This is a genomic window from Streptomyces sp. NPDC005648, assembly GCF_040605395.1.
In the GTDB taxonomy this organism is placed as follows: domain Bacteria; phylum Actinomycetota; class Actinomycetes; order Streptomycetales; family Streptomycetaceae; genus Streptomyces.
On sequence record NZ_JBEXCS010000021.1, the window covers coordinates 56,402 to 111,413 of the forward strand.

The 55,012-nt window shown below is 71.1% G+C and carries 48 protein-coding genes and 2 pseudogenes (1 of these 50 only partly in view); 23 read left to right on the top strand and 27 right to left on the bottom strand.

What is annotated here, in order from left to right:
* Positions 1 to 615, top strand: partial view of a GAF domain-containing protein gene (locus tag ABZT17_RS15145; protein ID WP_356348486.1) — the end only. The gene continues 1,329 nt to the left of window position 1, outside the view; 615 of the gene's 1,944 nt are visible here — the last part of the coding sequence; its start codon lies off the left edge, out of view; it ends in the stop codon at positions 613 to 615.
* A 49-nt stretch (positions 616 to 664) separates the two neighbouring features.
* Here ABZT17_RS15145 and ABZT17_RS15150 read toward each other — a convergent pair whose 3' ends face one another.
* Positions 665 to 2,053, bottom strand: coding sequence for an MFS transporter (locus tag ABZT17_RS15150; protein WP_356348489.1), 1,389 nt, complete (start codon positions 2,051 to 2,053; stop codon positions 665 to 667).
* A 230-nt stretch (positions 2,054 to 2,283) separates the two neighbouring features.
* Between ABZT17_RS15150 and ABZT17_RS15155 the strand changes: the two genes are divergently transcribed.
* Positions 2,284 to 4,002 (top strand): hypothetical protein, encoded by a 1,719-nt coding sequence (locus tag ABZT17_RS15155; RefSeq protein ID WP_356348492.1) that lies wholly within the window; start codon positions 2,284 to 2,286, stop codon positions 4,000 to 4,002.
* An 86-nt stretch (positions 4,003 to 4,088) separates the two neighbouring features.
* Here the strand turns inward: ABZT17_RS15155 and ABZT17_RS15160 are convergent, their stop codons facing one another.
* The 8 genes from ABZT17_RS15160 to ABZT17_RS15195 all read right to left on the bottom strand — a co-directional run bounded on the left by ABZT17_RS15160 (position 4,089) and on the right by ABZT17_RS15195 (position 17,854).
* Positions 4,089 to 4,730 (bottom strand): cutinase family protein, encoded by a 642-nt coding sequence (locus ABZT17_RS15160; RefSeq protein WP_356348494.1) that lies wholly within the window; start codon positions 4,728 to 4,730, stop codon positions 4,089 to 4,091.
* An 81-nt stretch (positions 4,731 to 4,811) separates the two neighbouring features.
* Positions 4,812 to 6,062: a helix-turn-helix domain-containing protein gene (locus ABZT17_RS15165; protein ID WP_356348497.1), complete on the bottom strand. Its 1,251-nt coding sequence runs from the start codon at positions 6,060 to 6,062 to the stop codon at positions 4,812 to 4,814.
* A gap of 122 nt (positions 6,063 to 6,184) precedes the next feature.
* Positions 6,185 to 7,171, bottom strand: coding sequence for an alpha/beta hydrolase family protein (locus ABZT17_RS15170; protein WP_356348499.1), 987 nt, complete (start codon positions 7,169 to 7,171; stop codon positions 6,185 to 6,187).
* A 21-nt stretch (positions 7,172 to 7,192) separates the two neighbouring features.
* Complete coding sequence (locus ABZT17_RS15175; protein WP_356348501.1) at positions 7,193 to 11,368, bottom strand: acyltransferase domain-containing protein; 4,176 nt, start codon at positions 11,366 to 11,368, stop codon at positions 7,193 to 7,195.
* Positions 11,365 to 13,080, bottom strand: a complete 1,716-nt coding sequence (locus tag ABZT17_RS15180) for a fatty acyl-AMP ligase (protein WP_356348610.1) — start codon at positions 13,078 to 13,080, stop codon at positions 11,365 to 11,367. Before ABZT17_RS15180 ends, ABZT17_RS15175 begins: the two co-directional genes overlap by 4 nt.
* Before the next feature lie 59 nt (positions 13,081 to 13,139).
* Entirely contained in the window at positions 13,140 to 14,666 is a 1,527-nt protein-coding gene (locus ABZT17_RS15185; RefSeq protein ID WP_356348504.1) for an acyl-CoA carboxylase subunit beta, read from the bottom strand.
* A 174-nt stretch (positions 14,667 to 14,840) separates the two neighbouring features.
* Positions 14,841 to 16,292, bottom strand: a complete 1,452-nt coding sequence (locus tag ABZT17_RS15190) for a cytosine permease (protein WP_356348506.1) — start codon at positions 16,290 to 16,292, stop codon at positions 14,841 to 14,843.
* Between the two features lie 104 nt (positions 16,293 to 16,396).
* Positions 16,397 to 17,854 carry a glyceraldehyde-3-phosphate dehydrogenase gene (locus ABZT17_RS15195; protein ID WP_356348509.1) on the bottom strand — a complete coding sequence of 486 codons (1,458 nt, stop codon included), beginning with the start codon at positions 17,852 to 17,854 and terminating at the stop codon, positions 16,397 to 16,399.
* 177 nt (positions 17,855 to 18,031) lie between these two features.
* On the opposite strand from ABZT17_RS15195, the gene gndA reads away from it, so the two are divergent.
* The 6 genes from gndA to ABZT17_RS15225 all read left to right on the top strand — a co-directional run bounded on the left by gndA (position 18,032) and on the right by ABZT17_RS15225 (position 23,621).
* Positions 18,032 to 19,471 carry an NADP-dependent phosphogluconate dehydrogenase gene (gndA, locus tag ABZT17_RS15200; protein WP_356348511.1) on the top strand — a complete coding sequence of 480 codons (1,440 nt, stop codon included), beginning with the start codon at positions 18,032 to 18,034 and terminating at the stop codon, positions 19,469 to 19,471.
* Between the two features lie 233 nt (positions 19,472 to 19,704).
* Positions 19,705 to 20,187 carry a hypothetical protein gene (locus ABZT17_RS15205; protein ID WP_356348514.1) on the top strand — a complete coding sequence of 161 codons (483 nt, stop codon included), beginning with the start codon at positions 19,705 to 19,707 and terminating at the stop codon, positions 20,185 to 20,187.
* 128 nt (positions 20,188 to 20,315) lie between these two features.
* Positions 20,316 to 21,806 carry a cytosine permease gene (locus ABZT17_RS15210; protein ID WP_356348517.1) on the top strand — a complete coding sequence of 497 codons (1,491 nt, stop codon included), beginning with the start codon at positions 20,316 to 20,318 and terminating at the stop codon, positions 21,804 to 21,806.
* Entirely contained in the window at positions 21,803 to 22,351 is a 549-nt protein-coding gene (locus ABZT17_RS15215; RefSeq protein ID WP_356348519.1) for an isochorismatase family protein, read from the top strand. The genes ABZT17_RS15210 and ABZT17_RS15215 overlap by 4 nt, the downstream gene beginning before the upstream one ends.
* A complete protein-coding gene (locus ABZT17_RS15220) occupies positions 22,348 to 23,049 on the top strand; it encodes a peptidase E (RefSeq protein WP_356348522.1) in 702 nt (233 codons plus the stop codon). The genes ABZT17_RS15215 and ABZT17_RS15220 overlap by 4 nt, the downstream gene beginning before the upstream one ends.
* A 170-nt stretch (positions 23,050 to 23,219) precedes the next feature.
* On the top strand, positions 23,220 to 23,621 hold the full coding sequence (locus tag ABZT17_RS15225) for an SseB family protein (RefSeq protein ID WP_356348525.1): 402 nt from the start codon (positions 23,220 to 23,222) through the stop codon (positions 23,619 to 23,621).
* A gap of 45 nt (positions 23,622 to 23,666) precedes the next feature.
* On the opposite strand, the gene ABZT17_RS15230 is transcribed toward ABZT17_RS15225, so the two are convergent.
* The 9 genes from ABZT17_RS15230 to ABZT17_RS15270 are packed head-to-tail and all read right to left on the bottom strand — an operon-like array spanning position 23,667 to position 32,449.
* On the bottom strand, positions 23,667 to 25,034 hold the full coding sequence (locus ABZT17_RS15230; RefSeq protein ID WP_356348527.1) for an FAD-linked oxidase C-terminal domain-containing protein: 1,368 nt from the start codon (positions 25,032 to 25,034) through the stop codon (positions 23,667 to 23,669).
* Entirely contained in the window at positions 25,031 to 26,152 is a 1,122-nt protein-coding gene (locus ABZT17_RS15235; RefSeq protein WP_356348530.1) for an acyl-CoA dehydrogenase family protein, read from the bottom strand. Before ABZT17_RS15235 ends, ABZT17_RS15230 begins: the two co-directional genes overlap by 4 nt.
* Positions 26,149 to 27,150, bottom strand: coding sequence for an ABC transporter substrate-binding protein (locus ABZT17_RS15240; RefSeq protein WP_356348532.1), 1,002 nt, complete (start codon positions 27,148 to 27,150; stop codon positions 26,149 to 26,151). The genes ABZT17_RS15235 and ABZT17_RS15240 overlap by 4 nt, the downstream gene beginning before the upstream one ends.
* Positions 27,151 to 27,195: 45 nt before the next feature.
* Complete coding sequence (locus tag ABZT17_RS15245; protein ID WP_356348535.1) at positions 27,196 to 28,296, bottom strand: LLM class flavin-dependent oxidoreductase; 1,101 nt, start codon at positions 28,294 to 28,296, stop codon at positions 27,196 to 27,198.
* A 17-nt stretch (positions 28,297 to 28,313) separates the two neighbouring features.
* Positions 28,314 to 29,282, bottom strand: coding sequence for an ABC transporter substrate-binding protein (locus ABZT17_RS15250; protein ID WP_356348538.1), 969 nt, complete (start codon positions 29,280 to 29,282; stop codon positions 28,314 to 28,316).
* Complete coding sequence (locus ABZT17_RS15255) at positions 29,279 to 29,995, bottom strand: ABC transporter ATP-binding protein (RefSeq protein ID WP_356348540.1); 717 nt, start codon at positions 29,993 to 29,995, stop codon at positions 29,279 to 29,281. Before ABZT17_RS15255 ends, ABZT17_RS15250 begins: the two co-directional genes overlap by 4 nt.
* A 2-nt stretch (positions 29,996 to 29,997) precedes the next feature.
* Positions 29,998 to 30,876, bottom strand: a complete 879-nt coding sequence (locus tag ABZT17_RS15260; protein ID WP_356348543.1) for an ABC transporter permease — start codon at positions 30,874 to 30,876, stop codon at positions 29,998 to 30,000.
* A gap of 26 nt (positions 30,877 to 30,902) precedes the next feature.
* Positions 30,903 to 31,745: a sulfurtransferase gene (locus ABZT17_RS15265; RefSeq protein ID WP_356348546.1), complete on the bottom strand. Its 843-nt coding sequence runs from the start codon at positions 31,743 to 31,745 to the stop codon at positions 30,903 to 30,905.
* Positions 31,742 to 32,449 carry a lysophospholipase gene (locus ABZT17_RS15270; RefSeq protein WP_356348548.1) on the bottom strand — a complete coding sequence of 236 codons (708 nt, stop codon included), beginning with the start codon at positions 32,447 to 32,449 and terminating at the stop codon, positions 31,742 to 31,744. Before ABZT17_RS15270 ends, ABZT17_RS15265 begins: the two co-directional genes overlap by 4 nt.
* A gap of 344 nt (positions 32,450 to 32,793) precedes the next feature.
* Here ABZT17_RS15270 and ABZT17_RS15275 point away from each other — a divergent pair, with 344 nt between their 5' ends.
* Complete coding sequence (locus ABZT17_RS15275) at positions 32,794 to 33,648, top strand: LysR family transcriptional regulator (protein ID WP_356348550.1); 855 nt, start codon at positions 32,794 to 32,796, stop codon at positions 33,646 to 33,648.
* A 56-nt stretch (positions 33,649 to 33,704) separates the two neighbouring features.
* Complete coding sequence (locus tag ABZT17_RS15280; RefSeq protein WP_356348553.1) at positions 33,705 to 34,826, top strand: hypothetical protein; 1,122 nt, start codon at positions 33,705 to 33,707, stop codon at positions 34,824 to 34,826.
* Positions 34,827 to 34,988: 162 nt separating this feature from the next.
* Here ABZT17_RS15280 and ABZT17_RS15285 read toward each other — a convergent pair whose 3' ends face one another.
* Positions 34,989 to 35,921: an oxidoreductase gene (locus tag ABZT17_RS15285; RefSeq protein WP_356348555.1), complete on the bottom strand. Its 933-nt coding sequence runs from the start codon at positions 35,919 to 35,921 to the stop codon at positions 34,989 to 34,991.
* Positions 35,922 to 36,020: 99 nt separating this feature from the next.
* Here ABZT17_RS15285 and ABZT17_RS15290 point away from each other — a divergent pair, with 99 nt between their 5' ends.
* Entirely contained in the window at positions 36,021 to 36,629 is a 609-nt protein-coding gene (locus ABZT17_RS15290; protein WP_356348557.1) for a TetR/AcrR family transcriptional regulator, read from the top strand.
* A gap of 40 nt (positions 36,630 to 36,669) precedes the next feature.
* On the opposite strand, the gene ABZT17_RS15295 is transcribed toward ABZT17_RS15290, so the two are convergent.
* The 6 genes from ABZT17_RS15295 to ABZT17_RS15320 all read right to left on the bottom strand — a co-directional run bounded on the left by ABZT17_RS15295 (position 36,670) and on the right by ABZT17_RS15320 (position 41,867).
* On the bottom strand, positions 36,670 to 37,083 hold the full coding sequence (locus ABZT17_RS15295; protein ID WP_356348560.1) for a MarR family transcriptional regulator: 414 nt from the start codon (positions 37,081 to 37,083) through the stop codon (positions 36,670 to 36,672).
* A gap of 73 nt (positions 37,084 to 37,156) precedes the next feature.
* On the bottom strand, positions 37,157 to 37,507 hold the full coding sequence (locus ABZT17_RS15300; protein WP_356348562.1) for a VOC family protein: 351 nt from the start codon (positions 37,505 to 37,507) through the stop codon (positions 37,157 to 37,159).
* Between the two features lie 178 nt (positions 37,508 to 37,685).
* Positions 37,686 to 38,717 (bottom strand): LacI family DNA-binding transcriptional regulator, encoded by a 1,032-nt coding sequence (locus ABZT17_RS15305; RefSeq protein ID WP_356348565.1) that lies wholly within the window; start codon positions 38,715 to 38,717, stop codon positions 37,686 to 37,688.
* Positions 38,714 to 39,619, bottom strand: a complete 906-nt coding sequence (locus tag ABZT17_RS15310) for a carbohydrate ABC transporter permease (RefSeq protein WP_356348567.1) — start codon at positions 39,617 to 39,619, stop codon at positions 38,714 to 38,716. The genes ABZT17_RS15305 and ABZT17_RS15310 overlap by 4 nt, the downstream gene beginning before the upstream one ends.
* Positions 39,616 to 40,542 carry a sugar ABC transporter permease gene (locus ABZT17_RS15315; protein ID WP_356348570.1) on the bottom strand — a complete coding sequence of 309 codons (927 nt, stop codon included), beginning with the start codon at positions 40,540 to 40,542 and terminating at the stop codon, positions 39,616 to 39,618. The genes ABZT17_RS15310 and ABZT17_RS15315 overlap by 4 nt, the downstream gene beginning before the upstream one ends.
* A complete protein-coding gene (locus ABZT17_RS15320; protein ID WP_356348572.1) occupies positions 40,539 to 41,867 on the bottom strand; it encodes an extracellular solute-binding protein in 1,329 nt (442 codons plus the stop codon). Before ABZT17_RS15320 ends, ABZT17_RS15315 begins: the two co-directional genes overlap by 4 nt.
* 230 nt (positions 41,868 to 42,097) lie before the next feature.
* Between ABZT17_RS15320 and ABZT17_RS15325 the strand changes: the two genes are divergently transcribed.
* From ABZT17_RS15325 to ABZT17_RS15335, 3 genes are all read left to right on the top strand, one after another.
* Positions 42,098 to 44,119 carry a beta-galactosidase gene (locus ABZT17_RS15325; protein WP_356348575.1) on the top strand — a complete coding sequence of 674 codons (2,022 nt, stop codon included), beginning with the start codon at positions 42,098 to 42,100 and terminating at the stop codon, positions 44,117 to 44,119.
* A 148-nt stretch (positions 44,120 to 44,267) separates the two neighbouring features.
* Positions 44,268 to 45,827: an arabinogalactan endo-1,4-beta-galactosidase gene (locus tag ABZT17_RS15330; protein ID WP_356348577.1), complete on the top strand. Its 1,560-nt coding sequence runs from the start codon at positions 44,268 to 44,270 to the stop codon at positions 45,825 to 45,827.
* Positions 45,828 to 46,023: 196 nt separating this feature from the next.
* Entirely contained in the window at positions 46,024 to 46,311 is a 288-nt protein-coding gene (locus ABZT17_RS15335) for an ArsR family transcriptional regulator (protein ID WP_356348579.1), read from the top strand.
* A 24-nt stretch (positions 46,312 to 46,335) separates the two neighbouring features.
* Here ABZT17_RS15335 and ABZT17_RS15340 read toward each other — a convergent pair whose 3' ends face one another.
* Positions 46,336 to 47,169: a ribonuclease BN gene (locus tag ABZT17_RS15340; RefSeq protein WP_356348582.1), complete on the bottom strand. Its 834-nt coding sequence runs from the start codon at positions 47,167 to 47,169 to the stop codon at positions 46,336 to 46,338.
* Positions 47,170 to 47,304: 135 nt separating this feature from the next.
* On the opposite strand from ABZT17_RS15340, the gene ABZT17_RS15345 reads away from it, so the two are divergent.
* The 9 genes and pseudogenes from ABZT17_RS15345 to ABZT17_RS15385 all read left to right on the top strand — a co-directional run.
* Entirely contained in the window at positions 47,305 to 48,267 is a 963-nt protein-coding gene (locus ABZT17_RS15345; RefSeq protein ID WP_356348584.1) for an SMP-30/gluconolactonase/LRE family protein, read from the top strand.
* A gap of 169 nt (positions 48,268 to 48,436) precedes the next feature.
* A complete protein-coding gene (crcB, locus tag ABZT17_RS15350) occupies positions 48,437 to 48,898 on the top strand; it encodes a fluoride efflux transporter CrcB (RefSeq protein ID WP_356348587.1) in 462 nt (153 codons plus the stop codon).
* A complete protein-coding gene (locus tag ABZT17_RS15355) occupies positions 48,895 to 49,275 on the top strand; it encodes a DUF190 domain-containing protein (protein WP_356348590.1) in 381 nt (126 codons plus the stop codon). Before crcB (ABZT17_RS15350) ends, ABZT17_RS15355 begins: the two co-directional genes overlap by 4 nt.
* A complete protein-coding gene (gene crcB, locus ABZT17_RS15360) occupies positions 49,272 to 49,649 on the top strand; it encodes a fluoride efflux transporter CrcB (RefSeq protein WP_356348592.1) in 378 nt (125 codons plus the stop codon). Before ABZT17_RS15355 ends, crcB (ABZT17_RS15360) begins: the two co-directional genes overlap by 4 nt.
* 70 nt (positions 49,650 to 49,719) lie before the next feature.
* Positions 49,720 to 50,556, top strand: a complete 837-nt coding sequence (locus ABZT17_RS15365) for an undecaprenyl-diphosphate phosphatase (protein WP_356348595.1) — start codon at positions 49,720 to 49,722, stop codon at positions 50,554 to 50,556.
* 171 nt (positions 50,557 to 50,727) lie between these two features.
* Entirely contained in the window at positions 50,728 to 51,405 is a 678-nt protein-coding gene (locus ABZT17_RS15370; protein ID WP_356348613.1) for a FadR/GntR family transcriptional regulator, read from the top strand.
* Positions 51,402 to 52,868 (top strand): amino acid permease, encoded by a 1,467-nt coding sequence (locus ABZT17_RS15375; protein WP_356348598.1) that lies wholly within the window; start codon positions 51,402 to 51,404, stop codon positions 52,866 to 52,868. Before ABZT17_RS15370 ends, ABZT17_RS15375 begins: the two co-directional genes overlap by 4 nt.
* Positions 52,869 to 52,896: 28 nt before the next feature.
* Positions 52,897 to 53,913, top strand: a complete 1,017-nt coding sequence (locus ABZT17_RS15380) for an asparaginase (RefSeq protein WP_356348601.1) — start codon at positions 52,897 to 52,899, stop codon at positions 53,911 to 53,913.
* A gap of 145 nt (positions 53,914 to 54,058) precedes the next feature.
* Positions 54,059 to 54,922: pseudogene (locus tag ABZT17_RS15385) on the top strand (lyase family protein); the annotation flags it as partial.
* On the opposite strand, the pseudogene ABZT17_RS15390 reads toward ABZT17_RS15385, so the two are convergent.
* Positions 54,919 to 55,012, bottom strand: a pseudogene (locus ABZT17_RS15390) (TetR/AcrR family transcriptional regulator); the annotation flags it as partial. The pseudogenes ABZT17_RS15385 and ABZT17_RS15390 overlap by 4 nt on opposite strands.

Genomic DNA, 55,012 nt, shown 5'->3' on the forward strand with positions numbered 1-55,012 from the left:
CGCAGACGCCTCTGGTCCGCCGCCTCCCACCTCGCCGCGACCCGGCACGGCCTGGCCGCCGCGCGTGACGGCGGCACCGTCCTGCTGCTGCCCCTCGCCCCCGGCACCGGCGCGGCCGACGTGGCCCGCCGCACCGCCCGCCACCTGAGCACCGCCGTCCATGAGCCCGTCACCGTCGGTGCCTCCGCCCCCGTCGAGGACCTGGCCGCCCGTCCCGACGCCGTGGCCGCCGCCTATGCCGAGGGCCGACGCTGCCTGGACGCCCTGCGCCTGCTCGGCCGCGCCGGCGACGGCGCCGCCGCCGAGGACTTCGGTTTCCTCGGTCTGCTGCTCGCCGGCGAGCGGGACATCGCGGGCTTCGTCGACCGCACGATCGGCCAGGTCGTCGCCTACGACGAACGCCGCGGCACCGACCTGGTGCGCACCCTGGACGCCTACTTCACCTGCGGCATGAGCCCGGCCCGCACCAAGGACGAACTGCACGTCCACGTCAACACGGTCGCCCAGCGACTGGAACGGGTCGGCAGGCTCCTCGGGGACGACTGGCAGGACCCCGCCCGCGCCCTGGAGATCCAACTCGCCCTCCGTCTGCACAAGTTGTCGGTACAGCCCTGACCCCCGCACGCGAGGGCGTGCGAGGGCCGGTGGGGCTCGCTCAGACGGTTCAGGCGTCCGCGGCTTCCGCCCCGGCGGGCTCCACTCCCGCGGGCGATTCGACGTCGGCCAGGTCCCGGCGGCGCGTCTCCTTGGCCGCGGCCACCGCCACGACCGTCAGCACGGCCGCCGCGATGACGTACAGCGCGATCGGCGTGGAGCTGTCGTAGTCGGCCAGCAGCGCGGTCGCGATCAGCGGGGCCGGCGCACCGGCGGCCACCGAGGCGAACTGGGCGCCGATGGAGGCGCCGGAGTAGCGCATCCGGGTCGCGAACATCTCGGCGAAGAAGGCGGCCTGCGGCGCGTACATCGCGCCGTGCAGCACGAGCCCCACGGTGACGGCGAGGATCAGACTGCCGAAGCCGCCGGTGTCGACCAGGGAGAAGAACGGGAACATCCACAGACCGATGCCGACCGCGCCGAACAGGTACACCGGACGCCGTCCGACCCGGTCGGACAGCGCGCCCCACGCCGGGATCACCGCGAAGTGCACGGCCGACGCGATCAGTACGGCGTTGAGGGCGGTCTGCTTGGAGACACCCGCGGACGTGGTGGCGTAGACGAGGATGAACGCGGTGATGACGTAGTAGCTGATGTTCTCCGCCATGCGGGCGCCCATCGCGATCAGCACATCGCGCCAGTGGTGGCGCAGCACCGACACGAGCGGCAGCTTCTCGGCCCCTGCGTCCCCTGCGTCCCCGGCGGTCCTGCGGGCCTCGGCCCGCGCCAACGCCCGCTGGAAGACCGGGGATTCATCGACAGAGAGGCGAATCCACAAACCGACCGTCACCAGTACGCCGGAGAGCAGGAAGGGAATCCGCCAGCCCCACGAGCCGAAGGCGTCGTCCGACAGTACGGCCGTCAGCAGCGACAGCACTCCCGTGGCCAGGAGCTGTCCCGCCGGGGCCCCGGTCTGCGGCCAGGAGGCCCAGAAGCCCCGCCGCCGCGCGTCCCCGTGCTCGGACACCAGCAGGACGGCGCCGCCCCACTCGCCGCCGAGCGCGAAGCCCTGGACGAGCCGCAGGCTGGTCAGCAGCACCGGTGCCGCCGTGCCGACCGTGGCGTGGGTGGGCAGCAGGCCGATCGCGAAGGTCGCCCCGCCCATCAGCAGCAGGCTCAGCACCAGCAGCTTCTTGCGGCCGACCCGGTCGCCGTAGTGCCCGAAGACCAGGGCGCCCAGCGGGCGGGCGGCGAATCCGACGGCGTAGGTCAGGAACGACAGGAGTGTGCCGACCAGGGGGTCCGAGTCGGGGAAGAACAGTTTGTTGAAGACGAGTGCGGCGGCCGAGCCGTAGAGGAAGAAGTCGTACCACTCGATGGTGGTGCCGATGAGGCTCGCGGCGACGACGCGTTTGAGGCGGGCGGGTGTCGGAGGAGCGGATGCTGCTGCGGAGGCCATGTGCGCCACTTCCTCGTGTGCGGTGGGGACGGGTGGGTATCGGCACACCGTAGGAACGGGCCCGACGGGCGCACATATGGCGGGGCTACATAGTTGGCGGGCATGGTGTGCGTTCGTCGCCCACCTCTTTCCGTGCGGGTGTCCGCTGCTGGTGACAAACACGGCACCAGGAGCTGAGCCTTTGTGAGCACCGGCCGATCACACGGCCCACCCGGCCCTACCGTCCGGCTATGAACACGAGTCGCAGCAAGGGACGAACCCCGAGAACCCTGCGCACCGCCGCGCTGGCGGTGCTGCTGACCACCGGGACGCTCACCGTGGCGGCCCCGGACGCCCATGGAGACGACGCCCGGACCGAGACACCGGTGAGTGCGGTCGCCGGGATCACCGAGTCGGTGGTGCGGGTGAAGGCGCCGCTGCCGGTGTCCTTCGGCGCGCGTCCGGCGGCGTGCGACTGGCTGTCGTACCTTCGCTACCGCTCCTCCGACGGGCCGTCCGCCTCGGCCGGCGCGGACCGGATCCTGGTCGCCCAGCCGGGGATCCTGGAGGGCGCCGGAGCCTTCGACAGCGTCGCCCGCAACACCGTGGCCCGCGCCGCCGAACAGGGGCGGCACATCGAGTTCTGGGCCCTGGACCGGCGCTCCAACTGCCTGGAGGACCACACCGGCATCGACTCCGGTGACCAGCACACGGCCGTCGACTACTACCGGGGCAGACAGGTCGGCGGCCGCACCTTCGCCGGCTTCGCGGGAAACGACCAGCTCGGCTGGATGGCGCAGCTCGGCATCCGGCAGACCGTACGCGACCAGTACGACCTGCTCACCGCCGAGTTGCCCGACCAGGGCCTGCGCAAGCGGAAGGTGCTGTGCGGAGGCCACTCGCTCGGCGGTGTCATCACCGGATACTTCGCGGCGGCCGACTTCGACGGCGATCCCGCCACCACCGCCGACGCGGGATACAACCAGTGCGCCGGCTACTTCGCCCTCGACACCACCGTCTCCACCTCGCTCGCGGACCTCAGCGGCAGCGTCCCGTCCGACACCGATCTGCCCGACGTGGGCCTCGGATACGGTGTCGTCCAGGCCGGACTCGACAGCGGAGTGCTCCCGCGCTCGCTGTCCGCGCCGGTCCTGCTCAACCCCGAGACGATGACCCTGCTCGCCATCGCCGGGGTGGGCGCGGTGCAGAATCCGAACGGCGAGTCGGATCTGCCGGTTTATCTGCCCTCCACCACCGACATCGACGCCACCAACCGCTTCCTGTTCTCCAAGGACGCGGCCACGTTCCTCAGCGGCTCGCCCGCCGTGAAGGACTTCCGGCTCACCAACGAGGCGGTACTCGGCGCCCTGCTGGACGACAACTCGGTACCGCTCGCCTTTCTGCAGAGCAGCGTCGGGTTCTTCGACGGCGGCCCGGTCACCGACAAGAACTTCCCCGCCACCAACGGAAGTACGGCGCAGCCGGCCCTCTTCGGCACCCGGTACAAGGCGATCCCGGCCCAGCCCCACGGACCGCTGTACACATGGCGCGATTACGACCGTGTCGGCGCGGCCGACGACCCGCGCTACCGGTCGTCCGACGGCACGCCCTTCACCGACGCCGGCGAAGAGGTCAGCGACATCCAGGAGTTGGCACGCAGCCTGGCCCGGCAGCCCCTGGACTTCACCGAGCAGTACTTCCCCACGAAGCTCGTCACCGACATCGAGCTGGCCACCTCACCCCAGGTGAGGCAACTCGTCGTCCATCCGGACGGGTTGACCGCGAATCCGACCCTGACCGTCCTCGCGGGCGACGGACTGCTGGCCGGGCGTATCCCCGCCGACCTGCACCCCGTGGTCGCCGACGGCTATCAGCACCTGGACGTGCTCACCGCGGCGCCCGTGCAGAACGACGGGCGGCCCGAACCCGTCTCCACCAACCTCGCGCGCTTCGCCCGCACCCCGGGGTAGTCACCGCGCGACCACCGTCGGAGTGCGGCCGTCAGGCAGCGCTCAGGGGCCCGGGAGGATCACCTCCCGGGCCCCTGCGCCGGTCGTCAGACCTTGGTCGCGGCGAAGTCGGCCGCCGCGCCGGCGTCCGAGGTGTAGCTCAGATGGGCCAGGACGTCGCCACCGCCGTTCTCGCAGATCGGGTCGCCCTGGGCGCAGAAGTCGATGGTGCGGCTCTGGTAGGTGCCGGTGACGCTCCTGCCCAGCGCCCGGATCGGGTTGCCGAACAGGAGCACCGCGGCGACCCTCGGCGCGAGTGCGGCGGGAATGGTCGCCACGATCGGGCTGCCCACCACCGCGCCGTCGCTGCTGATGCCGATGGAATTGTCGACGACGTTCGCGCCCTGCGAATACCCGACGAGAATGAAGCGCTGGTTCGGGCACGCGGCGGCCTGGCCGGCGACGTGGTTCACCAGGTCCGCGTTTCCCTGCGCGGCCGAGGTGAGGGAGAGATCGGCCGGATAGTTCACCCGGTAGCTGGAGAGATTGCGGCCGGTGAGTTTCTGCTGCAGCGCGGAATACACCGGGTCGCCGACGATGGCACCGAGTGTGCCCGGTTCGAAGGTGCCGCGCGCCGCGACCACATCGATGTCCGAGCAGGTCGCCGCCGATGCGGCGGGCGCCGAGAGGGTGGTGAGTCCGGCCCCGCCGACCAGGGAGAGCGCGGCGAGGCACAAGCGGATACGCATGGGGAATCCTTTGAGGGTCGGGCGCGTCACGCGCCTGCGGAAAAGGACGTCCCGAACGTATTCGCGTTCTTCGAAAGGGTGTTATGGACGGGAATTCAGAAACTCCACGGATTTTGTTGCGTCCATACGCAATGCGTCCGCGCGCAGCGCCAGAATCAGATCCAGACGGGTAATGGGGTCGTGCAGGGAGTCCCCGAAGAGCTTCTCCAATTGGCGCAGCCGGTAGCGGACCGTCTGCGGATGGATGTGGAGACGGGCGGCGACGTCGGGCACATTGCTGCCGCTGAGCAGCCAGGCCAGCAGGGTTTCCGCGAGGCGGGCGCGCTGTCCCTCGGAGACCCGGTCGAGAGGGGCGAGGGCGCGCGCCTCCAGCTGGGTGAGAAGGGGTTCGTCGCTGTGCAGCAGCAGCGTCGACAGATGCTGGTCGCACCGGACGACCCCCTGCCCGGGCAGGATTCCGCGACCCATCAGCCCCAGTGCCAGGGAGGCCCAGCGCAGTGACTGCGCGGCCTCCAGCAGCGGCACCGTGGGCCCGATCGCCGCCGGACGGCCGCGCAGCGCGAGGGCGAAGGCCCGCCCGGAGAAGCGGCCCGAGCCGTCCGGGTCGGGCACCAGCATCCGCGGCGGCCGCGACTCCACGTCCACCAGCGCCCCCGCGGCCGCCAACGGCCGCTCCTCCTCGCGCTGTTCGGCTCCGGCGGCGAGGGCGACGACGGCGACGTGCCGGGGCACCGACCAGCGCGCGCCGTGCGCCAGATCCTGCACCGCCTCCCGCGACACCGGCCCCTCGCCGAGCAGCAGGCCGAGCAGTCGCCGGCGCCGCCGCTCCAGTTCCTCGGTGCTGTGCGGCCGCGCCTCCGCGTACCCCTCGGCGGCGGCCTCCGCGACCTCGTGCACGGTCCGGAACGCCAGCTCGCCCAGGGCCGCCACCACCGACGAGTCGAGGCCGAGCTCCTCGGCCTTGAGCCCCATCAGCCGCCAGGCCTGGAGCCCGCCGATCCGCAGCGCGGACTGCAGCACCTCGAGACTGCGGCCCTCCAGGGCCACCCCGCGCCCGAGCGCGTGGTACGTCGCCGCGATCGCGTCGCCCCGGCCGCGGGGGTCGGCGATGTGGTCGACGAACAGGGTCAGCGCCTGCACCACACCGGCGCGGAGGTTCCTGGCGTAGGCCCCGTCGGCCGGTCCCGCGTACTCGGGGACCTGCCTGCGCACCTCCGCCTCCACCAGGTCGGCGACCGAGTCGAGCTGCGCGCGCAGTAAGTCGGCCAGATCGGGCGGCACCGAAGGCGCCGCCCGGCCGGCCGATCCACCGCGGGGGGTGGGAACGGCCATCGAGGACACTCCTTTCACCCGGAACGGGCTCACCCGCGGACCGTTGTCCGTGGGGCGAGGGGCAAGTCCTGTGTTGGACGTGGCCCCCCTGCGCTCCGTTCCGTGCCCCGACGGCACCGACATCACTCCGGCACTCCCAGCGCACCGGCGAGCATCGGCCAGGACGTGGTGAACTCCTGCTTCCAGTACGCCCAGCTGTGTCCCCCTCCCGGGTAGAAGTGCTTGGTCACCGCGATCCGGAGCCGGTCGAGGGCGTCGGTGAAGCTGTGCGCCTGCGGCCACAGGGCGCTCTCCAGCACTTCGGGCAGCCAGTCGCCGGAGCCGCCGGCCACACCGCTGCCGCTGGACACATACAGGGGGGTGCCGCGCAGTCCCGTCGCGCGGGCCCGGGGGTTGAAGTTCTGCCAGGTGAGCAGATTGAGGACCGGGTTGCCCCACAGCGAGAGCGGCGCCAGGTTCTCACGGGCCACGATGGCGTCGACGATCGTCGGCACACCGGGGAACATGGTGTCCAGGATGCCGCTGTACGAGGCCGCGGCGGCGAAGGCGCCAGGATGACGGGCCGCGTGCGCCATGGCGCCGTAGCCTCCGGTGGACACCCCGGCGACGACCCGCACCCCGGAGGCCCGGTAGCTGCGGGCGAGCAGTGCCGGCACCTCCGTGACCTGGAAGGTCTCATAGTCCGGCCCGCCGGCCCAGGCGGTGGGAATGCCGGTCGGACCCGCGTCCGGCATCGCCACGATCAGGTCCCGGCCCGCGGTGAAGGCCTCGATGTCCGTCTCGCGGGTCCAGGAGGTGTAGTCGTCGTGGGCGCCGTGCAGCAGATACAGCACGGGGTAGGTCCTGGTGGGCCTGGCGTCGAAGTCCGACGGCAGGATCAGCCGCACCGGCGCGCTGCGGCCGAGCGCGGTGGACGCCACGGGCACGTCGAAGGTGCGCGCGGTGAGTTGTGTGGCGGCCCGCGCGGTGCCGGTCGCGGCTCCGAGGAGCGCGGCCAGACCGGCGGTCGCCGCGGCCTTGGTGACGGTGCGCCGGGACGGCCCGGCGGAGTGCCGGGTCGCGTCGGGGGTGTGCGTGGACGCGTCGGCGGTGCGTCGGCGGGGGGACATGGCGGCTCCTCGGGTTCCGGTTCATCGGGTCTGGTCGGCGAGGGCGAACTCCCGCCGGAGCAGGGCGGCGAGCTCGTCGACCTGCGGAGGATCGAGGAGCGAGAGGTGATGCCCGGCGACCGGTACGACGGTCAGGCGCGGGCACACCTCGTCCCAGCCGAGCGTCTCGTCGTCCCGTTCGTACGCCGGATCGCGCACGGTGTGCGGAGCGGGCTCGGTGGCCCGGTACAGCACCACCCGCCCGTCGTAGCGCTGCGGCCGGTGCGCCTCGCCGGTCCTCAGGTCCAGATAGGAGGAACGCTGATGCTCCAGCGCAGCGACGGGCACCTCGGCGGCCTCACGCAGGACCCGCAGCACGGCGTCGATGCGCTCGCCGTCGTCGTCCATCGCGACCAGTTCGTCGTACGGCAGCCGCAGCCGGACTCCGTAGGCGTCGGCGACGTGGGCGGCGAAGCCGGTCAGGTGGGCGCGGACACGGTCCGCCGGGGCGTGGTCGGGGAGCGGCCGTACGGAGTCGAGGAGGACCACCAGCTCCACCTCCCGTCCCGCGGCCACCAGTTGCCGTGCCGTCTCCTGCGCGACGAAGCCCCCGAAGGACCAACCGCCCAGCAGACAGGGGCCGTTGGGGTGCGCGGCAGCGATGGCATCGGCGTAGTGACGTGCTTTCTCGGGGATCGAGCCGGCTTCCTCGATCCGGTCCAGTCCGTAGACCGGGCGGTCGTCGCCCAGGCGTTCGGCGAGGGTCCGGTAGACGTCCGTGGTGCCACCGGCGGCGTGGACGAGGAAGAGGGGAGGCCGGGTGCCGGTGGCGCGCAGGGTACGCAGAGGCGGTGTCTCCCGTGCCGGGAGCGCCTGTCGGAGGCGGTCGGCCACCTGGCCGATGTCGGCGGCACCGAGCAGTTCGCGCAGGGGCAGCTCGGTCCGGAACTCGCGTTCCAGGGCGGTGCGGATACGGACGGCCATCAGGGAGTCCAGGCCGAGGTCGGCGAGGGAGGTGGCCGGGGTGAGGCGGGCCGGCGTATGACCGGTGACGGCGGCGATGTGATGGCGCAGCCGGGCGGCGACGGAATCGTCCCCGGCCGGATCGGCCCGCACCGCACCGGCTTCCACGCCACCGGCCTGCGCCACACCGAACTCCGCGCCACCGGCTCCGGCCCCACCGGCCTTCGGGATACCGGCCTCCGCGACGGCGAACCCCGCGCCACTGGCCTCTGCCGCACCGGCCTTCGAGGCACCGGTCTCCGCGATGGCGAACCCCGCGCCACCGGTCTGCGCCACACTGGTCCCCGCCACGCCGGCCTCCGCCACTCCGCCCCTCGGCGCGAGCGGTGCCGCCGCCCGCCGGTCCGTCCACCAGTGCCGGACGTGCCGCCAGCGGGGGAGCGGCAGGTCGATGACGCGGCCGGTGGGTGGCGGCAGCTGCCCGCCCGCGGCATACAGCGCGCCCAACTGGGCGAGGAAGGCCGCGGAGTCGTCGCCGTCCCGGCGCAGTGTGCCGAGGGCGAGTGCTCCCGGCGCGGTGTCGGTGACGGCGCGGAGCAGCACCGGATGGGGCGAGATCTCGACGAACGCGGTGTGACCGTCGGCCGCGGCTGCCGCGACGGCCCGGTCCAGGCGTACCGGGCGACGGAGGTTCGCGACCCAGTGGGCGGCGTCGAAGGCGCAGTCGCCGCGCGGGTCGTCGAGGACGGTGGAGTACACCGGGACACGGGGTGGCCGGCCCCGGACTTCCGCCAGGGCGTCCGCCAGCTCCGGTAACAGCGGATCGACGTGCGGCGAATGCCCGGCACCGGCGACCCGCATGGCCCGAGCCGCCCGCCCCTCCCGCTCCAGCCGCCGCACGAGGCGGGCCACCGCCTCCTCCTCGCCGGTGACGACCTTCTGGCCGGGCGAGGAGTGCACGGCGACGTGGACACCGGGGAAGTCGCTTTCCAGAGCGTCGAGTTCACGGTCCTCGAGGTCGACGACGGCCATCGCCCCGCCCCGCAGCCGGCTGAGCAGCCGCGCCCGTACGGCGACGATCCGTGCCGCGTCCGACAGGTCGAGCGCCCCCGCGCACACCGCGGCGGCCACCTCGCCCAGGGAGTGGCCGATGACGGCGGCGGGTTCGACGCCGTAGGAGCGCCACAGCTCGGCGAGTGCCACCTGGAGTCCGAAGAGGACCGGCTGGGCGACCTCCAGCCGGTCGAGGCCGCCGCCGGAGGCGAGGTGGTCGTAGAGGGACAGGCCGCACTCCGCGGCGAGTTGGGCGTCCGCCTTCTCCACGGCGGCGGCGAAGGCGGGTTCCTCGGCGAGGAGTCGCCGTGCCATGCCGACCCATTGGCTGCCGTACCCGGAGAACACCCACACCGGTCCGCGTCCGACACGATCCCGGTCGTCGGCCACCACTCCGGGATGGGGCACACCGGCCGCCAACGCGGCGAGACCGTCAGCGAGTTCGTCACGGTCGCGGGCGACGACCGCCGCCCGTACCGGCCCCCGCCCGACCCGCCCGGCGAGGGTGCGCGCCACATCGGCCAGGGGCGCACCCGTGCCCTCGGGCGTCCGGAGCCAGTCGGCGAGCCGGGACGCGGTGTCCCGGAGCCGTTCCCCGTCGAGGTCGGAGAGCGGATGCAGCCGGGTGGTCGGCTCGTACGGCGACCTGAGCAGCGCGGGGCGCCATTCCTCCACCACCGCATGGGCGTTGGTGCCTCCGAAGCCGAACCCGGAGACGCCCGCCATGGCCGTGCCGCCGTAGCGCGGCCATGGCTCGGGCTCGGTCACCACCCGCAGCCGCACGTCGTCGAGCGCACTGCCCTCGGCGCAGTGCAGGGACGGCGGAATGCGGTCGTGGTGCAGCGCGAGGACGGTCTTGACCAGCCCGGTGACGCCCGCCGCCGACTCCAGGTGCCCGAGGTTGCCCTTGACCGAGCCCAGCAGCAGCGGCTGGTCGGGGTCCCGGTCCGCGCCGAGGACCTCGCCGAGCGCGCCGGCCTCGATCGGGTCGCCGAGCGGGGTGCCGGTCCCGTGCGCCTCCACGTAGTCGACATGCGCCGGAACGGCACCGGCTCGGGCGTAGGCGGTCGTCAACAGGGCTTGCTGGGCTGCGGGGTTGGGGGCGAGGAGGCCGTTGGAGCGGCCGTCGGAGTTGACGGCCGTGGCGCGGATGACGGCCAGTACCCGGTCGCCGTCCCGCTCGGCGTCGGACAGCCGCTTCAGGAGGACGGCGGCGCAGCCCTCGCCGCGGCCGATGCCGTCGGCCGCCGGGGAGAACGGCTTGCAGCGGCCGTCGGCCGCGAGCGCTCCCGCGCGCCGGAACGCGACCGTGACGGTGGGGGACAGGAGCAGATTGACCCCGGCGGCGATCGCCAGGTCGCTCTCGCCCGTGCGCAGGCTCACACACGCGTGGTGCACGGCGACCAGCGATGAGGAACACGCCGTGTCGACGACCATGCTCGGTCCGCGGGTGTCCAGGACGTACGCCAGCCGTCCCGCGGCGACGCTGAGCGCGGCGCCCGCCGGGGCCCAGGGATCCACCGACTCCGCGTCGGCGCCGGTGAGTTGACCGTACTCGGGGGACGAAACCCCCACGAAGACACCGGTGTTGCTGCCCACGAGGGACGCGGCCGGGACGGCGGCGTGGTCGAGCGTCTCGTGGACGACCTCCAGCAGGATCCGCTGCTGCGGGTCCATCACGACGGCCTCGCGCGGGGTGATGCGGAAGAAGTCCGCGTCGAACCCGGCGATGTCGTCGAGGTAACCGCCGTAGGGAAGCGCGTCGGTGGGAGGAAAGGGGGTGAAGTCCCGCCAGCGGTCCTCCGGGACGCGCCGGATCGCGTCGACGCCCTCGCCGAGCAGCCGCCAGAAGTCGTCGGGCCCGTGCACACCGCCGGGGAGCCGGCAGCCGACTCCGACGACGGCCACCGGCTCGCCGGAGATCACCTGCATCCGCACCGGCGTCGCGGGGGCAGGCTCCCCCGTGCCGCGGAGGCGGGCGACCAGCGCCTCCCCGGTGGGCGCCTCCCACACCAGCGTCGCCGGCAACTCCCGCCCGATCAGCAGGGACAGCTCCCCGGCCAGTACGACCGCGTCCCGCGAGGACATGCCCAGATCCGCCAACGGCCGGTCCATCGGGGCGAGTTCGGCGGAGGTGGCGGCCCAGGCGGCCACCCGTTCCGCGATCAGCAGGCGAACGGCCTCCTCGTCGACGGCTCTCACCGCGCACCCTCCGTCGCGTAGGCGCCCGCCAGATACCGCTCCCGCGTCCGGGCGCGCGACACCTTGCCGCTGGAGGTCCGGGGCACGGTGCCCGGCGCGACCAGGACGACATCGGCCAGCCGCAGCCCGTGCCGGGCCGAGACGGCGGACCGCACGGCACGCACCAGGGCCGGTACGTCGATCTCGGCGAGGGGCGTGGTGCGGACGTGCTCGGCGACGACCACCACCCGCTCGCCCGAACCGCCAGGTGTCCCGAAGGCCGCGAGCCGGTCCGGCCGTATCGCCGGGTGCGCGTCCTGGGCGGTGCCCTCCACGTCCTGCGGGTAGTGGTTGCGGCCGTCGACGACGATCAGGTCCTTCAGCCGGCCGGTGACGATCAACTGCCCGTCGAGCACGGTCCCGAGGTCGCCGGTCCTGAGCCAGCCGTCCGGGCCGAAGACCCGCCGGGAGTGCTCCTCCTGGTTCCAGTAGCCGCGTCCGACGTTGGGCCCGCGCACCTGGATCTCGCCGACCTCCCCCTCGGACAGCACGGCACCCGTCACCGCGTCGGCGATACGGATGTGCTGGCCCGCCGGTGTGCCGCAGCCCGCCAGCAGGACGGCGCGGGGGTCGTCGGGGCGGGCGGGCAGCGCCTTCCCGGCGGTCAGGGCGTCCCGGTCGAGGGCGAAGCGGTGCAGTGGTTCGCCGGGGCGGGCGGCGCTGACGAAGACGGTGGCCTCGGCGAGCCCGTACGACGGACAGTGCGCCTCGGGCATCAGTCCCTGGCCGGCGAAGGCGGCGTGGAAGCGGTCGGCGGTGCCGGGGCGGACCGGCTCGCTGCCGTTGATCAGCGCGGCGATGTCGCCCAGCCGCAGATCGGCCTTCTGCGCGTCGGTGACGGCCGAGGCGCAGTAGTCGTAGGCGAAGTTGGGGGCCGCGCTCACCGCACGCGGATGCGATCCCAACAGCCTCAGCCAGCGCACCGGTTCGTGCAGGAACGCCACCGGGTCCATGAGCACCGACGGCATCCCGCGCACCACGGGGGCGGCGACGCTCAGCACCAGCCCCATGTCGTGGTAGAGCGGCAGCCAGCCCACACAGGTGATCGGGTGGGTGTCGGCGCCGTAGGCGGCGAGCGCCTGGCGGGCGTTGGTGACGACATTGGTGTGGGTGATCTCCACGCCCGCCGGGGTGCGGGTCGAACCGGAGGTGTACTGGAGATAGGCGACGGCGGCGGGTGCCACCGGCCGCCAGTCGTCGGCGGCCGTGTCGGGCACCTCGTCGGCGAGGACGATCCGCGTCCGCACGCCGGTACAGAAGTCCCTTACCCGATCGGCAGATTGACTGGTCGTCAGGACGACCGCGGGGCTCACGTCGGCCAGCACCGCCGAGAGCCGGTCGCCGTGCCCGGGCAGATCCGGTGGATACAGCGGTACGGCGACCAGCCCCGCCGCGAGCGCGGCCAGGAAGCCGGTGACGTACTCCGTGCCCTGCGGGCACAGCAGCGCGACCCGGGACCCGGGCTCGGTACCGTCCGCGAGCCGGGCGGCCAGCGCCCGGACCCGCAGGTCGAGGCGGCGCCAGGTCAGCGTGCGGTGGACACCGCGCGAACCCGGCGCGGGATGCTCGACGAAGGTGAACGCCCGGCGGTCGGGGGTCGTCCCGGCCCAGTGTCGTACGAACTCCGGCAGACTCCGGTGGGCGGGCGCGAGTGGGGGGCGGCGGCTCTCCACGGGCATGGCTCCTCACATGGTCGGCTTGCGGGGCGCGGCGGTTGGAGCGTCGGGGCGGGTCAGAGGGGGATGTTGCCGTGCCGGCGCTCCGGCATCGGGGCACGTTTGCCGCGCAGCGTCCGCAGCGCGCGGCAGACCTGCTCGCGGGTCTCGCGCGGGGCGATGACGGCGTCGATGTAACCGCGCTCGGCGGCGAGGTACGGGGTGCCGTGGGTGCTCTCGTACGCGGCGACCAGCCGGGCGCGCAGCGCCTGGGGGTCGGCGGCGGCGGCGAGTTCACGCCGGTGCAGGATGCCCACCGCGCCCTCGGCGCCCATCACGGCGATACGGGCCGTGGGCCAGGCGAGGTTGACGTCGGCGCCCAGGTGTTTGGAGCCCATGACCGCGTATCCGCCGCCGTAGGCCTTGCGCACCACGACGGTGACCTTGGGGACGCTCGCCTCGGCATACGCGTACAGCAGCTTGGCGCCCCGCCGGATGATCCCGGCCTGCTCCTGGCGGACGCCGGACAGATAGCCCGGCACATCGGCGAAGGTCAGCAGCGGAATGCCGAACGCGTCGCAGAACCGTACGAAACGCGCGGCCTTCTCGGAGGCGTCGATGTCCAGCACACCGGCCGCGTGCAGGGGCTGGTTGGCCACGATCCCCACCGAGCGGCCCTCGACGCGGGCCAGCGCGCAGATGATGTTCGGCGCGAACAGCTCCTGGATCTGGAGGAGTTCACCGTCGTCCACGACCGTGTGCAGGATCTCCCGCATGTCGTAGGCCTGCCCAAGCCGGTCCGGCACGGCCTCGTCCAGCCACGCGCCGTCGCGCGCGGGCGCGGGGGCGTACTCCGGGGGCCGTTCGAGGTTGTTGGCGGGCAGATACGACAGCAGGTCCCGTACGGTGTCCAGGGCGTCCTCCTCGTCGGCGGCGAGGAAGTGCGCGTTGCCGTTGAGGGCGTTGCTGGTGCGGGCGCCGCCCAGGTCCTCGGCGGTGGTGCGCTCGCCGGTGACCGCCTCGATGACGTCGGGCCCGGTGACGAACATGTGCGCGGCGCCGTCGACCATGACGGTGAGGTCGGTGACGGCGGGGGAGTAGGCGGCGCCGCCCGCGCAGGGGCCCAGGATGACCGAGAGCTGCGGGATCACCCCGGACGCGCGGACATTGCGGCGCACCAGCTCGGCGTAGAGGGCGAGCGAGGCGACGCCCTCCTGGATGCGGGCCCCGCCGCCGTCGTTGAGCCCGACGACCGGGCAGCCGATCTTCAGCGCGAGGTCCATCAGGGCGACCGTCTTCTCGCCGAAGGCCTCGCCCATGCTGCCGCCGAAGACCGTGGAGTCCTGGGCGAAGACACAGACCGGACGGCCGTCGACGGTGCCGTGTCCGGTGATCACCCCGTCCCCGTACGGGCGGGCGGCGCCGTCCCCGGCGGGCCGGGCCCGCACGAACAGCCCGGTCTCGGTGAACGAGCCGGTGTCCAGCAGCCGTTCGATCCGCTCCCGTGCCCCGAACTGTCCGCGTCGTCTCGCGCCGCCCGGAGCCACGGCACGCGCCCGACGGTGCTCCAGCCCGGCCAGGCGCTCGGCGGTACGGTCGGGCACCTGCCCAGCCGTCTCCTCGGGACGGGATGTTGTCGCCTCTCGCGTCACGACCACCTCCGAAATGGCTTTCGAATATGGCAGTGGTTGAGCGGCGGAATGAGTGGTACGGCGTTCTCTTTGCGGGAGTTGAGTCCTGGGGAGTCGGTGTTAGTCAGGCTGTGACAAGGAGGCGCCTCACGGCTCCCGGTGTTCGTGCGCCGCCTGCTCCAGTGCCGCGGCCTCCTCCTCGGCGATGCGCTGCTCGGCCTCCACGTCGATCGAGCGGGTCAGCCACCAGTAGAGGGCCGCGGAGACCGGCAGACCGATGAAGAGGGAGATGTCGGCGCCGTCGAGGGCGTCGGCCACGGGGCCGGTGTAGAGGGTGCCGACGGAGAAGAACGGGATCATGACGGCGAACCCGACCAGATACGCGATGATGCCGTGCCAGCCCCAACGGCCGTACAGGCCACGGGGGTTGAAGATCTCCGCGATGGCGTAGTGACCGCGGCGCACGACGTAGTAGTCCATGAGGTTCACCGCGGTCCACGGGATGAAGAGATAGAGGACCAGCAGCAGGAAATTGTTGAAGTTCTCGAGGAAGTTGGAGGTCGCGGCGAGCGCGCCGACCAGGGAGAGCGCCGCGGTGAGCCCGATGGTGACCAGACGGACGCCGAGCGTCGGGCGCACCCGTTTGAACGAGTCGATCGCGCTGATCAGTGTCAGTGAGCCGCCGTACATGTTGAGCGCGGTGACCGACACCAGGCCGAGCGCGGCGAACAGCAGCACGATGGCGCCGAACCCGGTGAACACCTTGTCGCCGGCCGCGTTGATCGACTTGATGGTGTCGAAGTCCTTGCCCGCCCAGGCGGCGAGCAGCGCGCCGAGGACCATCAGCCAGATACCGCCGAGCGCGGAGCCGAAGTAGGTCCAGTAGAAGGTCTTGCGGACCGTGACGCCCGGCGGGAGGTAGCGGGAGTAGTCGGAGACGTAGATCGCCCAGCTGATCTGGTAGCCGGCGACCACACCGAACTGCGCCAGGAACGGCGTCGCCTTGAAGGCGCCGAGGTCGAAGGAGCCCGCCGGGTAGTGCAGCGTGGCCAGGACCCCGATGGTGAAGACGCCGAAGACGACCAGGAAGGTGTACGTCAGGAACTGCTCGGCCCGGTGGATGACGTCGTAGCCGACCAGTGCGATCACCAGGGCGAGTACGGTGACCACGACCACCCACAGCTTGACGCCGCCGTGCACGGTGGTGTGCATGGCCTCGCCGGCCAGGATGGTGTTGAAGACGTTGAAGCCCGCGTACTGGACGTAGGCGAACAGCCACACCAGCAGCGCGCCGACGTAGCCGAACTGGGGCCGCGACTGGATCATCTGCGGCAGGCCCAGCTGGGGGCCCTGGGCCGAGTGGAAGGCCATGAAGAAGGTGCCGAGGACGGTACCCGCGACGATCGCGATCAGCGACCAGATGAGGTTGCCGCCCTCGGTGATGCTGATCAGGCCGACGGCGAGGGTGGCGATCTGGGCGTTCGACATGAACCACAGCGGGCCGAGGTGCCACAGTTTGCCGTGGCGCTCGTCCAGGGGCACATAGTCGATGGAGCGGACCTCCAGGCCCTGCACCCGCGGTTGCGATGATGTCGTCACGGCACCTCCAGAGTGTCGCTCCACCCCTGTGGCCGGATTCATTCCCTGGAATTGTCTGGCCAAAGGTCATATTGCCGACCCTTGACCAGACAGGTTCCCCCTGGTCAGACCGCTGGGCTCGGGAACGTCGGGTACTCCACGCCGGAGACGTGCTGGACGACCCGGATCACCTGGCACGAGTAGCCGAACTCGTTGTCGTACCAGAGGTAGAGGATGGCGTTGTCGCCCTCCACCTTGGTGGCGCCCGCGTCGACGATCGACGCGTGCCGTGAGCCGATGAAGTCGCTGGAGACCGCGTCGGGGGCGGTGGTGAAGTCGATCTGGCGGCGCAGCGGCGAGGTCAGGGAGACCTCGCGCAGGTAGTCCAGGACCTCCTCGCGGTCCGTCTCGCGCGCGAGCTGGAGGTTGAGGATCGCGATCGAGACATCCGGCACCGGCACCCGGATCGAGCTGCCGGTGATCCGCGCCTTGAGGTCGGGCAGTGCCTTGGCGACGGCGGAGGCGGCACCGGTCTCGGTGATGACCATGTTCAGTGGCGCGGAACGGCCCCGGCGGTCGGCCTTGTGGTAGTTGTCCAGCAGGTTCTGGTCATTGGTGAACGAGTGGACCGTCTCCACATGGCCGCGCAGCACGCCGTACTCGTCGTCCATCGCCTTCAGCGGCGGCACGATCGCGTTGGTGGTGCAGGAGGCGCAGGACAGGATCTGCTCGTCCGGCTTGATCGTGTCGTGGTTGACGCCGTGCACGATGTTCGGGACGTCGCCCTTGCCCGGCGCGGTCAGCACCACCTTGTCGATGCCGGGGCGCAGATGCTCGGACAGGCCCTGGCGGTCGCGCCACTTGCCGGTGTTGTCGATCAGGATCGCGTTGCTGATGCCGTACGCCGTGTAGTCGACCTCGGACGGGTCGTCGGCGTAGATCACCTTGATCGCGTTGCCGTTGGCGAAGATCGTGGAGCTGTCCTCGTCCACGGTGATGGTGCCCTGGAACTGGCCGTGGATCGAGTCCCGGCGCAGCAGCGAGGCCCGCTTCACGAGATCCTCGGGGGCCCGGCCGCCACCGCCGCGCACGACGATCGCCCGCAGCCTGAGGCCGTTGCCGGAGCCCGACTTCTCGATCAGCAGCCGGGCCACCAGACGGCCGATGCGCCCGAAGCCGTACAGGACCACGTCCCGGCCCTCGCCGCGCTCGATCTTGTTGGCGCCCGTGGCACCCGCGACGGCCTCGGCGGTGAAGGCCTCGACGGTCAGCCCGCGGTCGTCGCCCTTGTAGGTCGCGGCGAGCATGCCGATGTCGATCTGGGAGGGACCGAGGTCGAGGGCGGTCAGTGCCCGCAGGAACGGCATGGTCTCGGTGACCGAGAGCTCCTCGCCGGCGATCTGCCGGGCGAACCGGTGGGTCTTGAGGATGCTGACCACCGACTTGTTCACCAGGGAGCGGCTGTGCAGCAGGACCGTCACGTCCCGCTCGCGGTGCAGCTTCCCGATGATCGGGATCATCGACTCCGCGATCTCCTCGCGGGTCTTCCAGTTGGTGAACGAGTCGTCGTTGACAGCAGTCACAGATCCATCTTTCGAGCTAGGCAGCGCTCATATGTTAAACCCAGGTTGATCGATCGTTTGAGCGGGGTTCGTCACAGGCGTCCCGCCGGGAATCGAGACGATCCGGCCGCCCGTCCGTACCTGACGGTCATGGGGCACGCCCGCCCCGCCACTCGACCGACCGAGGGACGAAACACCATGAACGCAACCGCAGCCATCGGCGTGACCGGCCTGGGCGTGATGGGCCGCAACCTGGCGCGCAACTTCGCCCGGAACGGCTACACCGTCGCGGTCCACAACCGCTCCGCGAGCCGCACGCGCGCGCTCATCGAGGTGTACGGCGACGAGGGCTCGTTCGTCCCCGCCGAGTCGCCCGAGGAGTTCGTGGCGGCCCTGGAGCGCCCCCGCCGCCTGATGATCATGGTGCAGGCGGGTCCCGCCACCGACGCCGTCATCGACGAGTTCGCGCCGCTCCTGGAGCCCGGCGACATGATCATCGACGGCGGCAACGCCCACTACGCCGACACCCGCCGCCGCGAGGCCGCCCTGCGCGAGCGCGGCATCCACTTCGTCGGCACCGGCGTCTCCGGCGGCGAGGAGGGCGCCCTGGAGGGACCGTCGATCATGGTCGGCGGCTCGGCGGAGTCGTACGACGTCCTCGGCCCGATGTTCGAGAAGATCAGCGCGCAGGTCGACGGGGAGCCCTGCGCCGCGCACATCGGCAGCGACGGCGCCGGGCACTTCGTGAAGATGGTCCACAACGGCATCGAGTACGCCGACATGCAGCTCATCGCCGAGGCCTATGACCTGCTGCGCCAGGTCGCCGGTTACACCCCGGCCGAGATCGCGGACGTCTTCCGACGCTGGAACGAGGGGCGGCTGGGCTCGTACCTGGTCGAGATCACCGCCGAGGTGCTGGCCCACACCGACGCGGAGACCGGCGCCCCGTTCGTCGACATCGTGGCCGACGCGGCCGGCCAGAAGGGCACCGGGCGCTGGACCGTGCAGACCGCCCTGGACCTGGCCTCCCCGGTCACCGCCATCGCCCAGGCCACCTTCGCGCGCGCCGCCTCCGGCCAGAACGAACTGCGCGCCGCGTACGCCGGTCTCCCCGGCGGCACCCGGCCCCCGCTCAGCCGCACGGAGGCCGAGCGCTTCACCTCCCAGGTCGAGCACGCCCTGTACGCGTCGAAGGTCATCGCCTACGACCAGGGCTGGAAGATGATCCAGGACGCGGCCGCCGAGTACGGCTGGAAGATCGACCTCGGCACGGTCGCCCGGATCTGGCGCGGCGGCTGCATCATCCGCGCCTCCTTCCTCGACCGCATCCGCGCCGCCTACGCCTTCGACCGTGACCTCGTCAGCCTGCTCGGAGAGATGGAGTTCGCGATGGAGATCACGGACGCGCAGGTGCCGTGGCGGGAGACCGTCGCCTCGGCCGCCCGGCGCGGCATCCCCGTGCCGGCCTTCTCCGCCGCGCTCGCGCACTACGACACCCTGCGCGCCGACCGCCTGCCCGCCGCGCTCCTCCAGGGCCAGCGCGACTACTTCGGCGCCCACACCTACGCCCGCACCGACCGTCCCGGCGCCTTCCACACCCTCTGGGGAACCACCGACCGCACGGAAACCCCCGCGTGACCGACGCCGCGGGCTGACCGGGGGACGGGGAGTCGGGGTGCGGTCGGGTTCGCGGGACGGGGGTCGAGCTGATGCCGGTGTCCGGTCGGGTCCGGGGGCCGACCGGACCGGGAGACGTCCCTCGCCGCGGCCCGTCGTACGCATCCCCCGCCCCGGGGTCCCTGCCCGCCCGGAAACCCGACGATCCCCCCACCGGCCGTGACCATGAGTTCGAACCGCTCGTTGCCGTTTGCATGATCCATATCAAGCGCGGACTCGCCACGGCCGCCGCGGCGCTCGCCGCTGTGGCGGTGCTGACCGCTCCCGCCGCTCGGGCGACCGACAACGTGCCCTGTCACGGCACCACCAAGAGGGACCTGGCCGATCCGCTCTCCGGGCGCGTGTGGCGCGGGACGGACGTGATGTTCTGCAATCTCACCCAGGGCCATGTCCCGGTGTACGCCACGCGCTCACCGGCCGCACCCGTCGTCGGACACCTGGAACAGGGCGGCGACGCCAACTGGTTCGTCACCGAGATGAAGGGTGAGACCTTCCGGAAGGGCGCCGCGGAGAACTACTGGTGGGGCAGCACCATGGCCGACGACGGCCGCTGGGGCTGGGTCCCCGAGGTCTACTTCGCCGGCGGCGACAACAACGAGGACGACGCCGGCCTGCTCATGCCCGGCGGCTACACCTGCGCCGACGTCTGCCCACCGCTGCCGTTCTGGGCCCGCTAGGAGACCACCTCCGATGGGCCCGGTGCCTCCGACAGGCGCCGCGCTCCCGCCCGTCCACCCGTGATCATTGACGCCCGACCGGGCCCCACCTAGCCTCCAGCAGACACCCCCGGACAGGCAGGTCGACGATGGCAGACACCCCGGACGACAGAGCGACGGCCCGGCAGCTCCAGGTGGAGACGCACGGGCTCGACGTGATCGCCGACGCCGAGCGCAAGGGCGCCCCCCGAACCCTGTTCTGGCCGTGGTTCGGGGCCAATGTCTCGGTCCTCGGACTGAGCTACGGCTCCTTCGCGCTCGGCTTCGGGATCTCCTTCTGGCAGGCACTGGTCTCAGGCGTCCTCGGCATCGTCTTCTCCTTCCTGCTCTGCGGCTTCATCGCGGTCGCCGGCAAACGCGGCTCCGCGCCGACGATGGTCCTGAGCCGGGCCGCGTACGGGGTGCGCGGCAACCGTCTGCCCTCGGTGATCTCGTGGGTCCTCACCGTCGGCTGGGAGACCGTCCTGTGCGCCCTCGCCACCATGGCCACCGCCACCGTCTTCGAACGGCTCGGCTGGGGCGGCGGCACCGGGACCAAGGTGGTCGCGCTCGTCGTGGTCGGTGCGCTGACCGTCGTCGGCGGTGTGATGGGCTTCGACCTGATCATGCGGCTGCAGACCGTGATCACCGTGGTCACGGGCGTGCTGACCGTCGTCTACGTCGCCCTCGTCGCCGACCACATCCACTGGAGCACCGTCAGCGCGATCCCGTCCGGCTCCGTGCAGCAGTTCATCGGCGCGCTGGTGTTCATGATGACCGGCTTCGGCCTCGGCTGGGTCAACGCCGCCGCGGACTACTCCCGTTATCTGCCCCGCGGTTCGTCCGGCCGAGGCGTGATCGGCTGGACCACCTTCGGCGCCTCCGTGGCCCCGCTGCTCCTGCTGGTCTTCGGCCTGCTCCTGGCCGGCTCGTCGAGCAAGCTCGACACGGCCGTCGCCGCCGACCCCATCGGCGCGCTCACGACCCTGCTGCCCACCTGGTTCCTCGTCCCGTTCGCGGTCGTCGCCGTCCTCGGCCTGGTCGGCGGCGCGGTCCTCGACATCTACTCCTCCGGCCTCGCCCTGCTGTCGGCGGGCCTCCGCGTCCCCCGCTACGTGGCCGCGTTCGTGGACGGCGTCCTGATGATCGCGGGCTCCGTCTACATCGTCTTCTTCGCCGACGACTTCCTCGGCCAGTTCATGGGCTTCCTCACCACCCTGGGCGTCCCCATCGCCGCCTGGTGCGGCATCATGCTCGCCGACCTCCTGCTGCGCCGCCGCGACTACGACGAGGGCGACCTCTACCGCCCCGCCGGCCGCTACGGCGACGTCCTCCCGGTCCCGCTCCTGCTCACCCTCGGCGCCACCGCGCTCGGCTGGGGCCTGGTCACCAACTCGGCGGCCGACTGGCTCACTTGGCAGGGCTACCTGCTGGAACCCTTCGGCCTCGGCGGCAAGTCCGGCGCGTGGGCCTACGCCAACCTGGGTGTCCTCGCCGCCCTCGCACTCGGCTTCCTCGGCACCCTCGCGCTCGGCCGCGCCCGGGTCCGCGACCAGGAGGCGCAGGCGCCGAGCCCGGCGGGCGAAGGGGCGGTCGTATGACGTCCGGGCTGCTCGCCGTCATCGACATGCAGCGTGTCTTCGCGGAGCCCGACAGCCCCTGGGCGGCCCCCCGTTACGCCGAGGCGGCGGCAGGGGTACGACGTCTGCTGCCGGCCTACGGCGAACGGGTCGCCTTCACCCGCTTCCTGGCCCCCGCCGCACCGGAGGGCGCCTGGCGCTCCTACTACGAGCAGTGGCCGTTCGCCCTCCGCCCGCCGGACGACCGGCTGTGGGACCTGACCGACGGCTTCGCCGCCCGGGCACGGCATGTCGTGGAAGCCACCACCTTCGGCAAGTGGACCCCGCGACTCGCCCGACTGCTCGGCCCCGAGCGCCGTCTGACCCTGGCCGGCGTCAGCACCGACTGCTGTGTCCTGTCCACCGCGCTCGCCGCCGCCGACGCCGGCGTGGAGGTGGTGGTCGCGGCCGACGCCTGCGCGGGCGCGGACGACGACTCACACACCAAGGCACTGGGGATCATGGCCCTCTACCGCCCCCTCGTCCGGGTCACCACCGTCGCCGAGTTGCTGAGCGAGTCCGGATGAAGCGAGTCGCCCTCCTCGGCGGAGGCTTCAGCAACGACGAAGACGGCCTGCTGGACGCCTGGCTGCTGAGCCATGCCCGCGTCCCTCGAGCACGGGTCTGCTTCCTGCCCACCGCCAGCGGAGACGCGGTCACCTATGTCGACAGGTTCTTCGAGGCGTTCGCGCCGCGCCACGACTGCGATCCCTCCGTACTGCCCCTGTTCCAGAGGAAGTTGGACGACGAGGCCCTGCGCGCGTACCTGCTCGCGCAGGACGTCGTGTACGTCGGCGGCGGCAACACGGCGAACATGCTGGCCGTATGGCGGGTGCACGGCGTCGACCGCCTGCTGAGCGAGGCCTACGACCGCGGCACCCTGCTCTGCGGTATCAGCGCCGGCGCCAACTGCTGGGCGCGGGGTTCGCACACGGACTCCTTCGGCCCGCTGACCCACCTCCAGGACGGGCTGGGCCTGCTGCCCGGTTCCGTCTGCCCCCACTACGACAGCGAACCGGGCCGCCGGCCCTCGTACCGGGCGGCGGTCGCCGACGGATCACTGGCCGGCGGATGGGCCCTGGACGACGGGGCCGCGGCGCTGTTCACGGACGGCGTGCTGACGGAGACGGTGACCCGCAAGCCGGGCGCGGGCGTCTACCAGGTGGAGCGCAAGGAGCAGGGCGACGTCGAAGAGCTGGCACTGGAGTGCCGGCCGCTGCACTGAGGGCCGGCGGCGACCGCCCCGGTCTGCCCCTGATCCACTGGACGGCGTGCGACGGATTCACGCGCGTTCGCAGGAATGGGCCGCGCGGGACCGGGTACGCGAGCAGGACCGTGCTCGGGGCGATCTTGTCCCGGGTGGACCGTACGACCGCCGCTACCAGGGAATCTGCCATGGACACACCTGCCCACGACCCCACCACCACACCGGCCCGGCAGGCGCTGGACGCGCTGGCCTTGAACACCGACGACACGGCGGCCCTCGACACGCTCGCCGGCAGCGAGGTGCTCGTCCCGGTGCCCGACGACGCGAACCAGGACGACGCCGCCGATCCGGGCGCCGTCGCCCTGCCCGTGCTGGAGCAGCCGGGCGGCGACCCGGTGGTGCCCGTGTTCACCTCGGAGGGCGAGCTGGCCGAGCTGCTGCCGTTCGTCTCCCGCTACCGTCTCGTGCCGCTGGGCGCGCTCGCCTCGCAGTGGCCGGCCGACGACCTGTCGCTCACCATCGACGCCGGCTCCGAGCACCCGCTGACGCTCACCTCCGAGGGCGTCCGGAGCCTGCTGGCCCGACCCTAGGGCGCACGGGCCTCCCCTCAGGGCCCGCGAGGGCGTACCCCGCGTTCAGAGGCTCTTTCCGGGGTTGAGGATGCCCCTGGGGTCGAACACGTCCTTGAGCCGCCGCTGCAACGCGTGTGCCGAGGGCCCCAGTTCGTCGGCCACCCACTGCCGCTTCAGCACCCCCACGCCGTGCTCGCCGGTGAGCGTGCCACCGAGCCGCAGTGCCAGCGCGAAGATCTCACCGGCCGCTTCCCAGGCCGCGTCGGGCAGCCGGTCCAGGGACCGGTCGACCACGATGATCGGGTGCAGATTGCCGTCCGCCGCGTGCGCGACGGTGAAGACGGGCACACCGTGGCGCGCGGAGATTCCCTGGATCTCCCGCACGGCCTCCGCGAGTCTGGAGCGCGGCACGGCGATGTCCTCGATCAGTGGTCGGCCCAGCAGCTCCAGCGCGAGCCGGCGCGCGGCCAGCAAGGCCTCGGCCTCCACAGGGTCCTGCGTGCTCTCCACCGCCGAGGCCAGCGGGGCCAGCACCCGCGCGACCGCCGTCGCCTCGGCCGCGGCACCCGCCCCGTCGCACTGCACCACCAGCAGCGCGGCGCCCCGCTCCCGCAGCGCCGGATCGATCGCGTGCAGCACCGGCCCGTCGACGAGTTCGGCCAACGCAGGGACGACTCCGGCCCGGGCGATGGCGTACGACGCCTCGGCCGCGCTCTCGAACGAGTCGAACCAGGCCGCGAGGGTCGCCGTCGCCACCGGTGTCGGCCGCAGCCGCAAGGTTGCCGAGGTGATCACGGCGAGGGTGCCCTCGGAGCCGGTGAGCAGCGCGGTGAGGTCGTAGCCGGTGACGCCCTTGACGGTACGACGACCGGTCGTGATCACCGTGCCGTCGGCGAGGACCGCCTCCAGACCCAGCACGCTGTCCCGCGTCACCCCGTACTTCGCGCACCGCAATCCGCCCGCGTTGGTCGCGATGTTCCCGCCGATCGTGGACATCGCCGCACTGGCCGGGTCCGGCGCGTAGCGCAGTCCGTGCGTGCCGGCCGCCCGGTCCAACTCGGCGGTGATCACGCCCGGTTCGACGACGGCGAGCTGATCTTCCGCCGAGAGTTCGAGGATGCGGTTCATCCCGGACAGGTCCAGCACGAGCGTGCCCTCGCTCGCCGTCGCCCCGCCCGACAGCCCGGTGCCCGCGCCGCGCGGGACCACCGGTATGCCCAACGCGTTCGCGTGCCGGAGCGTGACGGTCACGTCCTCGGTGCGCCGGGCGCGGACGAGGGCGAGGGGCTCGCCGCCCGGCGGGGTGCCCGAGCGGTCGGTGGCGTGCGCGGCCAGCGCGGCCGGGTCGGTGGTCAGCCGGTCGGGCGGCAGATCGCGGGCCAGCAGGCCCAGGAACTGCGCGGAGACGGTCGTTTCCGGCGCGGCTGTCATGGGTTCAGGGCCTTCGTTCCGATCGCGAGCAGGGAGATGTCCTCCTGTGGCGCGTGCACGGGCGCGCACTGGATGTCCCGGAAGTGCCGCTCCAGCGGGTTGCCCCGGGCCAGCCCCGGATTGCCGAGCAGCCGCACGGTCAGCTCGACCGCGCGTACACCGTGCCGGTCCGCCAACACACGGGTGCCGAGGGCCTGTTCGGGGGTGTACGAGGTGTCGTCGGCGTCGAGCTTCGCCGCGCCGTCGAACACCAGCTGCTCGGCGGTGGCCAGCAGCACCTCGATCTCCCCGGCCGTCCGCCGGAAGCGTTCCGTGCGGGCTACCGGATGACCGAGGTTGGCGGGCACCCGTTCGTGGGCGAAGGTGTGGAAGAAGGCCTGTGCGGCCCGGGCGACGCCCAGGTAGAGGGCAGCGAGGGGGAGATGGAGAGCGGCTCCCGCCCGGTTGTCCTGTTCGGCGGCCGGTCCGTACGGTCCGATCCCGATGACGTGCTCGTAGGGGACCTCGACCTCGCGGAACGTCACGTCGTGGCTGCCGCTGGCCCGTAGCCCCATCTGGTCCCAGTGACCGGTGACGTCGATGCCGGGCGAGCCACCGGGCACCAGGAAGGTGCCCACCCGCGGCTCCGTCTCGTCGGTGGTCGCCCACACCAGGAACCAGTCCAGCCCGTCCGCCCCCGTCACGAACCGTTTGGTGCCGCTGATCGTCCAGCCGTCGGCGGTCCGCCGGGCGCGCGTCGCGGGCAACCCGCCCCGGGCGGGGGAGCCCAACTCGGGTTCCACGCGAGCGTGGTTGACGAGAACGGGCCGCTCCAGCGACTCCTTCGCCACGCGCGCGTACAGCTCTTCGGGCCAGTGCGGCTGCACGGCCTGCCGGGCGTGTGTGGTGAGCGTCATCGCCGCGATCAGCGCCACCGACGGGTCGCCCCGGCCCAGCGAGTGCAGGATGCGGGCGCTCTGCTCGACGCCGGCGCCCTGGCCGCCGTACCGCTTCCCGATTGTGGCGGTGAGGAGTCCGGCCTCATGCGCGATCTGGAGCGAATCGGCCGGGAAGGTGCCGGATCGGTCGTGGACGGGGGCCAGTTCGGCGATGCGGGCGATGACACTCCGATCGGTCACAGGGCCTTCTTCAGGTCGGTGTCGAGCGCGGTGGTCCAGAACGACTTCACGTCCAAGTGCTCCTTGAGGGCGCCGAGTTCGCTGAAGGCGTCGGCGACCTTCTGCTGGGAGGCGATCGTGTCGTCGCCCACCGTGCGGGCCTGGGTGGGCCGTTGCCTCTGCTGCGCGACCAGGTCGCTCTGGGCCTGGGCGACCGGCTGGTGCGTGTTGGCCGAGATCACCTTGGCGAAGGCGGCTTCACGTCCGTCACGGACGTACGCGTACGCCTTGGTGATCCGGGCGATCAGGTCGGCGACCGCCGCCTTCTGCGCCGGGCTCCTCAGCACGCTGTCCCGGGCCGACCAGAGGAAGTTGCCGGACAGGATGTCCGCGCCCGAGCCGACAGTGCGGGCGCCCTGCTGGTGGGCGGTGACGATCGAGGTGCCGTAGGAGGCGAAGGCGTCGATACTGCCGCCGTTGAGGGCGGCCAGGCCGTCGTTGGGCAGGAGCGGCTTGGCGTCCACGTCGGACCACTTCAGGCCTGCCTGCTTGAGCAGCTCGTAGAGGAAGTAGTGGGCGGTGGTGTTCTGGACGTAGCCGACCTTCTTGCCCTTCAGCCCGGCGATGTCGGTCACCTTGGAGCCTTTGGGGACGACGACCTCCTGGTTGAGCGTCGAGCCGCGCTGGACGGCGACGACCTTGAAGTTCGGCCTGCCGTCGGCCGCCGCGAAGAGGGGCGGGATCTCGCTGGAGGAGGCGACGTCCAGGGCTCCGGCGCGAATGGCCTGGAGCTGCTGGTCACCGCCCTGGAACACGCTCCATTTCACCTTGTACGGGGTGTCGTCGAGGTGGGCGAACTTCAGCACCGCCTCTTCGACCTTCCAGCCGGTGGCACCGACTTCGAGGGTGACGGAGCCGGACGCGGAGTCGGCCTTGGCGTTGCCTGCGCAGGCGGCCGCGAAGGGCAGCAGCAGGGCGAGGGCGGCGGCGGACGAGCGCAGGGTGCGGCGGAACAACACGGGATCTCCATAAGGGTGTTCTCAATCCGACGGGGGGCGTGGGGGTCAGGCGGCCCGGGAGGTCGCCGCGCGGTGGGCGAGTTCCTGGCGGACCAGCGGCAGGATGTGACGGGCGTAGTCGATCGCGTCGTTGAGCGGGTCGTAGCCGCGGATGGAGAGCAGGTCGCAGCCGATGTCCACGTAGTCGAGCAGCGCCTTGGCGACCGTCTCGGGGGAGCCGACCAGGGCGGTCGAGGCGCCGGCGGCGTTGGTGGCGACCGCGGGCGCGGTCCACAGGCAGCGGTCGTGGACCTCGCCCCGGTCGGCGATGTCGAGAAGGCGCTGGGAGCCGACGTTGGCGGGGCGGCCGGTGGTGCGGTAGTGGCGCAGCAACTCGGTGTTCCTCGCCTGGTCCTTGAGCACGCCGAGGGTGCGGTGGGCCTTTTCCCAGGCCAGTTCGTCGGTGGGTGCGATGATCGGGCGGAAGGACACCCAGATACGGGGGTGCGGGCGCCCGGCGGCATCCGCGACCGCGTTCACCGCGGCGATCTGCTCGGCGGTCTCCTTCAGCGGCTCGCCCCACAGCCCGAAGATGTCGCCCTGCTGTCCGCCGACCCGGTAGGCGTCCTGCGAGGAGCCGCCCACCGAGATCGGGACCAGCCCGTTCACCGGCTTCACATCGGAGTGGTAGCCCTCGAACTTGAAGTACTTGCCCTCGTGGGAGACGGGCCCGTCGGCCTGCCACACCTTCCTCAGGATCTGGATGTACTCGTCCGAACGCTCGTACCGTTCGGTCTTGTTGAGGTAGTCGCCCTCGCGGCGCTGCTCATCGTCGCTGCCGCCGGAGATGATGTGCAGGGTCAGCCGGCCGTCGCTGATCTGGTCGAGGGTGGCCAGCGCGCGGGCCGCGTGCGTGGGGAAGACGACGCCCGGGCGGTGGGCGAGGATGGGGCGGACCCGCTCGGTGTGGGTGGCGACGAACTGGGCGATCTGGAAGGCGTCCGGCGAGGCGGAGTGGTAGGCGACCAGGGTGTGGTCGAAGCCGCCGTCGTCCAGGGCACGGGCGTACTTGCGCAGATGGCGGACGTCGAGACCGGTCCGGCTGGACGCGGCCGGGCCCGAGGCCCCGGCGTCGGTGTGGACGGCGCTGATGAACTCGACAGGCATGAAGGGCTCCTACGTGACTACTTGAGAAGGGACGTGTCGGAGGACTTGGCCACGTCGACGTTCGGGTCGAGCACGCCGATGCTGTTCCTGAGGTCGGCCACGCCCTGCACGGTCTTGTTCACCTCCGCTGTGATGGGCAGGACCTCGCCGTACGCGGCCGAGGCGAGGGTCTTGGCGACGGTGGCGTCGGCGCCGTTGCGCTCCTCGATGGCCTTGGCGTAGGCGTCCTTGTGGGTGCTGGTCCACTTCAGGGCCGTTCCGAGGCGCTGCAGGAAGTCGGAGAGGGCCGTCTTCTTCGAGGAGTCGGCGAGGGCCTTCTCGGAGGCGTTGACGTAACCGATGCCGCTGACGCGGCCGTCGCCGCCGTCGACGAGGAGCCTGCCACCCTGCTCCAGGCCCACGGCCTGGTAGACGCCGAAGGTCGCCCAGATCTTGATCTTTCCGGACGCGAAGGCTGCTTGCGCGTCCGTCGGCAGCAGGTACTGGACCTTGACGTCCTTGTAGCTGAGGCCGTTCCGCTTGAGCACGTTGGCCAGCAGATACTCCGAGACGCTGCCCTTGGCCGAGGACACCACGACCTTCTGGCCCTTGAGGTCCTTGACACCGTCGATTCCGGAGTCCTTGCGGACGACGATCCCGACATGGGTGCCGTCGTTCTTCAACGCGGCGATGTTCTTGATCCTCACCCCGCCGCTGAGCGCCTGCAGTGCCGGCAGGTCGGCCGAGAACCCGGTGTCGGCGGCGCCCGCCTGCACGGCCTGGTAGAGCGGGGCCGCGCCTTGGAACTCGGCCCACTTCACCCGGTACTTGGCGCCCTTGAGGGCATCGGAGGCGGCGACGATCGTCTGCAGGGTCTTGGCCTGGTCGCCGATGGTCAGAGTGACCTGCCGCGACGAGGAGGCGTCCGCCGAGGAGTCCGCGCCGCAGGCGGTGAGTGCCACCACGGCGGAGAGGCTCAACGTGGCGGCGGCGATGGTGCGGATCACGAGGGGGTCCCTTCCAGGGCATGGGTCACGCCGAGCCAGTTCAGGAGGCGGGCTCGCAGGATCACGAACTCGGGGGCGGTCAGATCGCGGGGGCGCGGCAGTTCGACGGTCAGCTCATGCGCGATACGTCCCGCGTCCATCACCAGGACTCGGTCGGCGAGCAGCAACGCCTCCTCCACGTCATGGGTGACCAGGAGGATCGCGCAGCCGTGCAGCCGCCACAGCTCGGCGACCAGTTGCTGCACCTTGCCGCGGGTCAGCGCGTCCAGCGCACCGAACGGCTCGTCCAACAGCAGCAGTTCGGGCTCGCGCACCAAAGCGCGGGCGAGCGAGACGCGCTGCGCCTGGCCGCCGGAGAGGGTCTTGGGCCAGACCGTGGCCCGGTCCGCGATGCCGACCTCGTCGAGCGCCTTGACCGCGAGGGCCCTGTCGGGCCGTCCGGGCAGACCGAGGACGACATTGCGCCACACCTTCAGCCAGGGCAGCAGCCGCGGCGACTGGAAGGCGGCACTGCGCCGCGCCGGTACGGTCACCTCGCCGCCGATCTCGTCGTCGAGCCCGGCGAGGATCCTCAACAGCGTCGACTTGCCGCAGCCGCTGTGCCCGAGGAGGGCGACGAACTCGCCCTCGCGGATGTCGAGATCGAGGTCGTGCAAAACGGTGTTGCCGTCGAAGGCCCGCGAAAGGCCCCTGATCTCCACACTGTTGGGCATCTCTAGGCCTCGCCCTCGAAGTTGGCCCGCCAGGTCAGCAGGCGCCGTGACAAGATCCGGACGGCGAAGTCGCAGGCCAGGCCCAGCAGTGCGTACACGACGAGACAGAGCACGATGACGTCCGTGCGGAAGTACTGCTGGGCGTTGCTCATCAGATAGCCCAGGCCCTGGTCGGCGTTCACCTGCTCGGCGAAGACAAGCGCCAGCCAGGCCGTCGACAGCGCGTACCGCAGCCCCACCAGAGCACCGGGCAGCGCGCTCGGCAGGATCACGTACGTGATCAGCCCGAGCCGACCGAGGCCCATCATCCGTGCCGCCTCGACGAGTTGGGCGTCCGTGGAGCGGATGCCGCCGTAGATGTTGAAGTACAGCGGGTAGGTCACCCCGAGTGCGACCAGCGCGATCTTCGGGGTCTCCTCGATGCCGAACCAGACGATGAACAGCGGGATGAGGCCCACCCAGGGGATCGCCCTGAACATGCCCATCGAGGAGTCGATGACGTCCTCGCCGAGCCGGAACAGACCGGCGAGGAGGGACAGGCTCAGGGCGACGCTCGCGCCGATCGCGAAACCGATGGCGGCGCGGCGGCCCGATGCGGCGATGGCGCTGGGCAGTTCACCGTTCTTCGTCAGCTCGACGGCCTGGCGTACGACGTCCACGGGGGAGGCCAGCACGGACTCGGGGAGCACTCCGGTGGCCGACGTCAGGAACCACAGCAGTACCAGGCCGACCGGGCCTGCCGATCGGCGGACGGAACGGGGGACGCTGAAGCGGCGGCCGGTCCTGGCGGTGCCGCGGATGGTGACGCGGGCGGACGGCTCGGGCGCCTCGGGGAGGTCCTGTTTCGACAGCACCCCCGCGGTGAGTGGGTTCGTCGTCATGGCGGGTTCCTTCGGGAGATCAGGAGTCAGGAGGGCGACGGACCGGTCGCGGCCGGGCGGTCGGGGTCGGCGGACCAGGCGGACCAGGAACCGGGGAAGAGGACCGCCTCGAACCCGGCGATCTCCAGCGCCGCGATCTGATGGGCGGCGGTGACGCCCGAGCCGCAGTAGACGCCGATCCGGGTGGAGTCGGTCGCGCCCTTCTCCTCGAATCGCTTGCGCAGTTCGTCGGCGGGCAGGAAGGTCCCGTCGCCCGCGAGATTCTCCCCGGTGGGCGCGGACACAGCGCCCGGGATGTGTCCTGCCCGTGGGTCCACCGGCTCCGCCTCGCCTCGGTAGCGCTCGGCCGCTCGTGCGTCCAACAGCAGCCCACTGAAGGCGAGTTCGGCGGCACCGTCGGCATCGGTGACAGGCAGACCGCCCGCACGCAGGACGACGTCCCCGGGCCGGGGCTCGACCGGGACACCGGACTCCAGCGGCAGCCCGGCCGATCGCCAGGCCCCCAAGGCCCCGTCAAGCAGGCTGACATGAGCCACACCGGCGTATCGCAGCAGCCACCAGGCCCGTGCGGCTGCGGTGTTGCCCAAGTCGTCGTGCACGACGACCGGTTGGCCCTCGCGCAGGCCCCACCTCCGGGCCGAGGTCTGCAACTCTGCGATGTCCGGCAGCGGATGCCGGCCGCCCTCGGGGGACGGCGGCGCCGCCAACTCACGGTCCAGGTCGACGAAGACCGCGCCCGGGATGTGGCCGTCGGCGTAGTGATCGCGGCCGTGCGGGTCGCCCAGGGCCCAGCGCACGTCCAGGACGAGCGGAGGCGTGTCGGAAGCGAGCCGCTGACGGAGTTCGGCGACGGAGACGGTGACGCTCATGCGAGATCTCCCTCGGCGATCGTGGGCAGGTCGGCCGACAGCCGCAGCCGCTCCAGGAACAGCACGACCGTGGCGGCGGCCGTACGGTGCAGGGCGTCGTTGAGGACGTCGTGCCGACCGTTGTGGAAGGTCACGGTCCGGACGGTCGGGTGGCCCTCGTACGCGCGGAAGGCGTTCTCGACCGGGCTCACCGCGTCGTCCTTGCCGTGCAGGGCCAGTACCGGCACGCGGACCTCGTCGAGCCGGGGCTCGGGGAGGTCCGGGATGATGTCCAGAGCTCCCCGCCGGAACTCCGGGTCATGGGTGAGGCGGCTCCGATGAGTGGGGCAGGCGGTGCGGGCCTCGACCTCTTCCTCCCAACTTCCCGACGTCCAGGGGGCGGTGGGCAGTCCTGCCAGGATCAGCGCATCCACGCCCGCGGTCTGCTCGGCGGCGAGATGGGCGGCGTACAGGGCGCCGGTGTCGGAGCCGACCAGCACCTTCGGGCCGGGCAGCGACTCGTCGGCCAGCAGCTTGGCGGCCTCGTCGAGCAACGAGGGGTCGGCCGAGGCGTCGCCGAGGGCGCGCACCCGGTAGGCGTCGAAGGCGAGCCGGCGGCCGAACCGCTCGTACACACCACCGTGTTCACCACGCCCCGCCAGCACGATCAACGTGCCGCGTGTGGCGAGACCTTCGGGTTCGTCCCAGGAGAAGGATGCGGACATGAGGGGGCAACTCCGGTTCAGGGCAGGTGGCACATGAGGCGAAACGGACGCAGGCAGGCAGCCGAAAAGAGCAGACGGGACGGGCTGTCACGTGTCAGCGCGGAACGGCGAAGGGCGTGATCAGCTCAGAAAGCGGCGGACGGCCGGAGGGAAGTCAGCGACAGCGCGCGCTGCACGCCACGCCGAAGTCGATGACTCGGCGCTGCGTCAGAAGGGCAGCGGAAGCGGTCGCGTGCAACATGCGCCCATCATGACCGGGCCTCACCGACCGCGTCCAACGATGATTCCGCATCGAAACCGATCAGGGATCGCAATCGATCGACGTCAGCGGCTAGTGTCGCGGCATGGTCCGACCCGTCCTCGACATCGTCGCCCTGCGCAGCCTGACCGCGATAGCCGACTGCGGCGGCTTCCACCGCGCCGCGCAGGTGCTCTCGCTCAGCCAGTCGGCGGTCAGCCAGCATGTCCGCAAGCTGGAGAAGACCCTGGGGCGTCCGGTCGTCGAACGCGAGGGCAGGCGTACCCGGTTCACCCCGGAGGGCAGGTTGCTGCTGGAGCAGGCCCGGCGCATCCTCGCCGTGCACGACGAGGCCGTGCGCGCCCTGCTCGAAGCGGACGGCGACACCGTCACCGTCGGCACCACCGAGCACGCGGCCGACCAGTTCCTGCCCCGGCTGACCGCCGCCGTGGAGCAGGTACGGCCCGGCTGCCGGGTTCGTTTCCGCATCGACCGCTCCGCGCGGCTGGTGGAGGCGGTCGAGCGGGGCAGCGTGGATGTCGCCGTCTACGTCACCGAGGCCGCGGCCACCGAGGGCACCCGGGTCGGCGGCCTCCCCCTCACCTGGCACGCCGTGCCTGGCTGGCAGCGGCCGCCCGCGCCCGCGCCCGTCCCGCTGGTCGCCATCGAGGACCCCTGCGCCATCCGCCGGCGCGCCATCGCCACCCTCGCCGCACACGGAGTGCCCGCCGCGGTCGTCGGTGACGCCGGCTATCTCGCGGGCGTCCTCGACATCGCCCGCACCGGCCAAGGCGTCGCCCTGCTCGCCGCGGTCGGCCCCGCCCCGGACGGCCTCACGCCCTACGACGGCCTGCCCTCGGTCACCCCCATCCCCATGAGCGCCCTGGCCCGCCCGGGTGCGGACCCGGCGACGGCGGAGGCGGCCTTCGCGGCCGTACGGGAGCTGTTGCGCGAGGAGTGAGCTCGTGGCGCGCCCCGAGCCGATCACTCCGCGCCCGCCCGGTCCACAATGGCGGCATGACATGGATCTCCGGGCTGGCCGGCGGGCTGCTGCTGGTCGTTCTGGGCGTCAACGTCCTGCGCACCCTGGTGGTGCCGCGAGGTCTGTACTCGGTACTGGTGTTCCGGCTGTGGTGGCTGCTGCGGCGCCTGTTGCGGCTGGCGGCGCCGCGCGGGGGCTACGACGCCATCGACCGTGCGCAGACCTGGCTCGCTCCGCTGATCCTCATCGGCATGCTCACGACCTGGCTCGGTGGAGCGCTGGTCGGCTTCGGGCTGCTCTTCCACGCCGTGTCCGGGCTGGCCTGGGGCAATGCCTTCCGGGAGGCCGGCTCCAGCCTCTTCACCCTCGGCTTCGCCAGCGGCGACCGACTGCGCCTGTCCGCGCTCGACTTCATGGCCGCGTCCACCGGACCCGTCCTCATCGCCCTGCAGATCGCCTATCTGCCCACGCTCTACGCCGCCTACAACCGTCGTGAGCTGGAGGTCACCCTGCTCCAGTCACGGGCCGGCGAACCCGCGTGGGGCCCGGAGATCCTGGCCCGGCAGTGGCTCGTCGACACCGAGACCGCGCTGCCCGAGCTGTACGCGAACTGGGAGCGGCTGGCCTCCGACGTCGGGGAGAGCCACTCCACGTACCCCGTCCTGGTGGCCTTCCGCTCGCCCCGCCCGTACCGCCACTGGCTGGTCGGCCTGATCGCCGTCATGGACGCGGCGGCCCTTCAGCTCGCGCTGACCCCGCGCACCGCCCCGCCCCAGGCACGGCTGGTGCTGCGGGCAGGGTTCACGGCGCTGCGCGACATCGCGCGTGCCCTGCGCGTCCCCTTCGACCCCGACCCCGCCCCGGAGGCCCCCATCCGGCTCGTGTACGCCGATTTCGAGGCCGCGGTCGACATGCTGGAGGCCACGGGCTTCCGCGCCGAACGCCCCACCGCCGAGGCCTGGCCCCACTTCCACGGCTGGCGCGTCAACTACGAGGCGATCGCCTACGACCTGTGCCGCCGCTGCGACGCGGTACCCGCCCTGTGGACCGGTCCCCGCGACTTCGCCTCGGCACCGATCCCACCGCGCAGACCGGCGGACCGCAGACCGAACGAGGACCGCACCGAGCCGCCCCGAGCGCCGGGGTCGGCGGGCTGATCCGACCGGGGCCGGGTCGGTTGCGGCGGTCGGCCGTGAGCGGATCCCGGTGTGTGTGGGCGGCCGGTCCCGCCTCGTCGTCGTTCAGCCCGGCGCCACCGCGGCCACCAGGCAGGCGATGCCGACGGCCAGTACGGCGGCGATCAGCAGAGCCGTCATGACTCACGCCCCCGCGACCGCTGCCGGCTGCGGGAAGGTGACGCCGGTCAGTTCCTCGGAGACGGTCCACAGGCGGCGGGCGGTCGCCGGGTCGCTGGCCGCCGCCGAGCGGCCGACGAGGGTGGGGGCGCCGCGCATCTCGCCGAAGCCGTCCGGGCCGACGTAGCTCGCGCCGGGCAGGTCCTGGACGGCGGCGTACAGGGTGGGCAGGGCGCCGGCCCTGCTGTCCTGGGCCATGACCCGGTTGCCCACCCGCATCAGGGCGCGGCGCAGTGAACTGCCGTCGTGGCTCTGGAGGTTGGTGGCCGCGTACCCGGGGTGGGCGGCCAGGGCGCGGACGGAGGAGCCCGACTCGGCGAGCCGGCGCTGGAGTTCGAGGGTGAACAGCAGATTGGCCAGCTTGGACTGGCTGTAGGCCGTGATGGGCGCGTACTCGCCGGTGAGGTGAAGGTTGTCGAAGTGGATGTACGGGGTGCCCGGCATCCGGTGCGCACCGGAGGACACGGTCACCACCCGGTCGGTGATGTGCGGCAACAGCAGGTTCGTCAGGGCGAAGTGGCCGAGGTGGTTGGTGCCGAACTGCATCTCGAAGCCGTCCTTGGTGCGGCTCTCGGGGATGTTCATCACGCCGGCGTTGTTGACGAGCAGATCCAGGTCGCCCCGCCAGCTCGCCGCGAACTCGCGCACGGAGGCCAGGTCCGCCAGATCGAGGCGGCGCACCTCCACGCTCCCGCCGACGCCCGCCGCGGCGGCCTCGCCGCGCTTCGGGTCCCGGACGGCGAGCACGACATGCGCGCCCGCGCCGGCCAGCGCCTCGACGGTGGCGATGCCGAGTCCGCTGTTGGCGCCGGTGACCACGGCCGTACGGCCGCTCTGGTCGGGGATGTCGGTGATGTTCCACTTGCTGGGTGCGGTCTTGCCTGTCTCAGTAGCCATGTCTCGAATGTAGGCGCCGCCTACAATGCTGTCAATGACAACAATGGTGACGGTGCCAACAATGTAGGCGCCACAAACATGGTGGCTACACTTGCGTCCATGCACCCCCGCTCTCGCCGCTATCACCACGGAGACCTGCGCGCCGCGCTGCTGGACCGCGCCGAGCAGACACTCAAGGAGAAGGGCCCGGCCGCGCTGTCCCTGCGCGAGCTCGCCCGCGACCTCGGTGTCAGTCATGCCGCGCCCAGCCGTCACTTCAAGGACAAACAGGCGCTGCTGGACGCCCTGGCCCTGACCGGCTTCGAGCGGATGGCCGACGTGCTGGAGGCGTCACAGGGGAGCGTCGGGGGGACCTTCGCGAAGCAGGTCGACGCGGTGGTCCGGGCATATGTGGGCTTCGCCCGGGAGAACGCCGCGCTGCTCGACCTGATGTACGCGGTGAAGCACGATCCGACGGCCTCGGAGGACCTGGTGGAGGCCGTCGGGCGCTGGTCGGAGATCATCGAGCGGCTCGTGGCGGAGGGGCAGCGCCGCGGTGAGGTGCGGGAGGGCCCGATGGAGCGTGTCGGTCTGCCGGTGTTCGCCGTCCTGCACGGCTACGCCGACCTCGCCGCCGCCGGCATGATCCCCCCGGAGGCCGCCGAGCACGGCCTGGACGAGGTGATCGCGTTCGTCCTGCGCGGCTGCGCGCCGGACCGGCCCTCCTGAGGGCCGAATCAGCCTTGCCGTGAGCCTGTGGAGGCTCCGATCAGCCTTCCTCGGCTCGGGCGGCGTCCTCGGCCAGCATCCGCGTCAGCGCGTCGCGCTGCAGCGGCAGGACCGCGGCGTGCAGGTCGCGCCCCTTCTGTGTCAGGGTGACCCACACGCCGCGCCGGTCCTCCACGCATACGGAGCGCTCGACCAGACCGTCCTTCTCCAGCCGGCCGATCAGCCGGGACAGCGCGCTCTGGCTGAGGTGCACCCGTCCCACCAGGTTCTGCACCCGGCACTGGTCGCCCTCCTCGGGCGCCTCGGAGGCGAGGAGGTCGAGCACCTCGAAGTCGCTCGCGCCGAGGCCGTGCGGGTGCAGCACCCGGTCGATCTCGCACATGGTGCGCGCGTGCACGGACAGAATGGTCCGCCACTGCTCCTCGAGGCCGGTGCCCGCCGTTTTCGCCGCCATACCCGCACGGTAACACCGAATCCGCCTTTTGTTGTATGTACAACTAGTGCGGACGCATGGAGTTGTGCGGTCCTCAGGCGACCGGGTCCTGGAGCAGCCCGATCAGATTGCCGTCCGCGTCCTTGAGGGAGGCGATCAGACGGCCGTTGCCCACGTCGCGAACGTCCTCCACCAGCTCGGCGCCCGCCTCGACCAGCGCCGCGAGCCGCCCCCGGATGTCGGACACATGCCAGTAGGGCACCGCGCCCGTGAGGCCCTGCGCATGCCCGTTGGGGTTGAGGCCGATGTCCTGGCCGGCCGCCTTGAAGCCGACGTAGTACGGCTGGTCCGCGTAGGGCTCCACCTCCAGCAGGGCGCTGAACAGGGCCTTCGCCCGGGCGAGGTCCTTGACGGGGTAGATGATCGTGTGGACGCCGTCGGTCATGACGTACTCCTCGGTGAGCGGTGGACCGACGGATTTCGCCGGTGGTCCCACGCTAGGCCGGGGGAGCGGGGGTGGCTTCTCGAATCCTGACCGCTTACGGATCACGCGGTTCACAGGATGGTGCGAGGTGGCTCGTGGAACCGGTCCCCGGCCGGGAGTCCGGTTTGCCGGGCACCTCTTACGTCGAGTCGCGCTTCACCAGTTCCGTCGGCAGGATCACCGCCGCCGGGTCCTCGCCGCCGATCTGTGCCAGCAGCACCCGCACCATCTCGGCGCTGATGCGGTCGTAGGGCTGGCGGATGGTCGTGAGGGCGGGGGTGGCCTCGATCGCGGCGCTGGAGTCGTCGAAGCCGCCCACGGACACGTCCTCGGGCACCCGGCGGCCGGCCCGGTGCAGCGCCGTGAGGGCGCCCTGGGCCATCAGGTCGGAGGCCACGAACACGGCGTCCATGTCCGGGGCCCGCGCCAGCAGCCGTTCGGCGCCCGCCTCGCCGCTGGCCCGGCTGTAGTCGCCGGAGACGATCAGCCGCTCGTCGATCTCGACACCGGCCTCGGTGAGGACCTCCTTGTAGCCGGCGAGCCGGTCGACACCGCCGGGGGTGTCCAGGGGGCCGCTCACCATGCCGATGCGGCGGCGGCCCAGCGACAGCAGATGGCGGACCATGTCACGGGCGCCGTCCCGGTCGTCCGCGGCCACGTAACTCACCTTGGAACCCAGGCCCATCGGCTTGCCGCACTGTACGAGGGGCACCCCCGCCTTGTGCAGCTCCTCCGCGACCGGGTCCCCGGAATGGCTGGAGACCAGCAGCACACCGTCGACGTGACCGGCGGTGATGTAGCGCGTTATGCGCCGCCGTTCGTCCTTCGTGCCCGCCAGCATCAGCAGCAGGGGGATGTCGTGCGCCGCCAGCGCCTGGGTGCAGGCGCTCAGCAGCACATTGAAGTTGGGGTCCTCGAAGAACCGCTCCTGAGGCTCCGTCAGCAGGAAGCCCACGGAGTCGGACCGCCCGGTGATCAGTGAGCGCGCGTGCCGGTTGACGACGTAACCGGTCTTGCGGATCGCCGCGTTGACCGCCTCGGCGGCGGACGGGCTGACGTAGTGCCCGCCGTTGAGCACCCGGGAGACGGTGCCCCGCGAGACACCCGCCTCGCGGGCCACGTCGTGGATCGTCGGCGGCTTGCGTCGGCCCCCCGTGTTGCTCATGGTCATGACTTTACGGCTCCGGAGAGCAGATCGAGGCTCCAGAACCGCTGGATGACCAGGAAGAGCGCGATCAGCGGGATCACCGCGAGGAACGCGCCCGTGATCACCAGGGTGTACAGCGCCGGTGTGTTGGAACCCTGTTCCAGGAGCGTGTACAGACCGACCGTGATCGGGAACTTCTCGTCGTCGCTGAGCATGATGAACGGCAGCAGGAAATTGTTCCACACGGCCACGAACTGGAACAGGAACACCGTCACCAGGCCGGGCACCATCATCGGCAGCGCGACCCGGGTGAAGATCCGCCACTCGCTCGCGCCGTCCATCCGGCCGGCCTCCACCACGTCGGCGGGCACGGCGGCGGCCGCGTAGATCCGGGCGAGGTAGACACCGTACGGCGACAGGATCTGCGGCAGCAGCACGGACAGGTAGGAGTCCGTGAGGTCCGCCTTCGCCAGCAGCAGGTACTGCGGGATGGCGAGGATGACCGGCGGCATCAGCACACCCGCGAGCAGCACGTTGAACATCGTCTCGCGACCGCGGAAGCGGTATGTCGCGAGGGCGTAGCCGCTGAACGCCGACACGCACGACGACAGCAGCGCGCCGACGACGGCGTAGAGGGCGGAGTTGCCCATCCACTTCCAGTAGACGCCGTCGCGGTAGGCGCTGAGCTCCTTGACGTTGTCGACGAAGCCCGTGCCCGGCAGGAACGTGAAGGTGGAGAACAGTTCGCGCCCGGACTTGGTGGACGCGATGACCACCCACGCCACCGGCAGCAGCGTGTAGATCGCGCCGAGCACGAGGGTGATCGTCGGGACCAGTGCGATACGGCGGCGCACGGGCGGGCGACCCCGGGCGGCACCGGTCGTGCCGGCCGCCGCGGGCGCCTTTGGTACGGCGAGGGAACTCATCGCGTCGCCTCCTGCTTCTGACGGCGGTTCGCGGCCCGCAGGAAGCCGAAGGACAGGACGAGCGTGGCCAGCGCGATGATCACGGCCTCCGCGGCCGCCTGGTAGATGTCGCCGTTGCGGAACGCGTCCTGGTACACGTTCATCAGCGGACTCCAGGTCAGCGGCAGGGAGTTGGTGAGCGGCTTGAGGGTCATCGGCTCGTTGAACACCTGGAGCGTCGCGATGATCGAGAAGAAGAACGTCAGCACCAGCGAGGGCGCCACCATCGGGATCTTGATCCTGAGGGCGATCTGCAGCGGTGTGGCGCCGTCCAGCTTCGCCGCCTCGTACACCTCGGCGGGGATCGACCGCAGCGAGGTATAGATGACGATCATGTTGAAGCCGGTGCCGCCCCACACCGCGATGTTCGACATGGCGAGATACAGCGGGCCGCCGTCCAGGAGGTTGGGCTGCGGCATGTGCAGCCTCTCCAGGACGTAGTAGAACGGGCTGACGTCCGGCAGGTAGAGGAAGCCCCACAGCAGCGCCGCCACCACGCCGGGGATGGCGTACGGCAGGAAGATCGCGAGCCGGGTGAAGGGGGCGAGGCGCACCTTGTCCGAGTCGAGCATCAGCGCGAAGAGCAGGGCGAGGCCGAGCATCACCGGGACGACGAGGCAGCCGTAGCCGAGGACGCGCAGCGCGCCGTGGCCCAGCTCGCTGTCGGTGAGGGTGTCCGTGTAGTTCTCCAGGCCGGCCCAGACCTCCTTGCGGGCGCCGGAGCCCAGGCCGAGACCGGAGACGTGCACCTTGCGGAAGCTGAGATAGACCGCGTAGCCGATGGGCAGCGCGAAGAACAGCGCGAACAGGACGGTCGCGGGGAGGAGGAAGCCGTACGGGGCCCCCTTGACCCCGTACGACCTCCGGCGGGTGGTGCTGCTCACTGGGAGACCTCGAAGCCCTGCTTCTTCATGTCGGCGACCGTGGCGTCCTGCATGGTGTTCAGGGCGGCGGAGAAGTCCGACTTGTTCTTCGCGGCGGCGCCGAAGGCGTCGTTGAAGGTGGTGTAGGCGACGTTCACGTTCGGGCCCCAGGCCGAGGGCGCCGTGGTCTTCGCGATCTCGGCGGCCTTGGTGTAGAAGTCCGGCTGGTTCGAGAAGTACGCCGGCGGGCTCGCGAAGGCGCCGCTGGTCTGGGCGTTGGTGGCGGCCGGATAGATGCCGCTGTCCTTGGCCAGCGCCTGCAGGGCTGCGCCGTCGGTGTTCAGCCACGCGGCGAACTCGGCCGCGGCCTCCTTGTGCGCGGAGTCCGTGGTGACGGCGGTGGAGGATCCGCCCCAGCTGCCGGTGACGTTCTCGCCGGCGGACCACTGGGGGAGCGGGGCCATGGCCCACTTGCCCTGGGTCTGGGGTGCGGCCGTGGTCAGCGTGCCCGGCGCCCACACCGCGGAGACCCAGGCGATCTGCTTGCCGGTGTTGAGGGCCTTGTTCCAGGACGGCGTGTACATCGGCTGGTTGTCGATGGCGCCCTCCTTGACCAGACCGCCCCAGAAGTCGGCGACCTTCTTGGTGGCCGCGTCGTTGATGGCGACCTTCCACTTGTCGCCGGAGGTCGTCCACCACTTGGCGCCGGCCTGCTGGGCCAGACCCGCGAAGAGGCCGGAGTCGTTGGCGGAGAACGTGGTCAGGTCCTTGTCCGGCGCCTTCTTCTTCAGCGCGCGGGCGGTCTCGGCGAACTGCTCCCAGGTGGTGGGGATCGTGAGGCCGTACTTCTTGAAGAGGTCCTGGCGGTAGTAGAACATCATCGGGCCGATGTCCTGCGGCACCGCGTAGACCGCGTCCGTGCCCAGCGTGGTCTGCTGCCAGACGCCGGACGCGAACTTGGACCTCGCGTCGCCGACGTCCTTCGCTATGTCGGCCAGCGCGTCATTGCTGACCAGTGTCGGCAGCGCCTGGTACTCGGCCTGCACCAGGTCGGGTGCCTTCTTCGCCTTGTGCGCGGTGAGGATCTTGGTGACCAGTGTGTCGCCGGACGCCTGCTTCTTCACCGTGACCGTGATCCGGTCCTTCTTGCCCGGGCCCTTGTTCCACAGGTCCACGACCTTGTCCATGCCGGGCGTCCAGGTCCAGTACGTCAGCGAGACCGGCCCCGACGCGGTCTTGCTGTCGCTGTCGGACGAGCCGCAGGCGGCGAGTGCGGTGGCGCCGAGGGCAACGGCGATGGTGGATGCTGCCGTTCGACTGAGCCGAGTGCGCTTCGTGTTGGGCATGGATCTCTCCCCTGACCTGGGTCCCCGCCTCATGCGGAAACCTGCCATGCGAATCACAGGAGCCGGGCCCCCGCCCGTGGCGAGGACCTGCGGTGCTGCTCTGTGAGCGTTCACAGTAGAGAAACATCCCGGACACTTGTCAATGGTTGTTGCTGTGCGGTTATGTTGGGCTCGCACCGCCACCGCAGTGTGTGCACGTTCCCACATGATCGACGCAACGGGAGAGATCCATGCCGGAGACCAGCCCCAGGGGCCTCACCAGGCTCGCCTTCGGTGGGGACTACAACCCCGAGCAGTGGCCGGAAAGCGTCTGGCAGGAGGACGTCCGGCTGATGCGGGAGGCCGGCGTCACGATGGTGAGCGTCGGAATCTTCTCCTGGGCGCTGCTGGAGCCCGCGCCCGGGTCGTACGACTTCGGCTGGCTCGACCGGATCATCGACCTGCTGCACGCACACGGCATACGCGTCGACCTGGGCACCCCCACCGTCTGCCCGCCGGCCTGGTTCTACCGCGCCCACCCCGAGGCGCTGCCGGTGAGCCGCGAGGGCGTGCGCTACGAGTTCGGCTCCCGCGCCGCCATCTGTCACAGCGACGCCGACTACCGCACGGCCGCCGCGGCGATCACGACCAGGCTCGCCGAGCGCTACGGCGACCACCCGGCACTGGCGATGTGGCACGTGCACAACGAGTACGGCGTCCCCGTCTCGGCCTGTTACTGCGACTCCTGCGCCGCCCACTTCCGCCGCTGGCTGCGGTCGACGTACGAGACGGTCGACGGTGTCAACGAGGCCTGGGGCACCGCCTTCTGGGGCCAGCGCTACACCGGCTTCGAGCAGATCAACCCGCCGCGGGCGACCCCGACGGCCGTGAACCCGGCCCAGGCGCTGGACTACAAGCGCTTCGCCGACGCCACCATGCGCGAGAACTTCGTGCGGGAGCGGGACATCCTGCACCGCCTCTCGCCGGGCGTCCCGGTCACGACGAACTTCATGACCGCCCTGAGCCAGTGCGACTCCGTCGACTACTGGGCCTGGGGCCGAGAGGTCGACCTCGTCACCAATGACCACTACCTGATCACCGACGGCCGCCGCACCCATGTGAACCTCGCGATGGCCGCCGACCTCACCCGGTCCGTGGCCTCCGGCGCCCCCTGGCTGCTCCTGGAGCACTCCACCTCGGGCGTCAACTGGCAGCCCCGCAACCCCGCCAAGGCCCCCGGCCAGATGGCCCGCAACTCCCTCGCCCATGTGGCCCGCGGCTCCGACGGCGCCCTGTTCTTCCAGTGGCGGCAGTCCCGGCGGGGTGCCGAGAAGTTCCACTCGGCGATGCTCCCGCACGGCGGCACCGACACACGGGTGTGGCGCGAGGTCGTCGAGCTCGGCGCCTGCCTCGACTCCCTGAGCACCGTCCGCGGCACCCGCACCGAGGCCGATGTCGCCGTGCTGTGGGACTGGCACTCCTGGTGGGCGCAGAAGCTCGAATGGCGCCCGAGCGAGGACCACGACCCGCGCGAGCGCGCCGACGCCTTCTACGAGGCCCTCTACGACCGCCACCTCACCGTCGACTTCGCTCACCCGGAAAGCGACTTGTCGAGGTATCCCCTTGTCGTCGTGCCCGCGCTCTACCTGATGACGGAGGCGGCCGGGAACAACCTCAGGGAGTACGTCGAGAGGGGCGGCACCCTCGTCGTCTCGTACTTCTCCGGCATCGTCGACGAGCACGACGCGGTCCATCCGGGCGCCTACCCGGGCGCGCTCCGGGACGTGCTCGGTCTGACGGTCGAGGAGTTCTCGCCGCTGCTGCCGGGCCGGTCGGTGCGGATCACCGGGCCGGACGGCTCCGAACTCGCCGGCGACGTCTGGACCGAGTTCGTGGTGCCGCGTGGCGCGGAGACCGTGTGGACGTACGCCGACGGCCTCACCGAGGGCCACCCGGCCGTCACCCGGCACCACCTCGGCGAGGGGACCGCCTGGTACGTCTCCACCCGCCTCGGCTCCGCGGGCCTGGACGCGCTGCTGGGCTGGGCGATCGAGGACGCGCGGATCACGCCCCTCGCCGACCTGCCCCGCGATGTGGAGGTCGTGCGCCGCACCGGTGAGTCGGGCAGCTATCTGTTCGCGATCAACCACACCGCCTCGGACGCCAAGGTGCCGCTGGAGACCCACGGCACCGAACTGCTGACCGGGGAACGGGCCGCGGGCCGCCTCGCGGTCCCCGCCGGAGCCGTCCGGGTCGTACGACTCGACGGCTGAGCCGAACCCCCCTCCGCCCGCGCGTGCCACGAGAGCCGCGGGCGGAGGGGCACCCCCTCCGGGTGCCACCGGAGGGACACCCCCAACGGGGAGATCCCCACTGGAGGGGATGCCCCGTCCCCGCACGTCGAAGGGACGACGGACGACGATGTTCCATCCCAGACGCACACTGAGGGCCCTGCTGCTGCCGCTCGTGGCCGGGCTCGCCCTGATCGCCCTGCCCGCCCCCGCCGCGCAGGCGGCGAGCACCCTCACCAACGGCGGATTCGAGTCCGACGGCGCGGGTGTGGCCGCACCGGCCGGCTGGTCCGAGTACGGCGACACCGGCGCCTCGTACACCGAGTCCGGTGGGCACAGCGGGAGTTACCGCCTGTCCCACTACGCGTCGTCCGCCTACAAGGTGGAGACGTACCAGTACCTCTCGGGGCTGACCGACGGGAAGTACACGCTCACCGCCTGGACCCGCTCCAGCGGCGGGCAGAATTCCGCCTACATATCCCTGAAGAACTGCGGCAGTTCGGAACAGAGGACCGATCTGCCGGTCTCCGCCAGCAGCTGGGTCCGCATTGTCACGTCGATCAATGTGACCAACAACCAGTGCACCATCAGCATCAACAGTGACGCGAACGCCGGCAACTGGATCAATGTCGACGACCTGACCTTCACATCTGGATCGACCGGCCTGTCGATCAAGGGTGCCGACATCTCGTCCCTCGCCAAGAGCGAGGCCCTCGGCGGCGTATACAAGACCAGCTCCGGGACCACCGGTGACGCGGTCACCCTCCTCAAGAACGCCGGCATGAACTACGCGCGCCTCAAGGTCTGGGTCAACCCGGCCGACGGCTACAACAACAAGACGCGGGTGCTCGCCATGGCCAAGCGCGTCAAGGCCGCCGGCATGAAGCTCCTGGTCGACTTCCACTACTCGGACACCTGGGCCGACCCGGGCAAGCAGACCAAGCCGGCCGCGTGGTCGTCACACACGTACAGTCAACTCAAGACCGACGTGTACAACCACACGTACGACGTGTTGAACGCCTTGAAGGCCCAGGGCACCACCGCCGACATGGTGCAGGTCGGCAATGAGATCAACGGCGGCATCCTGTGGTCCGAGGGCTCCACCGACAACTGGTCCCAGCTGGCCGGTCTGCTCAACTCCGGCTACAGCGCGGTCAAGGCGGTCTCCTCCGGCACCCAGGTCGCCCTGCACCTGGCCAACGCCGGTGACGACTCCACCGTCCGCTGGTGGTTCGACAACGCCAAGACCTACGGCATCAACTACGACGTGATCGGGCTGTCGTACTACGGCTACTGGCACGGCTCGCTCGCCGCCGCCCAGACCACCCTGGACGACGTGGTCTCCCGCTACGGCAAGCCCGTGTTCGTCGCGGAGACGGCCTACCCCTTCACCCTCGCCCAGGACGACTCCCTGGAGAACCAGATCGACACCACCGGTGAGCTGGTCACCGGCTACCCGGCCACCCAGGCGGGCCAGCTGGCGTGGATGAACGCCGTCGCGAACATCGTGGAGGCCGTACCCGGCAACAAGGGCCTCGGCGTCTTCTACTGGGAGGCGACCTGGACCGCGGTCACCGGCAACGGCTGGGACCCGGCCGACTCCACCTCCGGCAACGGCTGGGAGAACCAGGCCCTGTTCGACTACAACGACAAGGCCACCTCGGCCATGAGCTGGTTCAGCCATCGCTGAACCTGTGGGAGGGGGCCCGGTCGCAGGGGAGCGACCGGGCCCTCGCCCGTCTGTACAGGGGCGGGACCGCGGGAACGTGCGGCGGCCGGGCCGATCGGTCCCGGACAAGGGGCGCCGACTCCCGGACAACGCGGCCCGTGCTGCGGGACAGTGGGAGGACGCGCCTCGCGGTGGTCCGTCCGGAGAGGGGGACGCGATGTTGAGGAATCCCGTCGGCTCGCAGCGCCTGGACATCCTGGAGTGGCTCAAGGACCCGGCCGCGCACTTCCCCGCACCGTCGCAGGGCGACCTCGTCGAGGACGGCGTCACCGCGGACGCCGTCGCCACGAAGCTCGGCGTGCCCGTCGCCGTCGCGGACAGCCACCTCGCCCTGCTCGCGGCCATCGGCCTGCTGCGCACCCGCAGAATCGGGCGGCGCACCCACTACCGGCGGGACGAGGTGCGGATCGCCGAGGTGGGCCGGATGTTCGAGAAGGGCTGGTAGCCGCGGCGACGGCACATCGAGGTGCTACACGGTGCCCCTCGACGACGGCACCGGCGACGGCCCCTCATCGCCGCCGTCCCCGTGCGGCTCGTCCCGGTACCCGAACCGCTCGCAGAGCAGACGTCCGAGCAGCGCGCCGCCGTGGACGACGAACCCCACCCCCACCAGCCAGGACTCCACCACGAGGATGGTGCCGGCCGGGCCGTAGCTGATCGCGTTGGTGACCAGGAGCGGGGTGAACACCAGGTACGAGAACCAGCGCAGGCCCACCAGGCCGGCCATCGTGGCCAGCGCCCCGGGCAGCAGATACCGCCACGGCACCGCGCGGTGCAGAAGGTAGTGCGGGCCCCACCAGAAGAACAGGATGCCGAACGCCATGCTCAGCGGGATGCGGGACGAGCCCTGCAGCACATTGCGGGTCTGCACCTGCGCGTACACATACACCATCAGCACGACCAGCCACACCGCCTGCCGCCAGATCCGGTGCCAGGCGCCGGCGGACGCCTTCCAGATCCGCTCGTACCCGTTCTGCACGCTCGACGCGAAGGACAGCCCGAACAGCGCGAGCAGGGCCCCGCTCCAGGCGCTGGTGGTGCTGATCACCTTGCTCGGCGGGCCGAAGACCTGGGTGAGGGCCTTGGCGGAGCGACCGGACAGGTCCATGCCGTCCACCAGCCACAGCGCGAACCCGCCGTGCCCCAGCGGATCCGCCGCCGCGACCACGATGAGCAGCGGCGCCAGCGTGACCAGGGCGAGCGTCGCGAAACCGAGCGCCCGGTGCAGCAACTCCAGCTCCGAGCCGCGCCCGTACAGGGTCGCGAGCCCCGAGCGGTGCCACCACACAGCCCACCGTGACATGGGACCACCCCTTCTCGGGCGCTGTCCTGAGTCGCCAGGAAAGCCTCGATGTAAACCTGATCGAGTGACGCGGCCTCCGTCGAACCTCCACACACATGCCAGCATGAACTGCCCGACCCAGACGAGGAGGTTTCCATGGACCGTGTCACCCCACTCGTCCCTCTCCGGTACGTAGCCATCGGCGGCCGCGGCCCCGAGGACGTCGTCGCCGACGCCCGCGGCCGGGTGCTGACCGGGGTGGAGGACGGCCGCATCCTGCGCGTCGACGGCCTCACCGGCGACACGACGGCACGCGTCGAGGTGCTCGCCGAGACCGGCGGCCGGCCCCTCGGCCTCGAACTCCTCCCGGACGACGCCCTGTTGGTGTGCGACGCCGAACTCGGACTGCTCCGCGTCGACCTGCGTGAGGGCATCGTGCGCATCCTCGCCGACTCGGTGGCGGGGGAGCGGCTGAGGTTCTGCAGCAATGTCGTCGCCCTGGCCGACGGCAGCGTCTGCTTCACCGTCTCCAGCCGCCGCTACCCCCTCGGCCAGTGGATCGGCGACATCGTCGAACACTCCGGGACCGGCCGGCTGCTGCGCCTCGAGCCCGGCAGCGAACGGCCCGAAGTCCTCCTCGAAGGGCTGCAGTTCGCCAACGGACTGGCCCTGAGCTCCGACGAATCGTTCCTGGTCGTCGCCGAGACCGGCGCCCGCCGTCTCACCCGCTACTGGCTCACCGGACCGCGGGCGGGACACGCGGAGCCCTTCGCCGAGAACCTGCCGGGCATGCCCGACAACATCTGGCGCGGCGCACCGGACGGCCCGATCTGGGTCTCCCTGGCCGGCCCGCGCGTCCCCCCGCTCGACCTGCTGCACCGCACCGCCCCCGCGGTCCGCGCCACCGCCGCCCGGGCCGCCGTCCACGCCCCCTACCGCCCCACCGGCTTCATCGGTGTGCTCGGCGTCGACGACCAGGGGGCGATCGTCCACCACCTCACCCGCCGCCGTTCCGGCTTCCGCATGGTGACCAGCGTCTGCGAGGCCGCCGGCCATCTGGTGCTGGGCAGCCTGTGGGAGCGGGGCCTGGCGGTGTGCGAGCGACCGGCCCCGAAATGACCCGGGTCCCGGCCGGGCGCTACCCTGTAGCCCGGCCGCGGGCACTCCTCGCGGCGCGGCGGTGGGGCCCGCCGTACCCGAACCGCGGCAGTGGTGCCGCCAACGGTCCCTACTTGCGAAGGAGCGGCGCCCGCACGCCCGGGCCCCGGCGAGTAGGAGACGTACGACCATGACAGCCCCGGAAGCGGAGAGCGTCCGCGCCCGCCCGCACCCCACCCGGCAGCCCGCCTGGCGCACCCAGGCTCCGGTCGTCGTGGTGGTCGCGCTCGGCGGTGCCCTGGGCGCCACCGCCCGCTACGCGCTCTCCCTGTGGTGGCCCACCCCGCCCGGCCACTTCCCCTGGGCGACGTTCTGGACGAATGTCGTCGGCTGCGCCGTGATCGGCGTGTTCATGGTGGTCATCACCGACGTGTGGGCCGCCCACCGCCTCGTCCGGCCCTTCTTCGGCACCGGCGTGCTCGGGGGCTTCACCACCTTCTCCACCTATGCCGTCGACATCCAGAGGCTCGTCGACGCCGGCCACCCCCGCACCGGGCTGGCCTATCTCGCCGCGACCCTGCTCGCGGCCCTCGCAGCGGTGTGGCTGGCGGTCACCGCGGCCCGTCGCGTCCTGAAGTGGAGGCAGCCATGACCAGGCTGACCGGCAGCGCCCTGCGCGTGACCGTCTTCATCGGCGAGAACGACACCTGGCACCACAAGCCGCTCTACTCGGAGATCGTCCACCGCGCCCACGCGGCGGGCCTCGCCGGTGCCAGTGTCTTCCGCGGAATCGAGGGCTTCGGCGCCTCCTCCCTGATCCACACCTCACGGCTGCTGTCGCTGAGCGAGGACCTCCCGGTCGCGATCGTGATCGTGGACACCGAGGAGCACGTCCGTGCCTTCCTGCCGCAGCTCGACGAGCTGGTGGGGGAGGGCCTGGTGATTCTCGACGACTGCGAGGTCATCCGGTATGTCGGCCGCGAGGAAGCCTCGGGCAAAACGGACATGAAGGGTAAGAAGTCGTTGTGAACTGGCTGCTGGTCGTCGCGGGCGCCATGGTCGGCGCACCGCTGCGGTACCTCACCGACCGCGCGGTCCAGTCCCGGCACGACTCGGTCTTCCCCTGGGGCACCTTCGCCGTGAACGTCACCGGCTGTCTGATCCTGGGTCTGCTGACCGGGGCGGTGGCCGAGGGGGCCGCCGGTTCCCCTCTTCGGCTCCTGCTCGGTACGGGCCTGTGCGGGGCCCTGACCACTTACTCCACCTTTTCCTACGAGACTCTGCGGCTGACCGAGACCGGGGCGGGGCTCTACGCTGCCGCCAATGTCGTCGGAAGCGTGACGGCGGGTCTCGGCGCGGCATTCGTCGGGGTCTCGATCGCCCAGGCTCTCTGGGGGCGGTGAACGGGCCGCACCCCGCGCGTAGTAAGACTGTCTACAACACTGTCGACCAACCTCCTCAGAACTGGATCCCATGAGCGTCATTAGCGTCGGTCAGGCCGCCGTCCTCGGAGTCGTCGAGGGGGTGACCGAGTTCCTCCCCGTCTCCTCGACCGGCCATCTGAAGATCGCCGAGGGACTGATGAGCATCCCCGTGGACGACGACGCCGTCGTCGGGTTCTCGGCCGTCATCCAGGTCGGCGCGATCGCCGCCGTGCTGGTGTACTTCTTCAAGGACATCGTGCGGATCGTCTCCGCCTGGGGCCGCGGTCTGGTCAACAAGGAGGAGCGGTACCACCACGACTACAAGTTCGCCTGGTGGGTGATCTACGCGACCATCCCGATCGTCGCCGTGGGCCTCGCCGCCAAGCCGCTGATCGAGGGTCCGCTCGCCTCCCTGTGGGTGGTCGCGGCCTCGCTGATCGTCGGCAGTGGTGTGATGTGGGCGGCGGACCAGATGGGCCGGCACAAGCGCGGTGAGGACGACACCACTTTCAAGGACGCGATGCTGGTCGGCAGTTCGCAGATCCTCGCCCTGCTCTTCCCCGGCTTCTCCCGCTCCGGCGCCACCATGTCCACGGCCCTCATCCTCGACCTCGACCGTGTCGCCGCCACCCGCCTCTCGTTCTTCCTCGGCATCCCGGCCCTCACCGGCGCCGGTCTCTACGAGCTGAAGGACGCCCTCGGCGCGGGCGTCGGCGCCGCCCCGCTCGCCGTCGGCACGATCATCTCCTTCGTCGTCGCCTACGCCTCCATCGCCTGGCTGCTGAAGTTCGTCGCCAAGCACTCCTTCAACGCCTTCGTGATCTACCGGCTCGTCGTCGGCGTCCTGCTGCTGGGCCTGCTCAGCGGCGGTGCGATCAGCAGCTGACCCGCTCGGTCGGCCAGGTCCCGGGGTGTGAAGTCTGCTTTTCAGGCCTCACACCCCGTGAATCTCATCTTTCACATCCCTTGACAGCCCCCGTATGTCACCCGGAGGATCGCTTCCGTGAACCTGTCAGACAGCAAGACAGCCAGTCAGGGTCCGCGGCGCATCAGCGCCATGGAAGCGGTCCTGGCCCATCTGCGTGCCGCCATCGAGAACGGCGAGTACGGGGTGGGGGACAAGCTGCCCTCCGAGGCGGAGCTCTGCCGCACCCTGGAGGTCAGCCGGCCCGTGCTGCGCGAGGCCCTCAGGGCGCTGCAGACGATGGGCCTGACCGTCTCCAAGACGGGCAAGGGCACCTTCGTCGTCGCGAACACCGTCGAGGACCCCACCTTCGGCGACTACGCGGCCAGCGACCTGCTGGAGGTCCGCCGCCATGTCGAGATCCCGGTGGCGGGCTACGCGGCCGTGCGCCGCACGCCCGAGGACCTGGACCATCTGACGCATCTGCTGGAGCGCATGGAGCGGGAGACGGACACCACGTCCTGGGTCGCCCTCGACACGCTGTTCCACCTCGCTGTCGCCCAGGCCGCCCAGAACCCGGTCTTCCGCCGGGTCATCGAGGAGATCCGCGACGCACTGGCGCGTCAGTCGGCCTTCCTCAACGAGCTGGGCGGACGCCGCGAGCAGTCCAACCGCGAGCACCGGGCGATCGTCGAGGCGCTGATGGACGGTTCCGAACTCGACGCGGTGGACGCCATGGCGCACCACCTCGACCGTGTCGAGACGACCCTCACCGACATCGTGCGCCCCGCGCGCACGGACCCATCCACGGAAGGCGGACCCGAGGCGTGAGCGAGCAGTCCCTGCACGAGGGCGTGCAGAAACGTTCCGGCCATGTCGACGCCGGAGACGCGGGCTACAGCAAGTCCCTGAAGTCCCGGCACGTCAACATGATCGCCATCGGCGGCGCCATCGGCACCGGCCTCTTTCTCGGCGCGGGCGGCCGGCTCGCCGACGCCGGCCCCTCCCTCTTCGTCGCCTACGCCGTCTGCGGCGTCTTCGCCTTCCTGGTCGTGCGCGCCCTCGGCGAACTCGTCCTGTACCGGCCCTCCTCCGGCGCCTTCGTGTCGTACGCCCGCGAGTTCCTGGGCGAGAAGGGCGCGTACACCGCGGGCTGGATGTACTTCCTCAACTGGGCGACCACCGGCATCGCCGACATCACCGCGGTGGCCACCTACACGCACTACTGGGGCATGTTCTCCGACATCCCTCAGTGGTTGATCGCATTGATCGCCCTTGCGGTGGTGCTGACCGTCAATCTGATCTCGGTCAAGATCTTCGGTGAGATGGAGTTCTGGTTCGCGATCGTCAAGGTCAGCGCGCTGGTGATCTTCATGTGTATCGGCATCTACCTGCTGGTCACCCAGCATCCCGTCGACGGCGCCACCCCGGGCCCGTCCCTGATCACCGACAACGGCGGCGTCTTCCCCAACGGCCTGCTGCCCATGCTGCTGATCATCCAGGGCGTCGTCTTCGCCTACGCCTCCGTCGAGCTGGTCGGCGTCGCCGCCGGTGAGACCGAGAACCCCGAGAAGATCATGCCCAAGGCGATCAACTCGATCATGTGGCGTGTCGGCCTCTTCTACGTCGGCTCCGTCGTCCTGCTCTCGATGCTGCTGCCGTGGAACAAGTACAGCGCCGGCCAGAGCCCGTTCGTGACCGTGCTGTCCCACATCGGCATTCCCGCCGCCGGCGGCGTGATGAACCTCGTCGTCCTCACCGCGGCCATGTCCTCGCTCAACTCCGGCCTGTACTCCACCGGCCGCATCCTGCGCTCCATGGCGATGTCCGGTTCCGCGCCCAGGTTCACCTCGGTGATGAGCCGCAGCCAGGTCCCGTACGGCGGAATCCTCCTCACCAGCGGTATCTGTGTCCTGGGCGTCGGCCTCAACTTCGTGGTCCCGGCGGACGCCTTCGAGATCGTCCTCAACTTCGCGGCGATCGGCATCCTCTCCACCTGGGGCATGATCATGATCTGCCACCTCCTCTTCTGGCAGAAGACCCAGAAGGGCGAGCTGACCCGCCCGGGCTACCGCCTGCCGGGCTCCCCCTGGACCGAGCTCGTGACGCTGGCCTTCCTCGCCTCCGTCCTGGTCCTGATGTACGCCGACGGAGGCGCCGGCCGCACCACCGTGCTGTGCCTGCCGCTGATCGTCGGTGCCCTGGTCGGCGGATGGTTCGGCGTCCGCGGCCGGGTCGCCCGCCAGTCCACCGGAACCACACCCACGACACCTACGACCGGAGCCGACGCGTGAGGCGCGTGCTCCCCGACAAGAGGCAGTGATGTTCAGCAGTTTCGTCGCGGACGCACCCAGGATCCGCGAGCCCCTCCACGCTCCCGTCGCCCACCTCATACGCGACGGGATCGTGGAAGGCATCCACTACGGCTCCGTCGTCGTCCTCGGCGCCGACGGCCAGGTCCGGTTCCAGCTCGGCGACATCGAGGCCGCCTTCTATCCGCGCTCCGCGCTCAAGCCCGTCCAGGCGGTCGCGATGGTGCGGGCCGGGCTGCCGCTCGACGGCGAGCTCCTCTCGCTCACCGCGGCCAGCCACTCCGGCGAGGAACGCCACCTCGCCGGGGCCCGGCGCATCCTCGGACTCGCCGGTCTCACCGAGGACCATCTGCGCAACGTGCCGGACATGCCGTACGGACCGGCCGTGCGGGACGCCTGGGTCCGGGAGGGGCGCGGGGCGTCCCGGCTCGCCCAGAACTGCTCCGGCAAGCACGCGGCGATGCTGTACACCTGCGTGCTGAACGACTGGCCGCTGGAGGGATACCTCGACCCCTCGCATCCGCTGCAGCAGGCGATCGCCGAGATCGTCGAGGACCTGACCGGGCAGCGGATCGCACGGGTGACGGTCGACGGGTGCGGGGCTCCTCTGTTCTCCGTGTCCCTGCACGGCCTCGCGCGGGCCGCCGCACGGATCACCACGGCCGCCGACGGTACGCCGGAGGCCCGGGTGGCCGACGCGATGCGCTCTCACCCCGAGATGGCGTCGGGGGCCGGGCGGGATGTCGCCGCGCTCATGGCGGCCGTGCCCGGGCTGCTGGCCAAGGACGGGTTCGAGGGCGTCGAGGTCGCGGCGCTGCCGGACGGGCGGGCCGTCGCCGTGAAGATCGCCGACGGGGCGAACCGGGCGAGGGTGCCGGTGGCCGCGGCCGCCCTGGCCTGGGCCGGGGTCGATCCCGGACTGCTCGCCGCGTTCCAGGGCGAGGCGCTTCTCGGAGGCGGGCGCGCGGTCGGGTGCGTGCGGCCTGTCCGTTCGCTGGAGCCGGTTGCGGTCTCGGCCTGCGCCTAAGTACGTGTCGGATGTGTTGTGTGGCGGCTGCGAGTGGGGTGCGGCTGCTCGCGCCCACGCGGCGGCAGCCGCAAATCGATGACGCCCCGCGCCCCTTTTCAGGGGCGCTTCAGCTCGGTATCTCAGGAAGAGGACCCTCAGTCTCATGACCGTCGCCACTCGCCGTGAGCACGATCTGCTGGGTGACCGGGATGTTCCCGCCGACGCGTACTGGGGTGTTCACACCCTGCGCGCCACCGAGAACTTCCCCATCACCGGTATGACGATCTCCGCGTACCCTCACTTGATCGACGCTCTCGCCGCCGTCAAGGAAGCCGCCGCCCTCGCCAACGAGGAACTCGGGCTGCTGGCGCCGGAGAAGGCCGCCGCCATCGTCGCCGCCTGTCGGGAGATCCGGGACGGCAAGCTGCACGACCAGTTCGTGGTCGACGTCGTTCAGGGTGGTGCCGGGACCTCGACCAACATGAACGCCAACGAGGTCGTCGCCAACCGGGCGCTGGAGCTGATGGGGTTCGCCAAGGGGCAGTACCAGCACCTGCATCCCAATGAGGACGTCAACCTCGGACAGTCGACCAATGACGTCTACCCCACCGCCGTCAAGGTGGCGACGGTCTTCGCGGTGCGTGGACTGCTCAAGGCGATGTCCGTACTGCAGGACTCGTTCGCCCGGAAGGCCGTCGAGTTCCGTGATGTGCTCAAGATGGGCCGTACACAGTTGCAGGACGCGGTGCCGATGACGCTCGGTCAAGAGTTCTCGGCCTATGCCGTCATGATTGACGAGGACCGCAACCGTCTTGACGAGGCAGTCCAGTTGATCCATGAGATCAACCTGGGGGCCACGGCCATCGGGACGGGGCTCAACGCCCCGGCCGGGTACGCGGAGGCGGCCCGCCGTCATCTCTCCGCCATCACCGGGTTGCCGCTGGTCACCGCGGCCAACCTGGTCGAGGCGACCCAGGACTGCGGGGCGTTCGTCCAGATGTCCGGTGTGCTCAAGCGGATCGCGGTCAGACCGCTGCCGAACCACAGGGCGCGGAAGCCGTGCTCGGTCCGGTAGATCGCGGCGTACGCGTCGACCAGCAGGCCGACCGGGTCCTTC

Coding starts and splice junctions, on each gene's coding strand:
- ABZT17_RS15150 (WP_356348489.1), bottom strand. CDS start 2,053: ATGGCCTCCGCAGCAGCATCCGCTCCTCCGACACCCGCCCGCCTCAAA.
- ABZT17_RS15155 (WP_356348492.1), top strand. CDS start 2,284: ATGAACACGAGTCGCAGCAAGGGACGAACCCCGAGAACCCTGCGCACC.
- ABZT17_RS15160 (WP_356348494.1), bottom strand. CDS start 4,730: ATGCGTATCCGCTTGTGCCTCGCCGCGCTCTCCCTGGTCGGCGGGGCC.
- ABZT17_RS15165 (WP_356348497.1), bottom strand. CDS start 6,062: ATGGCCGTTCCCACCCCCCGCGGTGGATCGGCCGGCCGGGCGGCGCCT.
- ABZT17_RS15170 (WP_356348499.1), bottom strand. CDS start 7,171: ATGTCCCCCCGCCGACGCACCGCCGACGCGTCCACGCACACCCCCGAC.
- gndA (WP_356348511.1), top strand. CDS start 18,032: ATGAACGCAACCGCAGCCATCGGCGTGACCGGCCTGGGCGTGATGGGC.
- ABZT17_RS15205 (WP_356348514.1), top strand. CDS start 19,705: ATGATCCATATCAAGCGCGGACTCGCCACGGCCGCCGCGGCGCTCGCC.
- ABZT17_RS15210 (WP_356348517.1), top strand. CDS start 20,316: ATGGCAGACACCCCGGACGACAGAGCGACGGCCCGGCAGCTCCAGGTG.
- ABZT17_RS15215 (WP_356348519.1), top strand. CDS start 21,803: ATGACGTCCGGGCTGCTCGCCGTCATCGACATGCAGCGTGTCTTCGCG.
- ABZT17_RS15220 (WP_356348522.1), top strand. CDS start 22,348: ATGAAGCGAGTCGCCCTCCTCGGCGGAGGCTTCAGCAACGACGAAGAC.
- ABZT17_RS15225 (WP_356348525.1), top strand. CDS start 23,220: ATGGACACACCTGCCCACGACCCCACCACCACACCGGCCCGGCAGGCG.
- ABZT17_RS15230 (WP_356348527.1), bottom strand. CDS start 25,034: ATGACAGCCGCGCCGGAAACGACCGTCTCCGCGCAGTTCCTGGGCCTG.
- ABZT17_RS15245 (WP_356348535.1), bottom strand. CDS start 28,296: ATGCCTGTCGAGTTCATCAGCGCCGTCCACACCGACGCCGGGGCCTCG.
- ABZT17_RS15255 (WP_356348540.1), bottom strand. CDS start 29,995: ATGCCCAACAGTGTGGAGATCAGGGGCCTTTCGCGGGCCTTCGACGGC.
- ABZT17_RS15260 (WP_356348543.1), bottom strand. CDS start 30,876: ATGACGACGAACCCACTCACCGCGGGGGTGCTGTCGAAACAGGACCTC.
- ABZT17_RS15265 (WP_356348546.1), bottom strand. CDS start 31,745: ATGAGCGTCACCGTCTCCGTCGCCGAACTCCGTCAGCGGCTCGCTTCC.
- ABZT17_RS15270 (WP_356348548.1), bottom strand. CDS start 32,449: ATGTCCGCATCCTTCTCCTGGGACGAACCCGAAGGTCTCGCCACACGC.
- ABZT17_RS15275 (WP_356348550.1), top strand. CDS start 32,794: ATGGTCCGACCCGTCCTCGACATCGTCGCCCTGCGCAGCCTGACCGCG.
- ABZT17_RS15280 (WP_356348553.1), top strand. CDS start 33,705: ATGACATGGATCTCCGGGCTGGCCGGCGGGCTGCTGCTGGTCGTTCTG.
- ABZT17_RS15285 (WP_356348555.1), bottom strand. CDS start 35,921: ATGGCTACTGAGACAGGCAAGACCGCACCCAGCAAGTGGAACATCACC.
- ABZT17_RS15290 (WP_356348557.1), top strand. CDS start 36,021: ATGCACCCCCGCTCTCGCCGCTATCACCACGGAGACCTGCGCGCCGCG.
- ABZT17_RS15295 (WP_356348560.1), bottom strand. CDS start 37,083: ATGGCGGCGAAAACGGCGGGCACCGGCCTCGAGGAGCAGTGGCGGACC.
- ABZT17_RS15300 (WP_356348562.1), bottom strand. CDS start 37,507: ATGACCGACGGCGTCCACACGATCATCTACCCCGTCAAGGACCTCGCC.
- ABZT17_RS15305 (WP_356348565.1), bottom strand. CDS start 38,717: ATGACCATGAGCAACACGGGGGGCCGACGCAAGCCGCCGACGATCCAC.
- ABZT17_RS15310 (WP_356348567.1), bottom strand. CDS start 39,619: ATGAGTTCCCTCGCCGTACCAAAGGCGCCCGCGGCGGCCGGCACGACC.
- ABZT17_RS15320 (WP_356348572.1), bottom strand. CDS start 41,867: ATGCCCAACACGAAGCGCACTCGGCTCAGTCGAACGGCAGCATCCACC.
- ABZT17_RS15325 (WP_356348575.1), top strand. CDS start 42,098: ATGCCGGAGACCAGCCCCAGGGGCCTCACCAGGCTCGCCTTCGGTGGG.
- ABZT17_RS15330 (WP_356348577.1), top strand. CDS start 44,268: ATGTTCCATCCCAGACGCACACTGAGGGCCCTGCTGCTGCCGCTCGTG.
- ABZT17_RS15335 (WP_356348579.1), top strand. CDS start 46,024: ATGTTGAGGAATCCCGTCGGCTCGCAGCGCCTGGACATCCTGGAGTGG.
- ABZT17_RS15340 (WP_356348582.1), bottom strand. CDS start 47,169: ATGTCACGGTGGGCTGTGTGGTGGCACCGCTCGGGGCTCGCGACCCTG.
- ABZT17_RS15345 (WP_356348584.1), top strand. CDS start 47,305: ATGGACCGTGTCACCCCACTCGTCCCTCTCCGGTACGTAGCCATCGGC.
- crcB (WP_356348587.1), top strand. CDS start 48,437: ATGACAGCCCCGGAAGCGGAGAGCGTCCGCGCCCGCCCGCACCCCACC.
- ABZT17_RS15355 (WP_356348590.1), top strand. CDS start 48,895: ATGACCAGGCTGACCGGCAGCGCCCTGCGCGTGACCGTCTTCATCGGC.
- ABZT17_RS15365 (WP_356348595.1), top strand. CDS start 49,720: ATGAGCGTCATTAGCGTCGGTCAGGCCGCCGTCCTCGGAGTCGTCGAG.
- ABZT17_RS15370 (WP_356348613.1), top strand. CDS start 50,728: ATGGAAGCGGTCCTGGCCCATCTGCGTGCCGCCATCGAGAACGGCGAG.
- ABZT17_RS15380 (WP_356348601.1), top strand. CDS start 52,897: ATGTTCAGCAGTTTCGTCGCGGACGCACCCAGGATCCGCGAGCCCCTC.